Origin of the sequence: Streptomyces pimonensis (assembly GCF_041380215.1) — a bacterium.
GTDB classification, from domain to species: domain Bacteria; phylum Actinomycetota; class Actinomycetes; order Streptomycetales; family Streptomycetaceae; genus Streptomyces; species Streptomyces pimonensis.
Genome location: NZ_JAHWZY010000042.1, coordinates 1 through 49,110, shown reverse-complemented (window position 1 = coordinate 49,110; position 49,110 = coordinate 1). Strand labels below are relative to the sequence as shown.

Annotated in this window: 44 protein-coding genes and 1 pseudogene; 26 read left to right on the top strand and 19 right to left on the bottom strand. The window is 71.3% G+C overall.

All coding sequences use genetic code 11. The annotated features are described in order from the left end of the window. Window positions 1–1,336, bottom strand: a 1,336-nt coding sequence (locus tag KYY02_RS29115) for a M14 family metallopeptidase (protein ID WP_371243128.1), incomplete at its 3' end; no start/stop codon positions are given. A gap of 185 nt (window positions 1,337–1,521) precedes the next feature. On the opposite strand from KYY02_RS29115, the gene KYY02_RS29110 reads away from it, so the two are divergent. Beyond that, on the top strand, window positions 1,522–2,844 hold the full coding sequence (locus KYY02_RS29110) for an Nramp family divalent metal transporter (RefSeq protein ID WP_371243125.1): 1,323 nt from the start codon (window positions 1,522–1,524) through the stop codon (window positions 2,842–2,844). Between the two features lie 15 nt (window positions 2,845–2,859). Here KYY02_RS29110 and KYY02_RS29105 read toward each other — a convergent pair whose 3' ends face one another. The 3 genes from KYY02_RS29105 to KYY02_RS29095 form a co-directional block, all read right to left on the bottom strand. Next, window positions 2,860–4,125: a hypothetical protein gene (locus KYY02_RS29105; RefSeq protein ID WP_371243122.1), complete on the bottom strand. Its 1,266-nt coding sequence runs from the start codon at window positions 4,123–4,125 to the stop codon at window positions 2,860–2,862. 79 nt (window positions 4,126–4,204) lie between these two features. Further along, window positions 4,205–4,714, bottom strand: a complete 510-nt coding sequence (locus KYY02_RS29100) for a SigE family RNA polymerase sigma factor (RefSeq protein WP_371243120.1) — start codon at window positions 4,712–4,714, stop codon at window positions 4,205–4,207. 151 nt (window positions 4,715–4,865) lie between these two features. Continuing rightward, on the bottom strand, window positions 4,866–6,569 hold the full coding sequence (locus tag KYY02_RS29095; RefSeq protein WP_371243118.1) for a chitinase: 1,704 nt from the start codon (window positions 6,567–6,569) through the stop codon (window positions 4,866–4,868). A 403-nt stretch (window positions 6,570–6,972) separates the two neighbouring features. Here KYY02_RS29095 and KYY02_RS29090 point away from each other — a divergent pair, with 403 nt between their 5' ends. The 14 genes from KYY02_RS29090 to KYY02_RS29025 all read left to right on the top strand — a co-directional run bounded on the left by KYY02_RS29090 (window position 6,973) and on the right by KYY02_RS29025 (window position 18,532). Next, complete coding sequence (locus KYY02_RS29090) at window positions 6,973–7,806, top strand: hypothetical protein (RefSeq protein ID WP_371243132.1); 834 nt, start codon at window positions 6,973–6,975, stop codon at window positions 7,804–7,806. 96 nt (window positions 7,807–7,902) lie between these two features. Further along, window positions 7,903–8,610, top strand: a complete 708-nt coding sequence (cpaB, locus tag KYY02_RS29085; RefSeq protein WP_371243115.1) for a Flp pilus assembly protein CpaB — start codon at window positions 7,903–7,905, stop codon at window positions 8,608–8,610. A 9-nt stretch (window positions 8,611–8,619) separates the two neighbouring features. Beyond that, the gene (locus tag KYY02_RS29080; protein ID WP_371243113.1) at window positions 8,620–9,873 is read left to right on the top strand and encodes a CpaE/TadZ family protein; all 1,254 of its coding nucleotides are present in this window, start codon (window positions 8,620–8,622) and stop codon (window positions 9,871–9,873) included. A gap of 4 nt (window positions 9,874–9,877) precedes the next feature. Continuing rightward, window positions 9,878–10,270 carry a pilus assembly protein gene (locus KYY02_RS29075; RefSeq protein ID WP_371243111.1) on the top strand — a complete coding sequence of 131 codons (393 nt, stop codon included), beginning with the start codon at window positions 9,878–9,880 and terminating at the stop codon, window positions 10,268–10,270. A gap of 1 nt (window position 10,271) precedes the next feature. After that, window positions 10,272–10,637 carry a TadE/TadG family type IV pilus assembly protein gene (locus tag KYY02_RS29070; protein WP_371243109.1) on the top strand — a complete coding sequence of 122 codons (366 nt, stop codon included), beginning with the start codon at window positions 10,272–10,274 and terminating at the stop codon, window positions 10,635–10,637. A 14-nt stretch (window positions 10,638–10,651) separates the two neighbouring features. Further along, window positions 10,652–11,989 carry a TadA family conjugal transfer-associated ATPase gene (locus KYY02_RS29065; RefSeq protein ID WP_371243107.1) on the top strand — a complete coding sequence of 446 codons (1,338 nt, stop codon included), beginning with the start codon at window positions 10,652–10,654 and terminating at the stop codon, window positions 11,987–11,989. An 11-nt stretch (window positions 11,990–12,000) separates the two neighbouring features. After that, window positions 12,001–12,945 carry a type II secretion system F family protein gene (locus tag KYY02_RS29060; protein ID WP_371243105.1) on the top strand — a complete coding sequence of 315 codons (945 nt, stop codon included), beginning with the start codon at window positions 12,001–12,003 and terminating at the stop codon, window positions 12,943–12,945. A gap of 22 nt (window positions 12,946–12,967) precedes the next feature. Further along, entirely contained in the window at window positions 12,968–13,855 is an 888-nt protein-coding gene (locus KYY02_RS29055; RefSeq protein WP_371243103.1) for a DUF5936 domain-containing protein, read from the top strand. 17 nt (window positions 13,856–13,872) lie between these two features. Beyond that, window positions 13,873–15,423, top strand: a complete 1,551-nt coding sequence (locus tag KYY02_RS29050; protein WP_371243101.1) for a sensor histidine kinase — start codon at window positions 13,873–13,875, stop codon at window positions 15,421–15,423. Then, window positions 15,420–16,283, top strand: a complete 864-nt coding sequence (locus KYY02_RS29045) for a response regulator (protein WP_371243099.1) — start codon at window positions 15,420–15,422, stop codon at window positions 16,281–16,283. Before KYY02_RS29050 ends, KYY02_RS29045 begins: the two co-directional genes overlap by 4 nt. 160 nt (window positions 16,284–16,443) lie before the next feature. After that, the gene (locus KYY02_RS29040) at window positions 16,444–16,641 is read left to right on the top strand and encodes a Flp family type IVb pilin (RefSeq protein WP_371243097.1); all 198 of its coding nucleotides are present in this window, start codon (window positions 16,444–16,446) and stop codon (window positions 16,639–16,641) included. Further along, window positions 16,638–17,237, top strand: a complete 600-nt coding sequence (locus tag KYY02_RS29035; RefSeq protein ID WP_371243095.1) for a pilus assembly protein TadG-related protein — start codon at window positions 16,638–16,640, stop codon at window positions 17,235–17,237. The genes KYY02_RS29040 and KYY02_RS29035 overlap by 4 nt, the downstream gene beginning before the upstream one ends. Window positions 17,238–17,295: 58 nt before the next feature. Next, entirely contained in the window at window positions 17,296–17,874 is a 579-nt protein-coding gene (locus tag KYY02_RS29030) for a hypothetical protein (protein ID WP_371243093.1), read from the top strand. 52 nt (window positions 17,875–17,926) lie between these two features. Beyond that, window positions 17,927–18,532, top strand: coding sequence for an OmpA family protein (locus KYY02_RS29025; protein ID WP_371243130.1), 606 nt, complete (start codon window positions 17,927–17,929; stop codon window positions 18,530–18,532). A gap of 81 nt (window positions 18,533–18,613) precedes the next feature. Here KYY02_RS29025 and KYY02_RS29020 read toward each other — a convergent pair whose 3' ends face one another. The 3 genes and pseudogenes from KYY02_RS29020 to KYY02_RS29010 all read right to left on the bottom strand — a co-directional run. Continuing rightward, a complete protein-coding gene (locus KYY02_RS29020) occupies window positions 18,614–18,982 on the bottom strand; it encodes a DUF192 domain-containing protein (protein WP_371243092.1) in 369 nt (122 codons plus the stop codon). Window positions 18,983–19,051: 69 nt separating this feature from the next. Then, window positions 19,052–19,420 (bottom strand): hypothetical protein, encoded by a 369-nt coding sequence (locus KYY02_RS29015; protein ID WP_371243090.1) that lies wholly within the window; start codon window positions 19,418–19,420, stop codon window positions 19,052–19,054. A gap of 317 nt (window positions 19,421–19,737) precedes the next feature. Continuing rightward, window positions 19,738–20,589, bottom strand: a pseudogene (locus KYY02_RS29010) (hypothetical protein); the annotation flags it as partial. Between the two features lie 375 nt (window positions 20,590–20,964). Between KYY02_RS29010 and KYY02_RS29005 the strand changes: the two are divergent. The 6 genes from KYY02_RS29005 (at window position 20,965) to KYY02_RS28980 (ending at window position 28,526) form a co-directional block, all read left to right on the top strand. Continuing rightward, window positions 20,965–21,840: an LLM class flavin-dependent oxidoreductase gene (locus tag KYY02_RS29005; RefSeq protein WP_371243088.1), complete on the top strand. Its 876-nt coding sequence runs from the start codon at window positions 20,965–20,967 to the stop codon at window positions 21,838–21,840. Window positions 21,841–21,881: 41 nt separating this feature from the next. Next, the gene (locus tag KYY02_RS29000) at window positions 21,882–22,688 is read left to right on the top strand and encodes a methyltransferase domain-containing protein (protein ID WP_371243086.1); all 807 of its coding nucleotides are present in this window, start codon (window positions 21,882–21,884) and stop codon (window positions 22,686–22,688) included. Window positions 22,689–23,438: 750 nt separating this feature from the next. Further along, complete coding sequence (locus KYY02_RS28995; RefSeq protein WP_371243084.1) at window positions 23,439–24,212, top strand: isoprenyl transferase; 774 nt, start codon at window positions 23,439–23,441, stop codon at window positions 24,210–24,212. A gap of 306 nt (window positions 24,213–24,518) precedes the next feature. Beyond that, a complete protein-coding gene (gene phoH2, locus KYY02_RS28990) occupies window positions 24,519–25,844 on the top strand; it encodes an RNA 5'-3' helicase PhoH2 (RefSeq protein ID WP_371243082.1) in 1,326 nt (441 codons plus the stop codon). A gap of 409 nt (window positions 25,845–26,253) precedes the next feature. Further along, window positions 26,254–26,970 (top strand): aggregation-promoting factor C-terminal-like domain-containing protein, encoded by a 717-nt coding sequence (locus tag KYY02_RS28985; RefSeq protein WP_371243081.1) that lies wholly within the window; start codon window positions 26,254–26,256, stop codon window positions 26,968–26,970. Between the two features lie 143 nt (window positions 26,971–27,113). Further along, on the top strand, window positions 27,114–28,526 hold the full coding sequence (locus KYY02_RS28980; RefSeq protein ID WP_371243079.1) for an AI-2E family transporter: 1,413 nt from the start codon (window positions 27,114–27,116) through the stop codon (window positions 28,524–28,526). A 369-nt stretch (window positions 28,527–28,895) separates the two neighbouring features. Here the strand turns inward: KYY02_RS28980 and KYY02_RS28975 are convergent, their stop codons facing one another. Further along, complete coding sequence (locus KYY02_RS28975) at window positions 28,896–29,429, bottom strand: alkyl hydroperoxide reductase (protein WP_371243077.1); 534 nt, start codon at window positions 29,427–29,429, stop codon at window positions 28,896–28,898. A 6-nt stretch (window positions 29,430–29,435) separates the two neighbouring features. Further along, complete coding sequence (locus KYY02_RS28970) at window positions 29,436–29,990, bottom strand: peroxiredoxin (protein ID WP_371243075.1); 555 nt, start codon at window positions 29,988–29,990, stop codon at window positions 29,436–29,438. A 133-nt stretch (window positions 29,991–30,123) separates the two neighbouring features. On the opposite strand from KYY02_RS28970, the gene KYY02_RS28965 reads away from it, so the two are divergent. Continuing rightward, on the top strand, window positions 30,124–31,068 hold the full coding sequence (locus tag KYY02_RS28965; RefSeq protein ID WP_371243073.1) for a hydrogen peroxide-inducible genes activator: 945 nt from the start codon (window positions 30,124–30,126) through the stop codon (window positions 31,066–31,068). 21 nt (window positions 31,069–31,089) lie between these two features. On the opposite strand, the gene KYY02_RS28960 is transcribed toward KYY02_RS28965, so the two are convergent. The 5 genes from KYY02_RS28960 to KYY02_RS28940 all read right to left on the bottom strand — a co-directional run bounded on the left by KYY02_RS28960 (window position 31,090) and on the right by KYY02_RS28940 (window position 35,989). After that, complete coding sequence (locus KYY02_RS28960) at window positions 31,090–33,426, bottom strand: ABC transporter permease (RefSeq protein WP_371243071.1); 2,337 nt, start codon at window positions 33,424–33,426, stop codon at window positions 31,090–31,092. Then, entirely contained in the window at window positions 33,423–34,118 is a 696-nt protein-coding gene (locus tag KYY02_RS28955) for an ABC transporter ATP-binding protein (RefSeq protein WP_371243069.1), read from the bottom strand. The genes KYY02_RS28960 and KYY02_RS28955 overlap by 4 nt, the downstream gene beginning before the upstream one ends. Then, complete coding sequence (locus KYY02_RS28950) at window positions 34,115–34,639, bottom strand: PadR family transcriptional regulator (protein ID WP_371243067.1); 525 nt, start codon at window positions 34,637–34,639, stop codon at window positions 34,115–34,117. The genes KYY02_RS28955 and KYY02_RS28950 overlap by 4 nt, the downstream gene beginning before the upstream one ends. A 148-nt stretch (window positions 34,640–34,787) precedes the next feature. Beyond that, window positions 34,788–35,057 (bottom strand): type II toxin-antitoxin system antitoxin, encoded by a 270-nt coding sequence (locus tag KYY02_RS28945; RefSeq protein WP_371243065.1) that lies wholly within the window; start codon window positions 35,055–35,057, stop codon window positions 34,788–34,790. Beyond that, complete coding sequence (locus tag KYY02_RS28940; protein ID WP_371243063.1) at window positions 35,054–35,989, bottom strand: SPFH domain-containing protein; 936 nt, start codon at window positions 35,987–35,989, stop codon at window positions 35,054–35,056. Before KYY02_RS28940 ends, KYY02_RS28945 begins: the two co-directional genes overlap by 4 nt. 259 nt (window positions 35,990–36,248) lie before the next feature. On the opposite strand from KYY02_RS28940, the gene KYY02_RS28935 reads away from it, so the two are divergent. Then, window positions 36,249–38,567, top strand: a complete 2,319-nt coding sequence (locus KYY02_RS28935; protein WP_371243061.1) for a transglycosylase domain-containing protein — start codon at window positions 36,249–36,251, stop codon at window positions 38,565–38,567. 65 nt (window positions 38,568–38,632) lie between these two features. Here the strand turns inward: KYY02_RS28935 and KYY02_RS28930 are convergent, their stop codons facing one another. The 4 genes from KYY02_RS28930 to KYY02_RS28915 form a co-directional block, all read right to left on the bottom strand. Next, window positions 38,633–40,759, bottom strand: coding sequence for a SpoIIE family protein phosphatase (locus tag KYY02_RS28930; RefSeq protein ID WP_371243059.1), 2,127 nt, complete (start codon window positions 40,757–40,759; stop codon window positions 38,633–38,635). A 274-nt stretch (window positions 40,760–41,033) separates the two neighbouring features. After that, window positions 41,034–41,732, bottom strand: coding sequence for a cytidylyl-2-hydroxypropylphosphonate hydrolase (fomD, locus tag KYY02_RS28925; protein ID WP_371243057.1), 699 nt, complete (start codon window positions 41,730–41,732; stop codon window positions 41,034–41,036). A gap of 73 nt (window positions 41,733–41,805) precedes the next feature. Beyond that, window positions 41,806–43,209: a class II fumarate hydratase gene (locus KYY02_RS28920; RefSeq protein WP_371243055.1), complete on the bottom strand. Its 1,404-nt coding sequence runs from the start codon at window positions 43,207–43,209 to the stop codon at window positions 41,806–41,808. An 806-nt stretch (window positions 43,210–44,015) separates the two neighbouring features. Continuing rightward, entirely contained in the window at window positions 44,016–45,686 is a 1,671-nt protein-coding gene (locus KYY02_RS28915; protein WP_371243053.1) for a fumarate hydratase, read from the bottom strand. Window positions 45,687–45,965: 279 nt separating this feature from the next. On the opposite strand from KYY02_RS28915, the gene KYY02_RS28910 reads away from it, so the two are divergent. Both KYY02_RS28910 and KYY02_RS28905 read left to right on the top strand, forming a co-directional pair. Next, window positions 45,966–46,661, top strand: a complete 696-nt coding sequence (locus KYY02_RS28910; protein ID WP_371243050.1) for a DUF1707 SHOCT-like domain-containing protein — start codon at window positions 45,966–45,968, stop codon at window positions 46,659–46,661. A 94-nt stretch (window positions 46,662–46,755) separates the two neighbouring features. Beyond that, window positions 46,756–47,130 carry a WhiB family transcriptional regulator gene (locus KYY02_RS28905; protein ID WP_371243048.1) on the top strand — a complete coding sequence of 125 codons (375 nt, stop codon included), beginning with the start codon at window positions 46,756–46,758 and terminating at the stop codon, window positions 47,128–47,130. 241 nt (window positions 47,131–47,371) lie between these two features. On the opposite strand, the gene glpX is transcribed toward KYY02_RS28905, so the two are convergent. Next, entirely contained in the window at window positions 47,372–48,406 is a 1,035-nt protein-coding gene (gene glpX, locus KYY02_RS28900; RefSeq protein WP_371243046.1) for a class II fructose-bisphosphatase, read from the bottom strand. A gap of 126 nt (window positions 48,407–48,532) precedes the next feature. Here glpX and KYY02_RS28895 point away from each other — a divergent pair, with 126 nt between their 5' ends. Then, on the top strand, window positions 48,533–49,057 hold the full coding sequence (locus KYY02_RS28895) for a DUF4245 domain-containing protein (protein ID WP_371243044.1): 525 nt from the start codon (window positions 48,533–48,535) through the stop codon (window positions 49,055–49,057). Window positions 49,058–49,110 lie beyond the last annotated feature (53 nt).

The following is a 49,110-nucleotide window of genomic DNA, read 5'->3' as shown; positions in this document are numbered from 1 at the left end:
GGCAGTACTGCGCCTCCTTGCCGATGGAGCGGTACATGCAGTCCGCGTTCTCCAGGAGCTGCAGGACGGCGTCCCGGTTACGGGACGTCTCCCGCTCGATGACCTCGTCGGGCGGGTAGAACCCGCCCCCGGAGCTGGAACCCGGGTACATCTCGAAGGTGTAACCGAAGATCCTGTGCGTGCCCCACAGGTAGTCGTCGATCGACCCGTCGGTGATGTACAGGTCGCTGGACTGCTGGGGCGTGTAGCCGTTGCTGGCGGCCATCTTCCGGCCGACCGCCCTGAACGCGGCGTGGTCGTCGGCCGTCATCCCGGCCGTGGTGTCGGAGTAGGTGTAGCCGAACGGCCACAGCACCAGCTCGCTGTAGGTGTGGAAGTCGACGCCGGCCTTGATCTGCTGCACCCCGCCGACGACCCGGCTGCGCACGAAGTCCGCCACGACCTTCACCTCGGTCGCGGACTCCGGGGCGGAACCGCGGTACGTGTCGGAGGACGCGGAGCCGGAGGAGCCGCCGCAACAGCCCCAGCGGTGGGCCCAGTTGCGGTTCAGGTCGGTGCCGACGTAGGACGAACCGGGGTTGGGCTGGCGGTTCTTGCGCCAGGAGCGGTAGGAGCCGGAGGCGATGTCGTACTCGCCGCCGTCCGGGTTGAGGTCGGGGATGATCCAGATCTCCCGGCCGTTGACCACGTCGGTGATCCGGGAGTCGCTGCCGTACCCGGCGCCGAGCTCGCGCAGCAGGTACAGGGCCATCTCCACGGTGAGGTGCTCGCGGGCGTGCTGGTGGTGGGTGAACAGGACCTCGGGCTCGCTCTCGTCGCGCGCCACATTGTCGCTGATCTTGATGGCGACGATGTCCCGGCCCTGATGGGACCTGCCGATCACCCGCTTGCTCATGATGGACGGGTAGGCGGCCAGCCGCTGGTCGATCTCCGCGTTCATCTCGGCGTGGTTGTGATAACGGGAGTCGGCCGGGGGGAAGTCGAACAGGCGCAGCCCGTCGGCGGCGGAGGAGCGGTCGGGAGCGGCGCCCGACGGAGTGACCTCGTACCCCTGTCGCCGCAGTGCCCGGATCTGGTCCGCCCGCCCGGAGACCACCACGGTCTCCTCGTCGGCCTCGTCCACGGTGACGCCGGAGCGCTGGATCGCCGTACGGGTCACGGGAGTCGTGCGCTGGTGGATCTCGTACTGGCGGACGTCCTCGGCCGAGGGCGCGGGACGATCAGCGCTGTCCGCGCCGGCCCGGGGCGCCGTCAGCGACAGCGGTGCCGCGAGGGCGAGGGCGAGGAGGGTGGCGAGCGCGGCGGAGCGCCGCCCGCCACGGATGCGGAGTCGCATGAAGTCTCCTTGTGGGAGGTGGGGGTTGTTCATGGCGACGTGCGTGGTGCGGTGCCGACATCGTCGGGGAGTGGCATGGACTGGTCAAGGTGGGGATTCCGGTCGATCGCTCGACCAGGTGCATCCTGTGAGGATCCCCGCACGCCCTCTTGTCCGACCGGCGGCCATGGGCTTTCTTGACCCCCATGGCGGACACCACGGGCAACACCAGAGACACCGGCGTACCACTCCGGGGCGACCCGGCTCCCCGCGAGTCCATCTGGCGCCACATCGGGCCCGGCATCGTCGTCGCGGCCACGGGGGTGGGCGCCGGCGACCTCGTGGCCACCCTCATCGCGGGCAGCAACTTCGGCTACACCCTGCTGTGGGCCGCGATCATCGGATGCCTGGTGAAGATCTCCCTCGCGGAGGCGTGCGGCCGGTGGCACCTGTCCACCGGGCGCACCCTCTTCGACGGCTGGGCGAGCCTCGGCCGCTGGACGACCTGGTTCTTCGCCGTCTACGCCGTGATCTGGGGCTTCGTCTACGGCGCGGCGGCGATGTCGTCGAGCGCCCTGCCGCTCCAGGCGCTCTTCCCGGACGTGATGGGCCTCGAACGGTGGGGCATCGCCTGCGGCCTGGTGGGTCTGGTCTTCGTCTGGTTCAACAAGTACAGCGTCTTCGAGAAGGTCATGACGGTCCTGGTGGGCGTCATGTTCGTCGTCACCGTCTACCTGGCGATCCGTGTCACCCCGAACCTCGGCGACGCCTTCGCCGGCCTCCTGCCGGTCCTCCCGGACGAGAAGGACTCGGTCCTCAACACCCTCGGCCTGATCGGCGGCGTGGGCGGCACCATCACGCTGGCGGCGTACGGCTACTGGGTCAACGCCAAGGGCTGGACGAACACCGGCTGGATGAGGGTCATGCGCCTGGACAACCGGGTCGCCTACGCCACCACCGGGGTCTTCGTCATCGCGATGCTCTTCGTCGGCGCCGAACTGCTGCACTCGGCGAACATCGCGATCGCGAGCGGCGACAGGGGCCTGATCCAGCTCGGCGACATCCTGGAACAGCAGTACGGACCGGCCACCGGCAAGCTCTTCCTGATCGGCTTCTTCGCCGCCTCCTTCACCTCCCTGATCGGCGTGTGGCACGGAGTGAGCCTGATGTTCGCCGACTTCCTGGCCCGGCAGCGGGGTGAGCGGGAGGCGCGCGGCGACGAGCTGGCCTCCGGCCGCCGCGAACGCTCCTGGGCCTTCCGCGCCTACCTGCTCTGGCTCACCTTCCCGCCCATGATCCTGCTCTTCCAGGGCCAGCCCTTCCGCCTGATCATCCTCTACGGCGTCCTGGGCGCCGCCTTCATGCCCTTCCTCGCCCTCACCCTGCTCCGGCTCCTCAACTCGAGCCGCACACCGCGCGAGTGGCGCAGCGGCCGGCTGAGCAACGGCATGCTCGCCGTCGCGGGCCTGCTGTTCCTGGTCCTGTGCGTCAAGCAGGTCTGGGACCAGCCGTGGGCGGAGTTCTTCTGACGGTGGCCGGCCGCGCTACCGCAGCTTGTCCCACTCCGGGCTGAGCGCGATCTCCCGCAGCTGATCGACGGTCAGCGCGGGAGTGCCGCGGGACGGCTCGGCGTGCGCGGCAGCATTGTTGAAGGCGCTGATCACCACGCGGAAGCCGTCCTCGCCGGGCCGCAGGGTGTCGGCGGTCCACATCAGGACTCCGGCGACCCGGTCGTCCCCGTCACCCTGCTGGACGGCGACGCGGGTGCCGTCGGGCAGGGTCTCGCCGTCGGCGTAGAGCTGTCCGGCGACATCGTCCATGCCGTACTGGACGTTGACCTGGACGAGGCTCTCGCCCCGGCCGTCGTCGACGACGACGTAGGTGAACTCATCTTCCTGGCCACCCCTCCTGACCACGTCCAGCCCTTCCGGGAGCAGCCCGACCAGCGTCTCGCCGATGTCTTTGCCGGAGACGGCCGGCGGTACGTCGGCGGTCGGGGCGACCTCGGTGGACTTCGGCGTCTCGGGAATCGAGTCCACCACCCGGCGCCACACCTCGGCCGTGACGACCTCCTCCAGTTGCCCGGCCGACAGCGGAGGCTCCGTACGGGAGACCGGCGCGCCCTTCTGCGCGGGCGCGTTCCACTCGCCAACGCTGACGTGCTGCCCCTCGGCCGTGACCAGGTCGGCGGACCAGTACTTGGTGTCGGCGCGCTTGTCGGGGTACTCGTACCCCCTGAACAGCCGCAGCAGCGAGCCGTCGGACAGCCGCGTGGAGGAGCAGTCGTCGTACGGGGTGAAGGTCTTGTCGGGACACCGCGTCAGCTGCCGGGCCTGAGCACTGCCCGGCTCCACCCGGTCGAACGCCACGCTGATCGCGGCGGCTCCCCGCCCGTCGTCGTGGACGAGATACGCGTACGGCCCCGGCTCGTCGGCCGACCCACGGGCATCCTCCTGACTGAACTCGCCCTCGGGAAGCAGTTCCTTGAGCTGACCGAGAATGGCGTCGCCGGACACGGGAGCCGGAGCGGGCGCGGTGGCCGACGCGGACGGCTGGGAGGCGTCCGCGGTGGACGCACCCGATCCGTCGGAGTCCCCCTGCGGCAGGAGCAGCGCCCCGCCCACTGAGACCAGCGCGACCCCGGCGACCCCGCCGAGCACCCCGGCCCGGCGCCGCGTCAGCGCCCGCCGTCCGCGGGCCCGTCCACCGGCGACGAGGGCCGAACGGTCGGCGTCGAAGCCCCCGCCGGTCTCGTGCAGCGCGGCGGAGAGCCGCTCCTCGAAAGGTTCCTGATGCTGGTTCTCGGGCATGGCGAACCACCCTTTCCGCATGGTGGGAGAAGTGAGAGCCGAAGTGGGAAGTGGGAAGGGGGAACGAGGTTCGGAGACGTCAGGATCTGGAGTACTCCGAGAGACCCTCGCCGAGCAGCTCACGCAGCCGGCCCAGCGCCCGGGAGCACCGGGTCCGAACGGCCGCCGAGCTGACGGCCATGACGTCGGCGGTCTCCTCGACGGACCGGTCCTCCCAGTACCGCAGGACGACGACGGCCCGGTCCTTGGCGGGCAGTTGGGCGAGCGCGTCCAGCAGCGTGAGCCGCAGCGAGGCGTCCCCGTCCCCGGCGCCGGGCATGTCCGGGAACACGTCCGTCGCCCGCTCACGGCTGCTGCGCCGCCGCCGGTGGGCGAGGAAGGTCCGGGTGAGCACGGTCTGCGCGTACCCGGCGGGGTTCCCGACCTTGGAGACGCGTCCCCAGCGGACGTACAGCCGCCCGAGGGTCTCCTGCACGAGGTCCTCGGCCAGGTGCGTGTCCCCGGCGGTGAGCAGACACGCGGACCGGTACAGGTGGCCGGCCCGCGCCGCCGCGAACTCGGCGTACTCGTCCGCCCGCGCCTGTCTCATGTGTCATGCCCCCTGTGCTCGCCCGGCCCCGTGTCCGATGCCTTCACCTCATTGATGCGGTGGGGCGGGGGAGATGTTTCATCCGGGCTCCACGGCGGGACGGGACCGCCCCCGCCCACGTCACCGGGGGCGGGGGCGGGCGGCGCGTCGGCTACGGCAGCGCGTGGACGTGCGGGCCCACCGCGTCGGACCAGGCGTTGCCTGCCGTGGCGTCCCAGTTGGTGGACCAGGTCATCGCGCCCCGCAGGGACGGGTAGGTCCTCGACGGCTTGAAGGTGCCGCAGCCGGTGCCCCTGGTGAGGCAGTCCAGGGCGTTGTTCACGACCGACGGGGAGACGTAGCCGCTGCCCGCGCCCCGCGTCGAGGCCGGCAGGCCCAGGCCCACCTGGGACGGGTCGAGGCCGCCCTCCAGCTGGATGCAGGCGAGCGCGGTCAGGAAGTCCACCGAGCCCTGGCTGTAGACCTTGCCGTCACAACCCAGCATGGAACCGCTGTTGTAGTACTGCGTGTTGACGACCGTGAGGATGTCCTTCACGTTCAGCGCGGTGCGGAAGTACGAGCCGGACGTCGACTGCATGTCGATGGTCTGCGGCGCCATCGTCAGGATCATCGACGGACCGGCCTTGGCCGACAGCGACCGCAGCGCCTGCGTCATGTAGGTCGGGTCGAGTCCGTTCTCCAGGTCGATGTCGACGCCGTCGAAGCCGTACTCCCGCATCAGGGCGTACACCGAGTCCGCGAAGTTCGTCGCCGAGGCGGAGTCGTTCACCGCGACGGTGCCCTTCTCGCCGCCGACCGAGATGACGACCTTCTTCCCGGCCGCCTGCTTGGCCCGGACGTCCGCCTTGAACTGGTCGACGGTGTAGCCGCCCAGGCCCGCCGAGTCCAGGGTGAAGGCGACCGCGCCCGGTGCGCCGGTGGCGTCGGCGAAGGCGACCGCGATGATGTCGTAGGCGCTCTGCACGTCCGAGAGGCGCTGCACCGCCGCACCGTTGTCGAAGTTCTGCCAGTACCCGGTCACCGCGTGCCGGGGCAGGTCACCGCCCCCGCCGCTCTCCTTCGTCCGCGCCGTCACCGCCGCCGACTTCGGCGACTCGCCCGCCGCGTTGACCGCCGCGACCTGGAAGGAGTACGACGTCGAGGCCGCGAGCCCGGTCACGGTCGCCGACGTGCCCGACACGGCCGTCACCTTCGTGCCGTCGCGGTAGAGGATGTAGCCCGTGGCCCCCGGCACCGTGTTCCAGGCCAGGGACACCGACGAGGACGTCGCACCGGAGACGGACAGGCCACCGGGCGCGCCCGGGACCGTCGGTTCCGGGTCACCGCCGCCGCCCCCGTCGGGGCCGAACACCGACAGGTCGTCCGCGTAGTAGGCGGCCTGACCGTACCAGCCGTGGGTGTAGACCGTCACCGAGGTGGTGGAGGAGCCGGTGGTGAAGCCCGTCGACAGCTGCTTCCAGCTGCCGGAGTCCGGGGTCCAGGTGGAGACGTCCGTCGTACCGGTGCCGGTCACGCCCAGGTAGGCGTACCCGCCCTGCACCCAGCCGCTCAGCCGGTAGGTGGAGTTCGGCCTCACCGCGACGGTCTGGGTGCAGCGGGCGTTGTCCTGCCCGGCGGGCGTGGCCCTGAGCGCGGCCGTGCCGCCGCGCACCGGGGAGGAGACGGTCGTGCCGCTGTTCGCCGAACAGGTCCAGTCGCCCAGGCCCGCCTCGAAGCCCGCGTTCCTGGCGTTGTCGACGTCCGCCGCGGACGCCTGACCCGCACCGGCGAGGGGAAGGGTGAGAGCGAGGGCCGGGACGAAGGCTCCGGCCCAGAGACGTCTGCGTCGAACGGGCGTTCCTGGTACGCGGTTCATGGGGGCCTCCGGTGGGGGAGAAGGGTGGGGGAGGGGAGGAGCGGGCGACGGTGGCCACCGTGTGCAGCACAAGGTGGTCCAGACCAATCCTGTTGTCAATAGGTCAGGGCCGGAATCGACCCGTGAGTCGGTCCGGGGCGCCGCCCGGCGTCAAGGCGGCGCACGGGAACCACACCTCCGGGCCCGGTCGGGGCCGGCGAGATGCTCGACGTGTCCCGTTTTGGCGCACCTTGTGCATCGGCAGTTGCCGTTCGGCTACTCAAACGCTGTTCTCCGGTCACAGGCCCGCGGATACAGTGCTGACGTAGTCACGCAGTGAAGTCACCAGGGCGTATCGGAGTGACGCCCGATGGGCCGAGGGGCCTGGGAGAACGGGGAGCCGCGCGTGCCAACTGCCATCGCCGTGACCGGCGCCGACATGGCGCTGCCGGCCCAGGACGAACGCACCCTGCCCGCCGTGGTGCTGCGGGACGTCGGCACCCGTCCGCTCGAACAGGTCCTGTCCGAGCTGCAGACGCTCATCGAGCACCACGGGCACGTCATCGTGGTCTGCTCCCGGGCCACCCCCACCGCCGTCCGGCGGCGCCTGCACACCCTGCGCTCGCTGCTGGAGAGCGACCGGATAGCCCTCTTCGGCCCCGATCTGCCACCACTCGGAACGGCCGTCCTGGCCCGCCAGTTACGGCAGCTCGCCTCCTGCGACCTCGGCCCCGGCGTCCTCGCCTCCGCCGGCCGGCTGCTGATCCACTACATCCACGCCGGGGCACTGCTCGGCTCCGTCGCCCGCCTCGACCACGTCCCCGTCGACCTGAAGCAGCACGCCAAGTCCTGGATGCCCGGCAGCCAGTTCGCCGTGCTCGCCCACCCGCAGCCGCGCCTCGTCCGCCTCGGCCCCGACGCCTTTCTCGACGGTCCCGAGTTCGGCACCTGGATGCTCGTCGCCAAGGGCCGGCTCCAGTCCGACTGGGTCACCGCCACCCTGGCCCCGTCCTGGAAGGTCCAGGGGCTGCGCGAGACACCGCTGCCCGCCGAGTCCCCGGGCTGGTGGGGGACCGGCAGGCTCATCGAGTTCTGCACCTATCTGCCCGACCTGTCCGTCCTGTACCAGCTGGTCACCTCCGTACGGCGCGGAAGCTGCCACTGGTGCGGCATCGACGTCATCGGCGACCGGTGCGTGTTCTGCTCCGCCGTACCGCCCGCCCCCGAGGGCACGCCGGCCCTCACCCGGGGCGCCTGATCCCGTTCGCCCCCCCCTGCCCGCCCCCGTTCGCCCCCCCCGCACGGCCCCGCCCGGTCCCGCTCGACCGATATCCCCGATGAGGTTGCACGGTTCATGAACTCCCGTCAGCGCCGCGGCGTGATACTCCTGCTCCTGTCGGTCCTGTGCGCCCTGGGCGCGTTCGCCGGCGTGCTCTCCGTCATCAGCGACGTGGAGTCCAAGGTCGGCCCCGAGGTCACCGCGTACCGGCTGAAGACGAACGTGGCGCCCTACACCCCCCTCGGTACGGGCCAGTTCGAGAAGATCGAGATACCCGAACGGTGGCTGTCGAAGAACGCCGTCACCGACCTGGACGAGATCCGGGGCAAGATCGCCGTCACCCGTCTGCAGGAGGGCTCCCTGCTGCAGAGCGACATGATCGTGAACCAGCCCGCCCTGCAGCCGGGGCAGCAGGAGGTCGCCATCATGATCGACGCGGCGACCGGCGTGGCCGGCAAGATCACACCGGGTTCCTCGGTCAACGTCTACGCCACCTTCGAGGGCGAGCGCGAGGGCGACCCCGACCAGTCCAGGGTCATCGTGACCAACGCCAAGGTCCTCGACGTGGGCCGGCTCACCGCCCTCCGGCCCGACGAGAACGACCGCGACCGGGAGCCCACCGACGCCGTCCCGATCACCTTCGCGCTGTCCGCCATCGACGCCCAGCGCATCACCTACGCCGAGTCGTTCGCCCGGCGGGTCCGCCTCGCACTGGTCGCACCCGGAACCGACAGCACCGTCCCGGACTCGCAGCGGACGTACGAACTCGCGAAGGACAAGTGAGAGGTCCGTATGCCCACGAGGATCCTTCCGGCAGTCGGCGACGCGGACGCGGTCCGGTCCCTCACCACACTGCTCAGCCAGCTCCCGGACGCCGAACCGGTCGCCCCGGTGGTCGACTCCACCCAGCTCGTCGACACCCTCGCCCGGCTGGGCGCCGAGTCCGTCGACGAACTGCCCGAGGTCGTGGTCGTGCACGAGCGGATCGGCCCCGTCCCCGCCCTGGAGCTGATCCGCGAGGTCGCCCTGCGCTTCCCCGCGGTCGGCGTCATCCTCGTCACCTCCGACGCGAGCCCCGGCCTCTTCCAGGCCGCCATGGACCACGGCGCCCGCGGCCTGGTCACCCTCCCGCTCGGCTACGAGGAACTCGCCAGCCGCGTCCAGGCCGTCGCCCAGTGGTCCGCCGGCGTACGGCGCCACCTCGGCTCCGGCGGCGACGTGTTCACCGGCGTCGGCGGCACCGTCGTCACCGTCAGCGGCGCCAAGGGCGGCGTCGGCGCGACCCTGACCGCCGTCCAGCTCGCCCTCGCCGCCCAGGCCTCCGGCCGCCCCACCGCCCTGGTCGACATGGACCTCCAGACCGGTGACGTCGCCGCCTACCTGGACGTCCAGTTCCGCCGCTCCGTCGTCGACCTCGCCGCCATCAACGACATCTCCCCGCGCGTCCTCGCCGACGCCGTCTTCCGCCACGACACCGGCCTCACCCTGCTGCTCGCCCCCGGCGAGGGCGAACGCGGCGAGGACGTCACCGACCGCGCGGCCCGCCAGATCGTCAGCGCCCTGCGCTCCCGCTACGAGGTCGTCGTCATCGACTGCGGCGCCCAGCTCGGCGGCGCCGGCGCGGCGGCCGTGGAGATGGCCGACACCGCCCTGCTGGTCACCACCCCCGACGTCATCGCCGTACGGGGTGCCAAGCGGGCGGTGCGGATGTGGGACCGGCTGCAGATCCGCAAGGCCGAGGAGACCACCGTGGTCGTCAACCGGCACACCCGGTCCACGGAGATCCAGCCCCCGCTCATCCGGAAGATCACCGGCACCGCCGTCGCGGCCACCGTGGTCCCCGCCCACTTCAGGGAACTCCAGGCCGTCGTGGACGCCGGCCGCGTCCACGAACTGGAGAACAGGAGCGCCGTGAAGCAGGCCCTGTGGAGCCTGGCCGGCGAACTCGGCCTGGTCAAGGCGGCACAGGGCGACCGGAAGGCGGGCCGGCTGCGCGGCGACCGCGGGTCGGTGGGCTTCCGGCGGCGCAGGGACTCGGGGGGATGAGGCGATGAGGACGACGGCGTCACGGCGACCGGGCGACCGGGGCCAGGTCACCATCGAGTTCCTCGGCATGACCCCCACGATCCTCGTGACGCTGGTGGTGCTGTGGCAGCTCGTCCTGGTGGGGTACGCGTTCACGCTCGCGGGGAATGCTGCGGACGAGGCCGTACGGGCGGCCACGGCGGCGGCACCGGGCGCACGCCAGGGCGCCTGCCAGGCGGCCGGACTGGACAAGCTGTCGGGAGCGTGGGCGGGGGGAGCGACCGTGAACTGCACGACCTCGGGCGGCTTCGTCACCGCCGGCGTGAGGATCGGCGTCCCCCTGCTCTTCCCCGGCGTCGTCTCCCTCCCCCTCGACGTGGAGGGGCACGCGGGAGCGGTCGAGGAGGAGACGGACTGACATGCCGTACACGCCGTACGCACGCCGCCCCCGCGACCGCGGCCAGGTCGCCATCGAGTACCTCGGCTTCCTCCCGGTCCTGCTCGTCGTCGCCATGGCCGCCGTACAGCTCGGCCTGGTCGCCTACACCGCCCAGCAGGCCGGCACGGCGGCCCGGGCGGGGGCGCGCAGCGCGTCGCTCGACCGGGCAGCCGGACCGGCCTGCACGGCGGCGGTCAGCGACTGGCTGGCCGGGCGCACCGACTGCGGGGTGGCGGAGGACGGCGACGAGGTCACCGTCACCGCCACGATCGGCATCCCGTCGATCGTCCCCGGCTGGGACTTCGACCCCGTCCGCAAGACCGCCACCATGCCGGTCGACCACTGAGGAGCGAGCGACCCATGAGCCTGCGGGCACGCATCAACCCCCCCGAGGAGACGGCCGGACGGGGCGGGGACGGCCACCTGGTCGCCTCCTACCGCGCCAAGCTCCTGGAGGAGATCGACCTCGCGGAGATGAGTTCGCTGGCCGCGGCCGAGCGCCGGGCCCGGCTGGAACGCGTCCTCGGCCACATCATCAGCCGCGAGGGCCCGGTCCTGTCGACCGTCGAGCGCTCCCAGCTGATCCGCCGGGTCGTCGACGAGGCACTGGGCCTCGGCATCCTGGAACCCCTGCTGGAGGACGCGTCCATCACCGAGATCATGGTGAACGGCCCCGACGCGATCTTCGTGGAGCGCGGCGGCAGGGTCGAACAGCTCCCGCTCCGCTTCGCCTCCGACGACCAGCTCATGCAGACGATCGAACGCATCGTCTCCACGGTCAACCGCCGCGTGGACGAGTCGAACCCCATGGTCGACGCCCGTCTCCCCTCCGGGGAGCGCGTCAACGTCATCATCCCGCCGCTCTCCCTGACCGGCGCCACCCTCACCATCCGCCGCTTCCCCCGCTCCTTCACCCTCCAGGAGCTGATCGGCCTCGGTTCACTGGACGAGCACACGCTGTACCTGCTGGCCGGCCTGGTGCAGGCGCGCTTCAACGTCATCGTGTCGGGCGCGACGGGCACCGGGAAGACGACCCTCCTGAACGCCCTCTCCGGCCTGATCCCCGAACGCGAACGCATCATCACCATCGAGGACTCCGCCGAGCTCCAGCTCCAGCAACCGCACGTCATCCGCCTGGAGTCCCGCCCGCCGAACGTCGAGGGAAAGGGCCAGGTCACCATCCGCGACCTCGTCCGCAACTCCCTCCGCATGCGCCCCGACCGCATCGTCGTCGGTGAGGTCCGCGGCGGTGAGTCCCTGGACATGCTCCAGGCTATGTCGACGGGCCACGACGGCTCCCTCGCGACCGTCCACGCCAACAGCGCCGAGGACGCCCTGATGCGGCTCCAGACCCTCGCCTCGATGTCCGACGTGGAGATCCCCTTCGTCGCGCTGCACGACCAGATCAACAGCGCCGTCGACGTCATCGTCCAGCTCACCCGCTTCGCCGACGGCGCCCGCCGCATCACCGAGGTCGCCCTGCTGGAGAGCCACGGTTCGGAGCCGTACCGGCTGGCCACGGTCGTCCGCTTCCACGCCCGGCCCATGACCGCCGACGGCCGCGTCCACGGCGCCTACGAGCACTACCCCCTCCCGCGCCGCACCGCCGACCGCCTCCACATGGCGAGCCAGCCCGTCCCCCAGGCGTTCGGCACCGCCCAGTCCTACGACCAGCTCGCCACCCGAGAAGCCAGGTAGGAACCGCCCCCATGGATCTGCAGAACCTGATCACGCTGACCACCGGCGTCACGCTGCTGACCTGCGCCCTCGCGATCGTCGGCGTGCACGCGTACGCCGCCGGCAGGGCACAGCGGAAGGCGCTGGTGGACCGGCTGTCGGCCACCGGCCGGATCCCCCTCGCCGGCCGCCGGCGCCACTTCCCCGCCCTGGACCGCCGTCTGCGCCGCACCGGGTTCGGCAAGAAGCTCGAACTGCGCCTGGCGGCCACCGGCCTGGGCGTCACCCCCGGCGAGTTCTTCGTCTACATGCTCGCCACGGCGGCCGGCCTGTGGCTCGTCGGCCAGGCGGCCCTCGCCCCCTTCTTCGGCCCGATCGCCGGTCTGCTCGGCATCGGGGTGGCGCTGCAGTTCCTCAACTGGCAGCGGCAGAAACGCATCGAGAAGTTCATCAACCAGCTCCCCGAGCTGGCCCGCATCCTCGCCAACGCCACCCAGGCCGGCCTGGCCCTCCGTACGGCCGTCGGCATGGCGGCGGAGGAGCTGGAGGCCCCGGCGGGCGAGGAACTGGCCAAGGTGGCCAACCAGCTGGCGGTGGGCGCGTCGATGGACGACGCCCTCGGTGAACTCGCCGACCGCCTCCCGTCCCGCGAGCTCGTCGTCCTGGTCACCACCCTCGTGCTGTCCAACCGGGCGGGCGGCCAGGTGGTGAGCGCCCTGCGGAACCTGACGGAGACGCTGGAGGAGAGGAAGGAGACCCGGCGGGAGATCCGTACCCAGCTCTCCCAGGTCAGCATGACGTCGTACGCCGTGCCCGTCCTCGGCGTCGGCTCGTTGCTCCTGATGAACGGGGTGAAGGACGGCGCCCTGGAGCGCATGACCGGCTCCCCGGCCGGACAGGCCGCGGTGATCATCGCGTTCGGCCTGTACGCCGTCGGCTTCGTCCTCATCCGCCGCCTGTCCCGCATCGACGTCTGAGCGGCGAGGAGGACCGACCGACATGGCACTTCTGCTCGCCCTCCTGATGGGCCTCGCCGTCTCCGGAGTCTTCGCCGGCGTCCGCATGTACCGGGCGGAGGCGAAACTTCCCGGCGACCTGGCCCTGGCCCTGGAGGTCGGCTCCACCCGCACGGGCGCGGTCGACTCCCTCGTCGACCGCCTGGGCATGCGCTACGCCCCCTCCGTGCTGCGCATCATGGGCCCCGGGCAGGTCGCCAGGTACCGCCGCAGGATCGACCTGGCGGGCAACCCCGGCGGCCTCACCCTCGACCGCTACGCCGCCCGCCGCGCGGTGTACGGCTTCCTGGGCGTCGTGGGCTTCCTGGTCTTCCTGATGCGCGGCCAGCTCTTCATGGCCCTGCTGCTCCTCGCCTTCGGCGCGTTCTGGACGGAGGTCGGCATCTGGTCGGCGATCCGCGTCCGCAGGGACGTCATCGAGCGGACGCTGCCGGACTTCCTGGACGTGCTGGCGGTGGTGGTGAGCGCGGGCCTGGGCTTCCGGCAGGCCCTGGACCGGGTGTCGTCGAAGTACGAGGGCCCGTGGGCGGACGAACTGCGCATCACACTCCGCCAGATGGACCTGGGCATGAGCCGCAGACAGGCGTTCGCGGAGCTGCGCCGCCGCAACGACTCGGAGCAGGTGGCGATGTTCGTCACGGCGTTGCAGCAGGGCGAGGAGCTGGGTGCGCCGATCGTGGACACGCTGGTGTCCCTGGCCAGGGACATGCGCCGCGCGGATGCGCAGAACGCCCGCCGCAAGGCGGCCCGCGCGGTCCCGAAGGCCACCATGATGATCACCACGTTCATGGTCCCGGCCACGATGATCCTCCTTGGTGCCGGCCTGATCCTCGGCTCCGGCATCGACTTCGGCGCGGTCACGGGCGAGTAGGCAGGGGGAGGGGTGCGATGACGGCGACCGGGGGGCGCACGGGACTGTTCCGCCGCGCGCCCAGACCCTCGAAGATCACCGCCCCGCCGACGGACACGGTCCCCCCGCCCCACGCGAGGACGGGGGCCCCGGACGTCCCGGCGACCACGGCGTCGCCCCCGGGCCGGGAGCCGGCGGCGGGCACGCGGCCTCGGCTGCCCGGCCCGTCAGCCGCCGGCGGCGCCGAGCCCCCACAGGGGCCACCCGCGCCCGACGACGGAAGCCGCACGGGCGGTGCGGGTGAGAACCCCCGTCCGGCCGAGGGCCGGACGCACCCCCCGCGACCCGCACCGGATGTGCAGATCCAGGTGAACGCCCTCCAGGCCCTGTGCCGGCAGGCTTTCGGCTTCCGACTGGCGATGATCGCCCTGGCGACCCCCTCCGCCCTTCTCAACGCCGCCCCCGGCTGGAGCACCCGCCTCGTCGCCATCGCCGTGGTGGTCACCTTCATGGTCTCCTACGTCCTCTTCAGGGACTGGGAACGCTTCGGGCCCCTCCTCCTCCGCCACCCCACCCTCCTCGCGGCGGACACCCTCTTCGGAGCCCTGCTCCTCATCTCCGCGGGCCCCGACACCACCCTCGCCTACGTCAGCGTCTGCACCCCCCTCCTCGCGGGCCTGGTCTACGGCTGGCGCGGCGCGGCCGTCTTCGCCTCCCTCCAGGGCCTGATCCTCCTGCTGGTCCACGCGGCCCTGGACGACCCGCACACGGACCCGGCGGAACCACTCCTCCTCCCCGGCCTCTGCGTGATCGCGGGCGCGGTCGGCTCCAGCCTCCGCAACCTCATGCTCCGCCTGGGCACGGCGACCCGGGCCCTGACCGCGGTACAGGCCCGCCTGGCCGTCACCGAGGCGGTCGGCGCCGAAAGGGCCCGGCTGGCCCGCGAGATGCACGACTCGGTGGCGAAGACCCTCCACGGGGTGGCCCTGGCGGCGGACGGCCTGGCCGGCACGGCGGGCACCCCGCACATGGACCCGGCCCTGGTGAGACAACAGGCGGAACTGGTGGCCCGTTCGGCCCGCAGAGCCGCGGCCGAGTCCCGCGAACTCCTGGCCGACCTGCGCAGGGAGTCCGACCCGGGCCAGGGCACGGACGTGCTGGTGGAACTGGCCGCCCGCACCCGAGACTTCTCCGAGCGCACCGGAGTGCCCACGACCTACCGACCCACCGGCGAGCACGCGGTCCCGCCCGTCCCGCCCGCCGTGGCCCGCCAACTCCTCACCATCGCCTCGGAGGCCATGGAGAACGCCCACCGCCACGCGCGACCGACCAGGGTCGACGTCCACGCCGGGGTCCACGGCGACCTGCTCCGCATCAGCGTGTACGACGACGGCACCGGCATCCCGCCCGGCACCGACCTCGAACAACTGCGCCGCACCGGTCACTTCGGCCTGGTCGGCATGGTCGAACGGGCGGCCTCGGTCGGCGCCAGCATCCGCATAGGCCGGGGCGCGCACACACGAGGCACCGAAGTCCGCCTGGAACTTTCGCTGGCGGCCGTGACCACCCCCACGGAGGCCACCCCATGACGACACCGCCCCACTCCTTCGCGAACGTCCCGCCACCGGCCCCACTCCGTGTCGTCGTGGCCGACGACAACCCGGTGGTCCGCGCCGGCCTGACCGCCCTCCTCACCGGCCGTGAGGACATCACGGTGGTGGCGGAGGCGGCCGACGGCCGGGAAGCCTGCGAAGCGGCCCGCGCCCACCGTCCCGACGTGATCCTCCTGGACGTCCGCATGCCCGGCGTGGACGGCATCTCGGCACTCCCGTACCTGGTGCGGATCTCCTCCGTGCTGATGCTGACGTACAGCAGGGAGTCGGAGATCGTCCAGGAGGCCCTGCGCAGGGGAGCGGGCGGCTACCTGGTCCACGGCGAGTTCACGGCGGACCAGTTGGTGTCGGCGGTCCGCGACATCGGGGAGGGCAGACCCCACTTCACCCCCACAGCGGCAGGTGCGTTGCTCTCGCAACTCCGCCAGGATCCGCGACCGCCCAGGACCCTGCCGGAGGGGCTGGGAAACGCGCGTGCAACTAACCCGCAAACAAACGGACTCGATCTCCCTCACATCTCGCCCCCGTCCACTTCTGCGGAAAACCTTTCGCGAATGCAACCGGATATGGCACGATCGTCGTCTGGGTGGGCAGGCGGCCGTCCGGCCGCTCCCGACAGGTCGAGGCACCGACTCAGCACAAGGGAGGCGGAGATCATGGACCTCATCGCATCCGGCATGACCAACCAGCAGATCGCCGCCACGTGCTTCATCAGCGAGAAGACGGTCAAGAACCACATCAACCGCATCTTCGCGAAGCTCCACAGCACGAGCCGTTCCGAGGCCGCGGCGAAGTGGCTCGGCACCGCACCGGGTCCGGGCCGAGGGGTGGGGTGACCTCCGGTGACGGTGAAGGACGCGAGGAACTGGGCCCGTGCCTGGGCCCGGAGTTGGGCCCTGGGGCCCTCTGACGGACCGGGCGCCCACCCGTACGTTGCGGATGCCGAAAGCGGCCTCACGAGGCAGGCCGCCACCGCGTCAGCCGGAGGGGAACACCATGAGCAACTGGATCAACACGACGGTCAGGTACCTCCAGTCCCGCGCTGCCCGCAACGACGAGGGCCAGACCGCGGTGGAGTACCTGGGCATCATCGCGGTGGTCGTGGCGATCGTGTTGGCGATCACAGGTACGGACATCGGTCAGTCGATCTATACCGCGATCACGGCGCAGATCGCCGAAGTAACCGGTGGGTGACGCGTTCCCGAGAATGCGGCGACGCAGGGCAGGCTTTCCCCATCTACATAACGGTAGTGGGGGGCCTGCTCTTTCTCGCGCTCGCGTATTTTGCGGTCGGTCAGGCCGCGGTGAATCGGAACGGTGCGCAGACCGCCGCGGATGCTGCCGCCCTCGCAGCGGCTCAGGATCGACGGGATCAGCTTGCTGGCGCATGGGTGCAGAATCTTCTCGATCCCACCAGATGGCTAGGCATCTTCAACGGCAATGCGGAAGGAATCACCCCGTCGTGCTGGCGGGCGGACCAATTGGCAGCGCAAAACGATACCGTTGTGCTGAGCTGTCTGCCTGAAGGGCTGCTGAGTTTCAGGGTCGTGGTCGAAACGAACGACACCGTCGGGGAATCCATCGTGCCCGGCACCGAAGACGAGAAGTCGCAGGAGTCTGCTACTGCTGTGATTGAGCCCCGCTGCGGGTTCGAGCTTCCGGTGAAGGAAGAGAAGGGCGAGCTTCCTCTGCTCACGTGCAAGGGCAGAGAGTGGGAACTGGACCCGGAGGGTCCCAGGGAACTGCTTCCCGAACCGGAAGATCTTTTCGACGTCCATCTGGCCGACTGACAAGCGAACGACGAGTGATTAAGGAAGCAGAGGGACGAGTGATTAAGGAAGCAGAGGTATGAGAATTCGGTTCACAGTGCGAGCCCGCAGGGGAGTGGTCGCGCTAACCCTTGCAGGCGGGCTGTCCCTTGGCGTGGTTGGGTGTAGTGATGGAAGCGGTGATGACAAGCCCGACGCCTCGACGTCGGCCTCCAAGGGCGGGGGTTCTGAACCCGGCGCGCAAGAGGGAAAGTCCAAAGAACCTCTGGTCGAGCTGAGGGGACCCTCCGGACTACTGCTCAAGATTACGTCTTTGACGAGGGACCCTGGAGGGTTTCTGACAGTCGGCGGTGATCTGAAGAATGATGCGGACAAAACAGCGGTCGTTCCAGCTCAACTGAGTGGCAATGAGACGGAAATCATCAGGAATGGGCGATCTCTTGGTGGAGCTACCCTGGTGGACTCCACGGGAAAGAAGCGGTACTACGTTTTGAGGGATACGGACGGCCGACCGCTTACGACCACAAACTTTCCCAATCTGAAGGCTGGTGAGTCGTTGCCTGTCTTCATGCAGTTCCCCGCACCGCCTGCGGAGACGACAGAGCTGACGTTTCAGCTGCCCATGTTCTCAACTGGCGTCGTCCAGATCACAGGGTGATGTCCGAATGACCGCGACCCGCAACGCACAGGTCACCGCCCCGCGCTTCTGCATGACCTTCGCCACCACCATTGTCCTGGTCGCTACGAGCTTCTACGGCGCGGCAGTTTCCGTCGCCGACGACGGCCCCAGCGTCCCCCCAGGTACCGAAGCCACGGCCTCGGCTCCCGTAGACCTCGACTCCAATGACCCGGACCTCAAGCTCCCGGAGGGCGCGACCCTTGCTGAGCCCAAGGTCTTGGACATCAAGCAGGTCGTAGAAGACCAAAGCGGCGACGAACGCCGCGAGGACACCAACTCCGACGTGACGTTCGCGCTCCAGGCCGAGGTGCTGTTCGGCAAGGACAGTGCGAAGCTCGGTGCGGAGGCGAAGGCCCGCATCGTCACGATCGCGGGCGAGATCAAGACGCAGAACGCGACGAAGGTCCGCGTCTTCGGCTTCACCGACAACCTGGGCTCGTCCGCCCACGGCGACGTCCTGTCCCGCCGGCGGGCCAACGCCGTACAGGCCGTCCTGGGCCAGCAGTTGAGCGACGCGGACATCACCTACGAGGTGCGCGGTTACGGCGAGCAGTACCCGATCGCCGACAACTCGACGGAGGCCGGCCGCAAGAAGAACCGCAGGGTCGAGATCACCTTCCCGCGCACGGCGAGCTGAGCCGACTGGAGCAGGTGATGACCGGCCTTGCCCGTCTTGATCTCCGGGATGAGGGCGCGCAGGGCCTCCCTGCGGGATGCCCTAAAGGTCCACCTCGACCCGGGCCCCGGCCCGCACCCCCCACCCCTCCATCGCTCCGGCCTCGGCTTCCAGTACGTGCCGTGCCCGGAGCCGGGGCAGACCGAGCCGCCCGGGTGGCATGGTGCGGACGGCGACGACCCGGAGCCGCCGGTCGAGATAGGCGACGTCGATGGGCATGCGCATACGGAAGGTGTGCACGCTGTTGGCGGGGGAGAGCAGCAGGGCCCCGTCGAGGGAATCCCGCCCCAGCAGCCCTTTCGTACGGGTCCGGTAGGAGGCGGCGATCTCCAGCGGAACGCGTACCGCAGACCGCTCTCCGCCCTCCCCCCGCACGATCAGCTCCCCACGCCCGTCCCGCCAGCTCCCCATCCCGACCGCCCCCTCGACCATCCACCGACGAACCGTCCGCACCGAACGTATCTCCGCGGGCCCCCGGAGTCATTGCCTGCGCAGTTGCTCCGCCAGCGTGGCCAGCGTCTGGGCCGTCCCGGACAGGCTCGCGACGCCGGCCTGCGACTCGGAGGCCACGCGGGGAGCCGTGGGAAGGGTGGCGGAGGTGACGGCGACCGGCGTGCCGCGGTGGCCGATGGGGCCCTCGTTCCAGCGCTGGTAGTAGCCGGTGAACGCCTGCCCGCCCGGCGCCTGCGCGAACCGGACCCGGGCGAGCTGGACCTCGGTGCCGCCGCAGTTGCGGGTGATGCCGAGGCGGTGGTGACGGTAGGCCCGGGCGGTGGGCCGGAGGCGGAACGCGCGGGTCTGGAACCGCTCGGTGAACTTCTCGCCGCCGCGCGTGTCCAGGGCGTCCACGTGTGGCCGTCGTGCGAGCCGAGGAGGGTCCAGTCGCGGGGGTCGCGTTCGGCGAAGTCGTTCGCCGACGTCAGGGAGCAGGAGGCGACGGCGGTGGGGCGGGCGAGGGCGAAGTACGGATGGGCGGTCTCCTCGAACGTCAGCCACTTGCTGCGCTCGTCCTCGAGGAGGTTGTCGGCGCCCTCGTCCCCGTCCTCGAACTCGTCGCTCGCCTCGACGTCGGCCACCTCGGCCTCGGAGGCGGCGGCGTGCAGCACGGCCACCCCGGAGTTGCCCCGCTGGTCGCGCCAGGTCACCCGCTCGGCGGGCGCCCCGCCGTCGTCGACCAGCAGTCGCAGTTCGTGCGAGGTGTGCCAGCGACCGCCCCACCCCTCCTCCGTGTGGAAGCGGTGCAGGGGGGACGCCGAGAGGTTCTCGGCGTCGTCCGAGAAGGGCCGGCGGTCGGTGAGCCGCCCCCGGCACTCGTACGCCGTACCGTCCGCGGCGCGGTACACGCCGTGGAAGTCGGACATGGTGGACTGGAAGCCGATGGCGGACTCGGCGCCGTCCTCACCACGCCAGCCGAGCTGGGCGGGCAGGGAGTGCTCGTCCCGGTCGATGTGGAAGAGCAGCCGCGGCGCCGCCCGCCAGGGAGCGGGGGCGGCGTGGGCGGGGCGGAGCTCCGTACGGTAGGTGAAGACCGAGTCGCGGGCGGCCTCGGCGGCCCGCGCACGCTCGGAGCGGCCGCGCTCCCGGACGGGGTCCGGGTGATCCGGTAGAGCCGGAGCATGCTGCCCGACTTGGCCGAGGAACGTATCTCCAGGGTGTTGGTGCCGGGCTTCAGCAGGCGTCCGGGCACCGCGAGAACGTTGTCCTGCGGGAGGTCGCCGCCGCCGGGCACGGTGAGGTCCTCGGCCACCGCCTCGCCCTGGACCAGTACGTCCATCGGCGCGTACCCGAGGTCGGAGCCGGGCCTGGAGGCCAGGGCCGTGACGGTGAGCGTCGCCTGGGGGACGTCCTGCGGGTCCTCCACCTCGAAGTCCAGCGTCACGCTCCCGCCCGCACTCAACGACACGTGCGACCCGGCGAACCGGGCCCCGTGAAACCTGACCTCGCAGTTCGCCAGCCGAGTCGGACCGGCGGAGAAGACGGCACGGGTGGCTCCGAAGCCCATGACGGCTCCCGATCATGACGGTTCGTCAGTGAACGCCGTCAGGTGGCGGCGATCTGTGATCCAGGACCCCAGTGGGCGGGGCTGACAACGGTGGCGGCACGGGCGGTGGTGCCGCGACACGCACGGGCGAACAGCGCCGGACCAGCCCGGGAGGCCGGAACGGGACCTCGGTCGGGCGCCGCCCCCGACTGGCGCACCGAGTCCTGGCTGCGTCACCAGGAACGGATCACCGGCACGCAACGCGGGTACGAGTACGCGGATACGAGTACGTCGTCCCGCAGCACCGACCCCGGCGGCCCGGACGTCGAGTTCGACGGCTGGGGCTCTCCCGCCGGACCCCCACCGGGAGCGTCGGTTTCAAGGACCCGTTCCGGGTGGGTAGGGAACCCCCATGACCACACTCGGCGCAGTCTTCCGTCCTCAGCTCGCCCCCGAGCGGCTCCGTTCCGTTGCCCGGCTCGCCGACGACGTCGGGCTCGAGGAGCTCTGGTTGTGGGAGGACTGTTTCAGGGAGGGCGGGATCTCGACCGCCGCTGCCGCACTGGCGTGGACCGAGCGGGTGCGGGTCGGGGTCGGGTTGCTGCCCGTCCCCTTGCGGAACGTCGCCATGACGGCCATGGAGGCCGCCGGTCTGCACCGGATGTTCCCGGGGCGCGCGATCCTCGGCGTCGGGCACGGGGTGCAGGACTGGATGGGACAGGTCGGGGCGCGGGCCGGATCGCCGCTCACCCTGCTGCGGGAGCACCTCGTCGCGCTGCGGGCCCTGCTGGGGGGCGAACGGGTCACCACCGAGGGGCGGTACGTCAGACTCGACGACGTCGCCCTCGACTGGCCGCCGCAGGGGCCGGTGGAGGTGCTCGCCGGCGCCACCGGGCCCCGGACCGTGCGGCTCACCGGTGAGGCCGCCGACGGGACCATCCTCACCGCCGGGACCTCACCCGAGGGGGTGCGGCGGGCGCGCCGGCTCATCGAGGAGGGACGGGCCGCGGCGGGGCGTACCGACGCGTCCCACAAGGTCGTCGTCTACCTGCTCGCGGCCACGGGGGCCGGTGCCGTTGAGCGGCTGCGGGCCGATCTGGTCGCCGAGGGGCTCGGCGGGGAAACGGACCCCGGGGTCGCCGGGGACGCGGAGGCCGTCGCCAAGGCCGTACGGCGACTCGCCGAGGCGGGGGCCGACTCGGTCGTTCTCCAGCCGACCGGCGACGAGCCGGACCCGGAGGGGTTCGTACGGTTCGTGGCGGAGGAGGTACGGCCGCTGGTGCCGTAAAGCCGGGGACAGCGAGGGGCTCCGCCGGGCATGATCGGCGCATGACGGACAAGGGGAGCCGTGACTTCGAGGACCTGATCGCGGAAGGCGCCTCCGTGCCCACGGAGGGATGGGACTTCTCCTGGTTCGAGGGGCGGGCCGGTGAGGCCCGGCCCTCGTGGGGGTACGCCACGACGATGGCCGGGTGGCTGGGCCGGGCCGACGCCGTGCTCGACGTCCAGACCGGGGGAGGGGAGGTCTTCGGCTTCGCCCTCGCCAACGCCCCGCGCAGGCCCCGGCTCGCCGTCGCCACCGAGGGCTGGCCACCCAACGTCGCCAAGGCCACCGCGCTGCTCCGGCCGCGCGGTGTCGCCGTCGTGGCCTCGTCCGAGGACGCGCCCCTGCCCTTCGCGGACGGGACCTTCGACCTTGTCGTCAGCCGGCATCCCGTCGAGCCCCCGTGGGGGGAGATCGCGCGGGTGCTCGAGGACGGCGGCGTCTACTTCGCCCAGCACGTCGGGCCCGGCAGCGTCCGTGAACTCGTCGAGCACTTCCTCGGGGCGCAGCCGGACGAGCGGCGCGACGCGCGGCATCCGGACCGCGAGCGGCGCGCGGCCGAGGCCGCCGGGCTCGAGATCGTCGACCTGCGGGCCGAACGGCTGCGCGTCGAGTTCCACGACATCGCCGCAGTCGTCCACTTCCTGCGCAAGGTGATCTGGACGGTCCCCGGTTTCACCGTCGGGGCGTATCTGCCGCGACTGCGCGCCCTGCACGAGCGGATCGGGACCGAGGGAGCCTTCGTGGCCCACAGCACCCGGCACCTCTTCCACGCCCGCAGGGGCGGAGCCGGCCGCACCGCGCACCTGTGAGTCTCCGCATCCTCACGGGACGCGGCTGGTCCGCAAAGCGGTGGATCACATGGGTCCGGGCCAAGACGACTCGTGTCGGCAAAGCTGCGCGGAGCGGTGGTGCCGCGCGGCGCAGGGGCTGCGCGGCCCCCGGGGCGGCCTCTTGCGGGTCAATCCGGTGCCCACGCCCGGATCACCCCTCGGAGGGACGACCGAAAGTGTGATCACCCTAGTGGCGGGTGGTGTCACATTCGGCGCAAAGCCTCCTCACCGCTCTTTTTTCACGTGATTTCGCTGGTTTTCGGCCACCTCAAGGTCGCGCGGGGCTCCTACCGGGTCCGCCCGCGTGTCGTCAGGCGGTTTCGGAGAGTAGTTATGGCGCGCCGATGTACGCAGCATCACTTACGAAGGGTTATGGTGGAACCCCCCCTCGGGCCGGTCCGTCTCCCCCCCCACGGACCGGCCCGTTTTTTTCTCGGCCCCGCATGAGGGTCCGACGGGACGACGGCCCGGGAGCGGCGGGCACACCGCATACGGCGCCCGCGCACATGCGGCGGCCGTACAGGTGACGAACCGCGTGCCGCCACCGGGCAGTCGGCGAGTGCGACCCACCCCGGGCTTTGGGGACCTTCGCCCCGGCAGGGGTACGCTTCGCCTTCGGGGACCGCCATACGGACAGGGGCCGCCCGCGGCTGAGACCGGGCCGCCCGCCGCGCGACGCGGCGGGGCGTGCCGCGCCTGTCCGATCCGCACGGAGGGGCTGACGATCACGTGAACCTGCGCGACAAGCTGCGTGGCCTGCTGGTCAGGTTGTACGCACGCCGGGTGGAAGGTCACCTGGACACCGCTCAGGTGCCCAAGCACATCGGCGTCATCATGGATGGCAACCGCCGCTGGGCGAAGGCCGCGGGCTCCAGCACCGTCCACGGCCACCGGGCCGGCGCGGAAAAGATCGAGGAGTTCCTCGGCTGGTGCAGCGAGACGGACGTCGAGGTCGTCACCCTCTGGCTGCTGTCGACGGACAACTTCGACCGGCCGAAGGAGGAGCTCGTCCCGCTCCTCGGCATCATCGAGGACGTGGTGCGCACCCTCGCGGACGACGGACGCTGGCGGGTGCACCACGTCGGCACGCGCGACCTGCTGCCCTCCGGGATGCAGACCACCCTGAAGGAGGCCGAGCAGGCCACCGCGGACGTCGACGGCATAGTGGTCAACGTCGCCATCGGGTACGGCGGTCGCCAGGAGATCGCCGACGCGGTGCGCTCCATGCTGCTGGACGCCCACGAGCAGGGCACGTCGATAGACGAACTCGCCGAGGCCGTCGACATCGACATGATCGGACGTCACCTCTACACCCGGGCCCAGCCCGATCCGGACCTCGTCATCCGCACCAGCGGTGAGCAGAGGCTGTCCGGATTCATGCTCTGGCAGACCGCGCATTCGGAGTACTACTTCTGCGACGTGTTCTGGCCGGCCTTCCGCAAGGTCGACTTCCTGCGCGCGATGCGCGACTACGCCGCCCGCCACCGGCGCTACGGCGGCTGAGCATCCCCGCGCATCCAGCGCAGGTCACACGGAGTTCACCGGCCCGCCGTCATATGCCATGGCATGGCGGTGTTCGTTCGAGGGCATAACCCAGGAAGGTCGACACCCGAACCACGGGTGTCGGATCTCAGCGGGCGGCACAGACGCCGTCCGCCCGGGAGGCCCTTTGCACCAGCCCGACCGTGCGGTCACGGCACGGAAGAAGCGGCGGAGGGCCGGTTTCCGGCCCGCTGTGCACGAGGGCCGTCGACCGGTCCAGCTCCGTCTCGTCGCTCCCCGACCTCATCCGAGGGGGTACGTCCTTCCGTGGTGACCAGCGCAAAGCGTCACAAGCCCGACCGGCGCACCTACGTTCTCGACACCAGCGTCCTGCTGGCCGATCCCAACGCCCTGAGCCGCTTCGACGAGCACGAGGTCGTGCTCCCCGTCGTCGTGGTGACCGAGCTGGAGGCCAAGCGGAACCATCCCGAGCTCGGCTACTTCGCCCGTCAGGCGCTGCGCCTGCTGGACGACTACCGGGTGCGGTACGGCCGCCTCGACGCCCCCATCCCCACCGGGGACCTCGGCGGGACCGTGCGGGTCGAGCTCAACCACTCGGACCCCAGCGTGCTGCCCAGCGGCTACCGCCTGGGGGACAACGACTCCCGCATCCTCGCGGTCGCCCGCAACCTGCAGGCCGAGGGGTTCGACGTCACCGTCGTGTCGAAGGACCTCCCGCTCAGGATCAAGGCGTCCTCCGTGGGCCTCCTCGCCGAGGAGTACCGCGCGGAGCTCGCCATCACGGACTCCTCCGGCTGGACCGGAATGTCCGAACTGACCCTGCCCGGCGAGCAGGTGGACATCCTCTTCGAAGAGGGCCACGTGTACGTGCCCGAGGCCGCGCACCTGCCCGTGCACACCGGGCTGACCATCCAGTCGGAGCGCGGCAAGGCGCTCGGGCGGGTCACCGCCGAGGGCAACGTGCGGCTGGTGCGCGGCGACCGGGAGGTGTTCGGCATCAAGGGCCGCAGCGCCGAACAGCGGATCGCGCTCGACCTGCTGCTCGATCCGGACGTCGGGATCGTCTCCATGGGCGGCCGGGCCGGCACCGGCAAGTCGGCGCTGGCCCTGTGCGCCGGCCTGGAGGCGGTGCTGGAGCGCCGTCAGCACCAGAAGGTGATGGTCTTCCGTCCGCTGTACGCGGTGGGCGGGCAGGAGCTCGGCTACCTGCCGGGTTCCGAGGCGGAGAAGATGAGCCCCTGGGCGCAGGCGGTGTTCGACACGCTGTCGGCGGTCACCAGCCGGGAGGTCATCGAGGAGGTCACCGCGCGCGGCATGCTGGAGGTCCTGCCGCTCACCCACATCCGGGGCCGCTCACTGCACGACGCGTTCGTGATCGTGGACGAGGCCCAGTCGCTGGAGCGGAACGTCCTGCTGACCGTTCTGTCCCGCATCGGGGCCGATTCCCGGGTCGTCCTGACCCATGATGTGGCCCAGCGGGACAATCTGAGGGTCGGTCGGTACGACGGTGTGGTCGCCGTCGTCGAGAAGCTGAAAGGGCATCCGCTGTTCGCGCACGTCACCCTGACGCGGTCCGAGAGGTCCCGGATCGCCGCGTTGGTGACCGAGATGCTGGAAGACGGGCAGATCTGACCCGCGGCTTCCCGTGAGGGCCGGTCGCCCTGCAGGAGGCGCCGTCCGGAAAGGCGTAGAGCCTAGCCGGGCGGCGTCGGCACGTGTGCGGATTTCCGGGATTCCCCCAGGGCCAAACGGGATGTGAGCTTTCACACGCAACGGATAATTGCCTTGCGGCGTCGGGTTACGGCAGAGTCTCACTCCTGTCAGGCCCCGCATACGACACACCTGTACCCCCAGCGGTACGGCACCACAGTCTCAACTTCATAGCGTCGTCGTATGCCGCCCGAGCACCACGCGGCGCTCCCTCGGAGGAGTTGCCCACCGGGCCCGCGCCTCCCGTGACCCGCAGTTGGGGAGGCCAGTGCCAGGGGCACGATTGCGTCCGCGAGGGTCACCGGAGCGGGCGATGCTGGAAGGAAACCGTGTGAGCCGGATCTCGGTCCGGGGATTCGCAGTGGCCTCGGCCACCGCGGTCACCGCTGTCGGAAGCGTCGTCGGTGTTGCCTCGGGCAGCACCGCGCAGAACAACGACGTCGAAGCGACGGCAAGCGGCGCCACGCTGCTCGCGGACATCCCCGCGGGCCAGCAGGCCCAGGTGCAGACCGCCTCCCTGACGCAGCAGGCCGAAACGATGGCCATCGCCGCGGACGCGAGCGCCAAGAAGGACGCCGAGGAGGCCGCCCGCAAGGCCGCCGCCGAGACGGCGGTCGCGAAGAAGAAGGAAGCGGCCGAGAAGGCGGAGAGAGCGGAGAGGGCGGAGCGGGAGGCCAGGGAGCGCGCGGAGGCCGAGGAGGCCGCCAGCCGTTCCGCGACCCGTGACGCGTCCAGCTTCGCGGTCCAGTCGTCCTACACGATCGCCGAAGTGCAGGCGATGGCCCGGCAGATCGTCCCGGCGGACCAGTTCCAGTGCTTCAGCAACATCGTGGACCACGAGTCCAGCTGGAACTACCGGGCCGACAACCCCACCTCCGACGCCTATGGCCTGGTGCAGGCGCTCCCGGGCTCCAAGATGGCCTCCGCCGGAGCCGACTGGGCGACGAACCCGGCCACGCAGATCAAGTGGGGCCTGGGCTACATGAACGACCGCTACGGCAGCCCCTGCGGCGCCTGGAACTTCTGGCAGGCCAACCACTGGTACTAGAAGTACCGGGAACCCTTCGGCCCCGCCCCGCTCAACCACGGCACAGCCCCGCACCGTCCTACGGTACGGGGCTTTCGCCATGTACGGTCTGACCGACGGCTCCAGGGGGAGTGGTGGGGAGAAACGGGGGAAGAGGACGGATCATGTCGCGAGTGCCAGGGTGGCTCGGCCGGGTCGGAGCCGGACTGACCGAGGTCAGCAGGCGGCTGGAGGAGCGCCGCGCCGAGGTGGAGCGACACCCCCCGCTGGACGCCGACGCCGACCCCGAGCCCGGACGGGTGAAGTCCCCGGGCCCCGCCCCTGAGTCGTCGCTCGAGTACCGGGCCACCGTCGTTCCGGCCCGCCCCGACCCGGCGCAGGCCGTGCCCTGGGGAGTACGGGTCGCGGCCGAGGCCGGCTGGCGGCTGCTGGTGCTGGCCGGCACGGTCTGGGTGCTCATGCGGGTCATCAGCGCCGTTCAGCTGGTGGTGCTGGCGTTCGTGGGCGCGTTGCTGATCACCGCGCTGCTGCAGCCGACGGTGGCGCGGATGAGGCGGCTCGGCGTGCCGCGCGGGCCGGCCACCGCGCTGACTGCGCTGTTCGGGTTCGTCGTGATCGGTCTCATCGGCTGGTTCGTGACCTGGCAGGTCATGGAGAACATCGACCACCTCTCCGACCAGATCCAGGACGGCATCGACGAGCTGCGCAACTGGCTCCTCAACAGCCCCTTCCACGTCACCGACAAGCAGATCAACGAGATCGCCAAGAACCTGCGGGAAGCGGTCGGCGCCAACACCGAGCAGATCACCTCGGCGGGCCTGGAGGGCGTGACCGTCGTGGTCGAGGCGCTCACCGGCATACTGCTGGCGGTCTTCTCGACGCTGTTCCTGCTCTACGACGGCAAGCGGATCTGGGAGTGGTCGCTGAGGCTCGTTCCGGCGGCGGCCCGCCCGGGTGTCGCGGGGGCGGGCCCGGCCGCGTGGCGGACGTTGACGGCGTACGTGCGCGGCACGGTGATAGTGGCTCTGATCGACGCGATCTTCATCGGTCTCGGCATCTACTTCCTCGATGTGCCGATGGCGGTGCCGCTCGCCGTGTTCATCTTCCTGTTCTCGTTCATCCCGCTGGTGGGTGCGGTGGTGTCGGGAGCGCTGGCGGTGGTCGTCGCACTCGTCACCCAGGGGGTGTTCACGGGCGTCATGACGCTGGTGGTGGTGCTGGCGGTGCAGCAGATCGAGGGGCACATCCTCCAGCCGTTCATCCTGGGCCGTGCGGTGCGGGTCCATCCGCTCGCGGTGGTGCTGGCGGTCGCCTCGGGCGGCATGGTGGCCGGCATCGGCGGGGCGGTGGTGGCCGTGCCGCTGGTCGCGGTCACGAACACCGTCGTCGGTTACCTGCGTGCGTACTCCCACGAGACGGTCTCGGTCCAGGCGCCCCGGCCGCGCGGCGCCACGGCGATGTCCGAACCGGACGCCCCGCTGCCGGCGGCGCCGGGTGCGGCGCCGGCGCCTCAGCCTTCGACGCCGGATGCGGAGGTGGATGCGGAGAAGCGGCCGGGGGGCGCGGGCGAGGAGTAGACACGGGCGCCTCGACGTCCCGGCTGCGGGCGGTCGCGCCGCTGGGGCGGCAGGGTGATGGGGGCCCACGCTCGAGCGGAGCCGGAAGCGTGGGAGGCACCCGGCGAGCGCCGGCCGGCGGTGTCGGCGCGGGACGGGGTGTCCGTGCGGCCCGGCGCTGATGGGGCGCCGCCGCGCCCACCCGTGCCGCCCTGCGGCACGACTGCCCGCGCAGACGCGGGGATGCGGGGCGTGGAGCGCGGGACGCGAAGGCGTGGGGCCACGGGGCGCGAGGATGCGGGGCCGTGAGATACGGGGCGTGGGGCGTACGAGGTGGGCCCGCCCACCGGTTGGGGTGGGCGGGCCCGAGGTGCGTGGCGGTGGACGGAGTTACTCCGCGAGGGCCGCTTCCGCGTCCAGGGTGGCGGCGACCGCCTGGACCACCGCGGCGATCTTGAAGGCCTCCTGGATGACCTCGCGCTCCACGCCGGCCTTGCGCAGCACCTGCTCGTGGGAGTCGAGGCACATGCCGCAGCCGTTGATCGCGGAGACCGCGAAGGACCAGAACTCGAAGTCGACCTTGTCGACGCCCGGGTTGCCGATGACGTTCATCCGCAGACCGGCGCGCAGGTTGCCGTACTCGTGGTCCGACAGCAGGTGACGGGTGCGGTAGAAGACGTTGTTCATCGCCATCACCGCGGCGGCGGCCTTGGCGGCCGTGTACGCCTCCGGCGACAGGTTCGCCTTCGCCTCCGGCTCCAGCTCGCGCAGCACGATCGCCGAGCGCGAGGCGATCGCCGTCGACAGCACCGTACCCCACAGCTGCTGGGCCGGCAGGCCGGAGTTGCCGATGACCGAGCCCAGGTTGAGCTTCAGGTCCTTGGCGTAGTCCGGGAGACGGGACTTCAGGGAGTCGAGCGACATCTCAGGTCACTCCCCGGCCAGCAGCGCGACCGGGTCCAGGGTCTCGTCGCCCTTGGTCCAGTTGCACGGGCAGAGCTCGTCGGTCTGCAGGGCGTCCAGGACCCGCAGGACCTCCTTGGGGTTACGGCCGACGGAGCCGGCGGTCACCATGGAGAACTGGATCTCGTTGTTCTGGTCCACGATGAAGACGGCACGCTTGGCGAAGCCGTCCTCGCCCTCGATGCCGAGGGCGCGCATCAGCTCGTGCTTGGAGTCCGCCATCATCGGGAACGGCAGGTCGCGCAGGTCGTCGTGGTCCTTGCGCCAGGCGTGGTGGACGAACTCCGAGTCGCCGGAGAAGCCCAGGACCTGGGCGTCACGGTCGGCGAACTCGTCGTTCAGCTTGCCGAAGGCGGCGATCTCGGTCGGGCACACGAAGGTGAAGTCCTTGGGCCACGCGAAGACGACCTTCCACTTGCCCTCGTAGGTCTTGTGGTCGATCGTCTCGAACTCCTTGCCCTTCTCCAGCGAGACACAGGCGGTCAGTTCGAAATCGGGGAACTTGTCACCGACAGTGAGCACGGGTTCTCCTTGCAGCGGGGAAACACCCGGATTGCGAGCGTTTCCCATGGGTTGGACCTTGTTGATGTTGGCACACCGTGTATTGATTAGTGAAATAGCTACACTCGGTCGTGTTGATCGGAGGTAGCTATCAGTGACCGTGAGCAAGAGGCGCAGGCAGCCCAGCTTCGCCCAACTCCGCGCGTTCGCCGCGGTGGCCGAGCATCTGCACTTCCGGGACGCCGCCTCGGCGATCGGGATGAGCCAGCCGGCGCTGTCGGGTGCCGTGTCGGCACTGGAGGAGACCCTCGGCGTCACCCTCGTGGAGCGTACGACGCGCAAGGTGCTGCTCTCCCCGGCCGGTGAGCGGCTCGCCGTCCGCGCCAAGGCGGTGCTGGAGGAGGTCGGGGCGCTGCTGGAGGAGGCGGACGCACTGCGGGCGCCGTTCACCGGGGTGCTGCGGCTCGGCGTGATCCCGACCGTCGCGCCCTATCTGCTGCCGACGGTCCTGCGACTGGTCCGCGGACGCTACCCGCTCCTCGACCTCCAGGTGCACGAGGAGCAGACCGCGAGCCTGCTGGACGGACTGGCCGGCGGCCGGCTCGACCTGCTGCTGCTCGCGGTGCCCCTCGGCGTCCCCGGCGTGACCGAAATCCCCCTCTTCGACGAGGACTTCGTGCTGGTCACCCCGCTCGGCCACCGCCTCGGCGGCCGGGAGGGCATCCCCCGCGCGGCGCTGCGCGAGCTGAACCTGCTGTTGCTCGACGAGGGCCACTGCCTGCGCGACCAGGCCCTGGACATCTGCCGGGAGGCCGGGCGGGCCGACGTCCCGGCCACGACGACGGCGGCCGGACTGGGCACGCTCGTCCAACTGGTCGCGGGCGGCCTCGGGGTGACCCTGCTGCCGCGCACCGCCGTCCAGGTCGAGACCGCCCGCTCCAACCGGCTGCTCACCGCCCGCTTCGCCGACCCGGCCCCTTCCCGCCGCATCGCCCTCGCCATGCGCACGGGCACGGCCAGGGCGGCGGAGCACAGGGCACTGGCGGCGTCCCTGCGAGCGGCGATGCGGGACCTCCCGGTACGGATGGCGGGGGGCTGAGCGTCCCGCCATCCGTACCGCTCACTCCGTCCGGAGGCCGTCCGGGCGCATCATGCGCAGCAGCGGGGGCAGGCTCAGCAGGGTCACCACGAGGACCACGCCCGCGCCGACGCCGGTCATCCTCAGCACGCTCGCCCAGTCCACGCCCACCGGTGTCGCGGTCATCTTCAGCAGCACCGCGCCCAGGGCCACGCCCACCACCGAGGCCAGCAGCAGGCCCAGGCCGATCGGTATCGCCGTCTGCCAGAACACCGACAGGCTCAGGGTGCGCCGGCGGGTGCCGAAGGCGACGAGGGCGGACAGCAGTTTGCGGCGTTCCCGCAACTGCTCCAGCTGGGAGACCAGCAGGCTCGCCCCGATCAGCGCCAGCACGGCGGTGGCGCCGACGAACAGGCCCTGGCGGATGGACTCGTAGCGGCCGGAGCGCTCGGTGGAGTACCAGGTAATCAACTCCGACAGCGGGTCGATCGCATACGCCGTGTTGCGCACGTACTCGTGGGCGTGGGGCACCGAGTCGTCCACCGAGAGGTACAGCTGCCCGGTGACGGCCTCGCCGAGGGGGGCGGTCAGCGCGCCCGGGGTCATCAGGAAGCCGCCGCGCAGCGTGCCCGTCGGGTCCTTGACGGAGTCGGCCTGCTGGAGCGTCTCCGGCACGGTCCAGACGGCGTTCCCGGTCTCGCCGTCCTCGCCGGTGGTCTCCAGGTACAGCTTCCGGCCCGGTTCGCTCAGCGCCGCTGTGTCGGTGTCGTACTCGTTGCCCCGGACCGCGAAGGTGTCGCCGTCCTCGCACGAGGGCAGTCTCGCCACCTTGCGCAGGGTGGCGCAGTCGCCGACGGTCAGCTCCGCGAAGCGCTCGGGTTCCTGGTCCCGGGGCCGGTCCGAGAAGTAGGCCTCGGAGAGCGCGTAGACCTTGCGCACCCCCTCGGTCTCCTCGAACTCCGCGGCGGCCGCGGCGGTTTCGACGCCCTCCGGGATGCGTACCTGTATCTGCGCCGTCGACACGTCGTAACCCGTGTCCCTGGTGTAGGTGTCCTCGACCCCGGCGAACAGCATCTGGAGCGCGATCGCTCCGGCCACGGCCACGGCGATGCCGTTGACCAGACGTGCCGCCGCTCCGCTGCTCAACTGGAGGCGGCGCACCGCCAGCTGCCAGGAGACGCTGCCCGGGCCGAGCCGGGCGACGACCGTCTCCACGATCCACGGCAGCAGTGCGGTGATCCCGACGAGCAGACAGACGACTCCGCCGGTGACCAGGTACTGGTTGAAGTTTCCGTTCTCCCGGCCCTGACCGATCATGGGGAACAGCATCCCGATCCCGGCGAGCGGCAGCAGCAGGCGCCACCACAGCCGGCGGCGGGCGGGCCGGGCCGTGCGCACCACGCCCAGCGGCTCGATGACCACCCCGCGCAGCGCGAGCAGGGTCACCAGCACGGCGGCCGCGGGAACCGCCACCGCGACCAGCAACGCGAGCAGCGGCGAGGGGTTCAGATAGCTCGGGAAGACACTGATGCCCTGCACCTCGAGGAAGGCCGCGAGTTCACGTCCGGCAAGGAAGAACCCGGTGCCGAACACCAGTCCCAGCAGCGCCCCGGCGAATGCCTCGCCCGCGGCGATCCGCCGGGTCATGCCACCGTCGGAGCCGACCAGCCGGAGCGCCGCCAGCCTGCGGTCGCGCCGTTCGCCGCCGAACCGCACCGCCGCGGCGATGAACACGGCGACCGGCATCAGCAGCACCACGAAGACGACCAGCACCAGCAGCACCAGGACCGGATCCGTCTCCTCCTCCGTGGGGTCGGGGTTCCCGAAGGAGTCCAGACGCGTCGCCGAGGACCCGCCGACCCGCTCCGCGAGTCCCTCGGCGCCCGCGTAGTAGGCGAGTTCCTGCGAACCGATCAGCCCCTGCTCACCGATCGTCCCCACGAGGTCGTACGGGATGCGTTCGCGCAGCAGCGCGCCGCTGTCGGACTCCAGCAGCTTCTCGAGCGCGGGGGAGGCCACCATGTCACCCGGCGCCGGGAACTCCCGCAGGCCCGGGGGGAGGGGGGCCTTCGGACCCTCCGGTTCCAGCAGCCGGCCGCGGACGCCGCGGTCGTCGAACTCGGTGTCGGTCCTCGCGATGATCAGGGTGCGGTCGGACCTGTGCTCGATCTCCCGGCCGAAGGTGTGGTCGAGGCGCGCCTCCTCCCGCCGGTGCCGCTCCGACAGGGCGCCGGGCAGGGCGGTGGTGAGGAGCAGCAGCGCCACGCCCAGGCCGACGCCCACGGCGGTGAGCAGTGCCCGGACCCAGCCCTCGCGTCCGCCGGCGAAGGCGTACCGGGTCCCCATGCCCAGGTCCCGCGCCCACTGCCGGGCGTTCATACGGCGCGCTCCATGTCCCGGGACTTCCCGTCGCGCACGACGACCTCGCGGTCGGAGTACGCGGCCACCCGCGCCTCGTGGGTGACGAGGACGACGGCGGCGTTGGTGGACCGGGCGGCCTCGGTGAGCAGCTCCATCACCCGCTCGCCGTTGAGCGAGTCCAGCGCGCCGGTCGGCTCGTCGGCGAACAGCACCCGCGGGCCGGTGACCAGCGACCGGGCCACGGCGACCCGCTGGCCCTGACCGCCGGAGACCTCGCCGGGCCGCTTCTTGCGGACGTCGTCGACCTCCAGACGCTCCATCCAGGCCAGCGCGGCCCGCTCGGCCTCCTTGCGGGGCGTGCCGTTCAGCCGCAGCGGCAGGGCGACGTTCTCCACACAGGTGAGCTCCGGGACGAGCTGCCCGAACTGGAAGACGAAGCCGAACTCCGAACGCCTGAGGGCGCTGCGTTCGGCGTCGCTCATCGCGGTCAGCTCACGCCCGTTGTACATGATCGACCCGGAGTCGGGGGTGACGATCCCGGCGAGGCAGTGCAGCAGCGTCGACTTGCCCGACCCGGAGGGTCCCATCACGGCGACGACCTCGCCGGGGTGGATGGAGAAGGCGGCGCCGTCGAGTGCGGTGGTGGGGCCGTAGACCTTGCGCAGGTCCTGGGCGGCGAGCAGGGAACCGGCGGGAACGGGAGGGGTCACCGGGTCACCGCCGCACGGAGCTTGTCGAGACGTGCCGCGGTCAGCTCCAGCCAGCGCAGGTCGGCCTCGAGGTGGAACAGGGCGTGGTCGCAGATGAGCTGGTCGGCGAGGTCGCCCTTGCGCTTGCGCTCGGTGAGGGTCCGCATGCCGCGTAGGTGCTCCGAGCGCTGAGTGTCGAGGATGTCGGCGGCGTCCCGGCTGGTGAGCAGGGCGAGGACGACCTTGGTGTAGAGCGTGGACTGGAGGTACGGCTCCGGCTTCTCCGGCGTGGCGAGCCAGTGCCCGACATCGGTGATGCCGGCCTCGGTGATCGCGTACCGCTTCCGCTCGGGACCGCCGCCGGTCTCGATGCCGTCGACTTCGACGAACCCGTTCTTCAGCAGGCGGGACATCGTCGAGTAGACCTGGCCGTAGTGCAGCGGCCGGTCGTGACCGAACTTCTCGTCGAAGGCCCGCTTCAGGTCGTAACCGTGACGCGGGCCGGACTCCAGGAGCCCCAGGAGGGTGTGACCGATGGACATACGGAGCACTCTACACGCGGTGTATACGCGGCATGTATACACCTCGTGTATAGAAGGCGGGCGGGAGGGGAAAGGGCCAGGTGGGAGCCGATTGTCACGGTTCTGCCACCGGCTCCCGGGGGCGACCGATCCGTCCGGGGCGGTCCGTTCAGGCCGAGGGGGGCCCGGGGGCGGACTCCCCGGGAGGGCCGCCCCCGGGGGGACGGCCGCGGCGAGGCAGGGGCCCCGCCTCGCCGGGCAGCCTCCCGGCCTCCGCGAGAGCCCGCCGCAGCAGGAACTCGATCTGCGCGTTCGCCGAGCGCAGCTCGTCGTTCGCCCAGCGCGCCAGCGCCTCGTACACCGACGGGTCCAGCCGCAGCAGCACCTGCTTGCGCTGCGGCCGGCCCTGGGGGGCCGAACCCCCGGACGGAGTCGTCACTGGTAGAGCGTCCCGGTGTTGAGGACCGGCTGAGCGGATCGGTCACCGCACAGCACCACCATCAGGTTGGACACCATCGCCGCCTTCCGTTCGGGGTCCAGCTCCACGATCTCCTGCTCGGCGATCCGGGCCAGCGCCGTCTCCACCATGCCCACGGCCCCCTCCACGATCTTCTGTCGCGCCGCCACGACGGCACCCGCCTGCTGTCGCTGGAGCATCGCCGAGGCGATCTCGGGGGCGTACGCGAGGTGGGTGAACCGGGACTCGATGATCTGCACCCCGGCCGCCTCCACGCGCGCGTGGAGTTCGACGGCGAGCTTCTCGGTGATCTCCTCGGCGTTGCCGCGCAGCGACAGGCCGGCCTCGTCATGGGCGTCGTAGGGGTACTCGATGGCGATGTGCCGCACGGCCGCCTCGGTCTGGGTGGAGACGAACTCGACGTAGTCGTCCACCTCGAAGGTGGCCTGCGCGGTGTCCTCCACCCGCCACACCACGACCGCGGCCAGCTCGATCGGGTTGCCGTAGGCGTCGTTCACCTTCAGGACGGCGGTCTCGTGGTTGCGCACCCGCGTCGATATCTTCCGGCGCGAGGTGAGGGGGTTCACCCAGCGCAGCCCGTCCTGGCGGATCGTGCCCCGGTAGCGGCCGAAGAGCTGCACCACCCGCGCCTCGCCCGGCGCCACCATGTTCAGCCCGCACATCGCGAGGAACGCGGCGGCGGCGACCAGGATGCCGCCGATGATCAGTGCGGCCTTGGCGCCGGTCCCGGTGACCACCGTGGCGGTGACGATCAGCCCGGTACCGGCCAGCAGGCCGACGAGGCCGAGCAGCAGTGCCAGCCCGCCGCCGATGCTGTGCGCCGCGAACTCCCGCACGCGCGGGGCCGGCATCTCGGGCACACCGGCCGTGACCTGCGTGTCGTGTGTGGACATGGGTGATCCCCCGTCTCTCCGGGCGCCCGCCGAGCGGCTAGCGCCTGTCTATCTAAGTGATATCACTTTACTTGAACACGGCAACCCCGCACCCCTCCCGCACGTCGGTTCCACTGGACAGGTGCTGATTGTCACGCCCGTAAAGGCCGGATCGGCGGCTCTTTGTCATAGCTCCCGGTGTTATTTTTCTGAGCTGACCCGAGCGGCGAACTGGTGTGGCTGCAGAGCACACACGAACGAAGCGGAGCGGAACGGACGCATGGGACGAGCGGAAGAAAGACGCGCACGACAGCGCGGTGGGCGCCGTGCGGCACCCAGGGGCCGCCGTCCGTCGGGCACGGCCGGCCGCAGCGGCATACGCCGCCTCTTCACCTGGAAGAAGATCCTCGGCACGTTCTTCGGCCTCTGCATGCTCGGCATGGGCGCCTTCATCGTGCTGTACATGGTGATCGGCATCCCCGAGGGGAACGCCGACGCCGAGTGGCAGAGCAACGTCTACGAGTACAGCGACGGCAGCATCATGGCCCGCACGGGCGAGCGCAACCGTGAGATCGTCGACCTGGCGAAGGTGCCCAAGGACGTCCAGCGCGCCTTCGTCGCCGCCGAGAACAAGTCCTTCTACAAGGACTCCGGCGTCGACCTCAAGGGCACCGCGCGCGGCCTGCTCAACACGGTCTCCGGCAAGGGCGCGCAGGGCGGTTCGACGATCACCCAGCAGTACGTCAAGAACTACTACCTGACGCAGGAACAGACCGTCACCCGCAAGCTGAAGGAACTGGTCATCTCCCTGAAGCTGGACCGGGAGAAGTCCAAGGACTACATCCTCGCCGGCTACATCAACACCAGCTTCTACGGCCGTGGCGCCTACGGCGTCCAGGCCGCCGCGCGGGCCTACTACCGCGTCGACGCCGAGGACCTGACCGTCGAGCAGGGCGCGTACCTCGCCGCGCTGCTCCAGGCGCCGAACCAGTACGACTGGGCGATCGCCAGCGACACCGGCAAGAAGCTCGTCCAGGAGCGGTGGAACTACGTCCTGGACAACATGGTCGAGCAGAAGTGGCTGGACCGGGCCGACCGCCAGGGCATGGAGTTCCCGGTCCCCGAGGAGCCCAGGCCCGCCCCCGGTATGGAGGGCCAGACCGGCTACCTGGTCGAGGCGGCGAACGCCGCGGTCGAGCGGCAGCTCGTCGCCCAGGGCACCGCCGAGGACATGAAGCAGGCCGACGCCATGCTGGACCTCGGCGGCTACACCATCACGCTCAACATCGACAAGAAGAAGCAGAAGGCGCTGGAGGAGGCGGTCAGGACCGAGCTCACCAGCAAGCTGGACCCGAAGAAGCGCGAGGTCGACGCCGACGTCCAGGCCGGCGCCGTCTCCATGGACCCGAAGACGGGCGCGGTCCTGGCGATGTACGGCGGCGTGGACTACGTGAAGCACTACCGGAACAACGCCACCCGCGACGACTACCAGGCCGCCTCGACCTTCAAGCCGGTGATCCTCGCCGCGGCCGTGGACCAGGACGCCGAGACCCAGGACGGCGTGCCGATCACGGCGAACACCCTCTACGACGGCACGAGCGAGCGCCCCGTGATGGACGGCGGCAAGAAGGTCGGCTTCGCACCGCCCAACGAGGACGACAGGAGTTACGGGGACATCACCGTCCAGGAGGCGATGAACAAGTCCGTCAACTCGGTCTTCGCGCAGATGGGCATCGACGTCGGCATGACCGAGGTGGTGGAGACCGCGGGCGAACTCGGCATGGAGACCGAGGGCATGGAGGCCGTGCCCGCCCAGACCCTGGGCAGCATGGGCGCGAGCCCGCTGGAGATGGCCGGCGTCTACGCCACCCTCGACAACCACGGCAAGAAGGTCACCCCGGCGATCGTGAAGTCGGTCGAGCACAAGGACCGCGTGGTCGAGTTCCCCGACCCGATCGGCGAGCAGGTCATCAGCCGCGAGGCCGCCGACACGGTGACCTCCGTGCTGACCGGCGTGGTCGACGACGGTACGGCCAAGGCGTCCGTGCGGGAGAACCCGCTGCGCAACGGCCAGCAGGTCGCCGGCAAGACGGGTACGTCCGACAACAACAGGTCGGCCTGGTTCACCGGCTTCACCCCCGAACTGGTCACCTCGGTCGGACTGTTCGGCGAGGACGCGAAGAGCGGCGCGCAGGTCCCGATGTACCGGGCGGCCGGCGTCGACTACCGCGTCAACGGCGGTGGCCCCCCGGCGGCGATCTGGGCCGCGTACACCTTCGGCGTCATGGACGAGGTCACGAAGTTCGACCTGGACACCAAGCAGGGCAACGCGGTGAAGCCGCGCACCTCGCCGTCGGCCTCGCAGTCGCCGTCGAAGACGCCGAGCGAGGAGCCCGCGACGGAGGATCCGGCCGCCGGGACCCCGTCCGGGACCCCGTCCGGGACCCCGTCCAGGACGCCGCCGCCCGGGACGCCGAGCAGGACGCCGACGACGGAGCCCACGACCGCGGAGCCGTCGGTACCGCCGACGTCCGGCATACCGGGCGATCCGGCCGATCCGGGCGGTCCGGGCGACCCGGAAGGTGGCGAGGAGGAGTAGACGGAGAACGCGAGGGGCGCCCGGTGACCGCACCGGGCGCCCCTCGCGTCACGTCGTACGGCGGTTCAGCCGTGGTTCAGCTCGAACCACACCACCTTGCCCGTGCTCAGCCGGGTCGCACCCCAGCGCCGGGCCAGCCGGTTCACCAGGTACAGCCCGCGCCCGCCCTCGTCCGTGGCCCGCGCCTGCCGCAGCCGCGGCAGCTGGGGCACGTCGTCACCGACCTCGCAACGCAGCACGTCGGTGCGCAGCAGCCGCAGGGTGACCGGCCGCGTGGCGTACCGCACGGCGTTGGTCACCACCTCGCTGACCAGCAGCTCCACCGAGTCGCTCAGTTCCTCCATGCCCCAGCGGGACAGCGCCCGCCGGGCGAGGCGGCGGGCCCGGCCGGGGGCCGCGTCCTCCGGCTCCAGGAACCAGTACGCCACGTCGCTCGGCGCGATCCCGTCGAAGCGGGCGGCGAGCAGTGCGATGTCGTCGTCCCGGTCGCCGGGACCGAGCATGTCGAGCACCTCGTCGCACAGCGCCTCCAGCGGCGGCGGATGGTCCGGGCCGGTGAGCTGCGCGGTCGCGGCGAGCTTCTCCCGCAGCTGCTCGATCCCGGTCCACACGTCCCGCAGCCGGGACTCCACCAGGCCGTCGGTGTACAGGAGCAGGGTCGCCCCGGCGGGCGCGTCCAGCTCGACCGCCTCGAAGTCCACCCCGCCCACGCCGATCGGGGCGCCCGCGGGCACCCGCAGCACCTCGGCCCGGCCGCCCAGCTCCAGCAGGACGGGCGGCGGGTGGCCGGCGTTGGCGATGGTGATGCGGTGCGAGACCGGGTCGTACACCGCGTACAGACAGGTCGCCATGCGGTCCACGCCGAGCCGCTGCGCCTGCTCGTCGAGGTGGTGGAGCACCTCCTGCGGGGGCAGGTCGAGCCCGGCCAGGGTCTGTGCGGTGGTGCGCAGCTGGCCCATGATCGCCGCCGACGTCATGGAGTGCCCCATGACGTCGCCGACCACCAGCGCGACCCGGCTGCCGGGCAGTGGGATGGCGTCGTACCAGTCGCCGCCGACCCGCGCGGTCTCCGCGGCCGGCAGGTACCGGGACGCCAGCCGCACCCCGGTGCAGCGCGGCAGGGTCTCCGGCAGCATCGTGCGCTGCAGCTCGTCCGCGATGTACGCCTCCCGCCCGTACAGCACCGCCTTGTCGATGCCGAGGGCGCTGTGCGTGGCGAGCTGCGCGGCGACGAGCAGGTCGTCGGCCTCGAACGGGATGCGCTCCGGGCGGCGCAGGAACAGCGCCGCGCCGATCACCCGCCGCCGGCCGCGCAGCGGCGCGAGGATCGCCCGCTGCCCGTCCGGCACGGCTGCCGGGCCCTCCTCGCCGAGCAGTTCGGGCAGCGCGGCGCGGGCCGCGGGCGCGTCCGTGAACACCGGTCGTACACCGCGCAGCACCTCGGCGAGCGCGCTGCCGGGCCGCACCGTGCACAGCTCCGCGCCGACCGAGTCCAGCTCGGACGGCTCCGGCGGGGCGGCCGGGGTGAACCCGCCCTCGGTGTCCCGCTCGGCGGGTATCCGGTCGGTGCGCCGCAGCCGCAGCACCAGCGGGCCGGTGGGCCGCTCGTCGCCGACCGGCAGCGGATCGCGCAGATAGACCAGGATCGCGTCGGAGAAGGTGGGCACGGTGGCCCGGCACAGCCCCATCACGATCTCGTCCAGGTCGATGCCGCGGGCGATCCGCCGTGTCGCGGCGCCGACGAAACGCAGCCGGTCCCCGTCCCGCCGCATCGGAGTGGGCCGGCCGGGCCGGGCGAGCTGCCCGGTGCGTCGCTCCTCGCCGTCGGGGCCCATGACCGGCTGCACCGGAATGCCCTCGGGCGCGGGACGCGGCCGGTGCGTGTCCGGCCCGGCGCCCTGTCCGGCACCCGGCTGGGAGTGCTCGGAGCCGGGGCCGGCCGCCGGGTCCTGGCCGGTGCCGCCGGGTGTCACCGTGTCCGGCGGCGCGGCCCCCGACGGCCCCGGGGGCGCGGCCCCGGACGCGGGAGGCTCACCGTCGGAACGGCTCTGTACGGGTAAGGCGGCCCCGGCGCCCGGCACACGCTCCGGTGGCGGGGTACGCAGGAGCGCCCCGCGGGGATCCGCGGGGTCGACGCCCGGCTGCGGGCGTTCGAAGGAGGTCGGCTGCTCCGTCACGCGTGTCGAGTCCATCCGTCCGGCGCACGCCGTGCGCGCGGTTCGTCCCGCCGAGACTCCGATACCCGGAATACATGCCCCCGGAACGGAATTTCCGCGTGGTCAGAGGTTGTTCCTGTGCCGTTGGCCGGCCGTTCCCGGCCGGCGCCGGTGTTCCCGTACCCCTCGCTCACGTCCTGCCGCCCCTCGGTGACGATCGGTCAAGCCTGGTGCGCGCTCCGGTGATTGCTGCCCCGCACCCTTGCGGAGGACGATCCTACGTTTCCTGCCCGGGGGCGCAGCAAGAGTCTCACGAGGACGCATGCGCCGGAGTGCGGTCCCAGTCCCGTGGCAGTGACGGTACCGTCCACGACGGGTCCGGGCGCCAGTTCTCCCACCCGTCGGCGAACGGCGTCCCCCAGGCCTCGATCACCGCCACCGCGGCACGCCCGGCCTCCCGCACCCTCCCGGCCAGCGCGGAGTCCACCAGACCGTCCCGCCGGGCCTGCGCGAACTCGTCCTCGTCCAGCCAGGACCAGCTCCGGTCCGGGCGCACGGAGATGTCCAGGAAGTGATCCTCGGAGTCCACCCCGCCCGCCCAGCGGGCCAGCGGCTCCTCCAGGTTCACGTACCAGTTCCTGAACCGCCAGCCCGGGTCCCAGAACAGCCACACCGACCAGGGCTCGCCGGGCCGGGCCAGCTTCAGCACACCGGTGCCCAGCCAGCGGCCCCGTCCCACCGCGCGCGGCTTGGTGTACCGGGTGCCGAGCGGCTCCCGGTGCACCGGCGTGCCGTCGGCGAGCACCGGCTTCACGCACTCGGTGCCGGGCGCCATCCACACCGCGAGCAGCTCCGGGTCGTCGCGCACGACCGTGACGGGGCGCGCGATGTGGATGCGCGCGCCGCCGTTCTCCCGGTACCGCCACAGGATCTGTGCCCCGGGCGCCCAGGGTCCGGCCGTCCCGTCCGCTTCCTCTTCTCCGCGCATCGTCGCTCCGCCCTCCGCCATGGCCAGATAGTAGGTGTCACGGCCGTACGACGCCGTGGCCACCCGTCACGGTTCACGTCCGGCGCGCGAGGCTTTACGGGCGCGTCATACGCAGGACATCCAGCGCCTCGTCGAGCTGCTCGGCGGTGAGGTCGCCGCGCTCGACGTAGCCGTCCTCCAGGACCACCTGCCGGATGGTCTTCCGCTCGGCCAGGGACTTCTTGGCGACCTTGGCGGCCTCCTCGTAGCCGATGTACTTGTTGAGCGGGGTGACCACGGACGGCGAGGACTCGGCGTACTCCCGGGCCCGTTCCCGGTGCGCGACGATCCCGTCGACGGTGCGGTCGGCGAGCAGCCGGGAGACGTTGGCGAGCAGCCGCACCGACTCCAGCACGTTCTTCGCGATGACCGGCAGCATGACGTTGAGCTCGAAGTTGCCGGAGGCGCCGGCCGCGGCGACGGTCGCGTCGTTGCCGGTGACCTGCGCACACACCATGAGCACCGCCTCCGGGATCACCGGGTTGACCTTGCCGGGCATGATCGAGGAGCCGGGCTGGAGGTCGGGCAGGCTGATCTCGGCGAGGCCGGTGCGCGGCCCCGACGCCATCCACCGCAGGTCGTTCGCGATCTTCGTCAGTCCGACGGCGACGGTGCGCAGCTGCCCGCTGGTCTCCACGACGCCGTCCCGGGCGCCCTGCGCCTCGAAGTGGTCGCGCGCCTCGGTCAGCGGCAGTCCGGTCGCGCGGGCGACCTCCTCGATGACGGCGGCGGAGAACCCCGGAGGGGTGTTGATGCCGGTGCCGACGGCGGTCCCGCCCAGCGGCAGCTCGGCGAGGCGCGGCAGTGAGGAGTTCAGCCGCTCGATCCCGTACCGCACCTGGGCCGCGTACCCGCCGAACTCCTGGCCCAGGGTCACCGGGGTGGCGTCCATCAGGTGGGTCCGTCCGGACTTCACCACGTCGGCGAACTCCCCGGCCTTGCGCTCCAGGGACGCGGCGAGGTGGTCGAGGGCCGGGATCAGATCGCGGGTGACGGCGGCGGTCGCGGCGATGTGGAGGGACGAGGGGAAGACGTCGTTGGACGACTGCGAGGCGTTGACGTGGTCGTTGGGGTGCACGTCCCGCCCCAGCCGCTCGGTGGCGAGCGTGGCGACGACCTCGTTGGCGTTCATGTTGGACGAGGTCCCGGAGCCCGTCTGGAACACGTCGACGGGGAAGTGGTCGTCCCACAGTCCCTCGGCGACCTCGCCGGCCGCCTCCTGGATCGCCTCGGCTACGTCCTCGTCCAGCACCCCGAGCCGGGCGTTCACCTTGGCCGCGGCGCCCTTGATCCGGGCCAGGGCCTCGATGTGGGCGCGCTCCAGGCGCTGCCCGGAGACCGGGAAGTTCTCCACGGCGCGCTGGGTCTGCGCGCGCCACTTGGCGTCGGCCGGTACCTTCACCTCCCCCATGGAGTCGTGCTCGACGCGGTAGTGCCGGTCGTCGTCCGTGGTCGTCATCGTCGTACCTCCGAGCATGCACAGCAGTGGTGTCCGACGAGCGTATTCCCGGACGGCCGCCGCCCCACCGCAGGAGGAGCGCGGCGGGGCGGGGGCCCGTGGGGGGAGGCCGGCCGCTCCGGAGGGAGACGTCGTCCGGGAGGAGGCCGGTCCGCAGGCTGCGGTCCTCGCCGGCGGTGAAGGTCAGGGTCACCGTCTGCCCGGCGTACGCCGACAGGTCGACCGACCGCCGTACGTGGCCGCTGCCGGCGTCGACGTTGGACAGGGTGGCGAGCGTGGTGCCGCCGGCCCTGACGGCGAACCTGTCGTACGCGGTCGAACCGGACTCGTCGGTGCCGATGTGCTGCAGCCAGTAGGCCGGCGACGCCCGGGAGCACCCGGCCGGCACGGTCACCGTCCGGCTGATCGCCCCGGTGCTCGTGTGCCCGCCGGCGGCCGCGGCGGGAGCGCGCCGCAGCCGAGCACGACGGCGAGCGAGAAGCCCGCCACGGCGAGTCCTCGTTTCACCTTGTCTCCTCCGGGAGGCGGCCGTGGGGTGGACCACGCAGGATCCACATGGCATGAGCATGTCGGATTGGCGAGAAGGCTCGCAGTGCCGGTTGAGCCGGTCGACGGAAAGGCAGGGGCCGGGGCCTGATGGCCCGAAAGAAGCACACGGGGCCCGCTGTGCGGACGGCAGTGGTCCGATTCGGACCCCGCTCCTCGAACGCCGGAGAGGAGTCCGGAGGGCAGTGCCCCCGAGGGCCGGGGACGGGAAGGGGCGGTGGGGACGAGAGGCCTCGCCCCCACCGCCCCTTCCCGCGGGACTACGCCAGCCCGGGTCCCCGCACCGGAATCGACGTGAACGTCGGCTGCTGCGGCGAAGGATCCTGGAAGAAGTCATTCCCCTTGTCGTCGACGACGATGAACGCGGGGAAGTCCTCCACCTCGATCCTCCACACCGCCTCCATCCCGAGCTCCTCGTACTCGACGACCTCGACCTTCTTGATGCAGTCCTGTGCGAGCCGGGCCGCCGGCCCGCCGATGGACCCGAGGTAGAAGCCCCCGTGCGTGTCGCACGCGTCCGTGACCTGCTTGCTCCGGTTCCCCTTCGCCAGCATCACCTTGGACCCGCCGGCGGCCTGGAACTGCTCCACGTACGAGTCCATGCGCCCGGCCGTCGTCGGCCCGAACGACCCCGACGCGTACCCCTCCGGCGTCTTCGCGGGACCCGCGTAGTAGACCGGGTGGTCCTTCAGGTACTGCGGCATCTCCTCGCCAGCGTCCAGCCGCTCCTTGATCTTCGCGTGCGCGATGTCCCGCGCCACGACCAGCGGCCCGGTCAGCGAGAGCCGCGTCTTGACCGGGTACTTGGTCAGCTCGGCCAGGATGTCGTCCATCGGCTGGTTGAGGTCGATCCTGACGACGTCGCCCGACTCCTCGAGCTGCTCGGCGGTCGTCTCCGGCAGGAACCGCGCCGGGTCGGTCTCCAGCTGCTCCAGGAACACGCCCTCGGAGGTGATCTTCGCGACGGCCTGCCGGTCCGCCGAGCACGACACCGCGATCGCGACCGGGCACGACGCCCCGTGCCGGGGCAGCCGCACCACCCGCACGTCGTGGCAGAAGTACTTGCCCCCGAACTGGGCCCCGATCCCGATCCTCTGCGTCAGCTCGAAGACCTTCTCCTCCAGCTCCTTGTCCCGGAAACCGTGCCCGAGCGGCGAACCCTTGCTCGGGATCTCGTCCAGGTAGTGCGCGGAGGCGTACTTCGCGGTCTTCAGCGCGTACTCGGCCGACGTGCCGCCGACGACGATCGCCAGGTGGTACGGCGGGCAGGCGGCCGTGCCCAGCGAACGGATCTTCTCCTCCAGGAACCTCATCATGGAGGCCTCGTTCAGGACGGCCTTGGTCTCCTGGTAGAGGAACGACTTGTTGGCCGATCCGCCGCCCTTGGCCATGAACAGGAACTTGTAGGCGTCGCCGTCCGTCGCGTACAGCTCGATCTGCGCGGGGAGGTTGGAGCCGGTGTTCTTCTCCTCCCACATGGTGAGCGGAGCCATCTGCGAGTAGCGCAGGTTGAGGTTCTTGTACGCGTCGTAGACGCCCCGGGAGAGGGCCTCCTCGTCGCGCCCCTGTGTGAGCACGTTCTGCCCGCGTTTGCCCATGACGATCGCCGTGCCGGTGTCCTGGCACATCGGCAGCACGCCCGCCGCCGCGATGTTCGCGTTCTTCAGCAGGTCCAGGGCGACGAACTTGTCGTTGGCCGACGCCTCGGGGTCGTCGATGATGCGGCGCAGCTGGGCCAGGTGCGCGGGGCGCAGGTAGTGCTGGATGTCGTGGATGGCCTCCTCGGCGAGCTTGCGCAGCGCCTCCGGCTCCACCTTGAGGAACGTCCGTCCGTCGGCCTCGAAGGTGGAGACACCTTCGGAGGTCACCAGCCGGTAGGGGGTGGTGTCCTCTCCCATGGGGAGCAGATCGGCGTACTCGAACTCAGGCATCTCGCCCATTCCTCACTCGACGGGAAGTCTTCCGGAGCGGCTCGCCTCCGGGGCGCCGGAGCCCGTGTGGAGGGCCCGATCGTGCTCGGCCCCTCGGCCTCCGCGCGTTCGGGCCCTCCGCACAGGCGCACCCCTTCGGCCCGCTCGCCGGGCGCCCGCCGACGTCGGCGGGCGCCCACCAGCGTAGGACCTGCTCCCCGCGGTGAGCCTGTGAGGTTGTCCTCAGTTGCCCCCGCCGGAGGGTAGTCGCGATCTATCGCGTTTCGGTACGCTGCTGTCGTGGACCTTCAGAAGCACGCCCAGCAGCCGGACACGGCACCGCGGACGGCCGAGCTGCGCGCCTCCGACGCCGACCGGGACCGTACCGCCGGCCTCCTGCGCGAGGCCCTCGCCGAGGGCCGCCTCACCGCCGACGAGCACGCGGAGCGCGTCGAGGGCGTGCTGGCCGCCAAGACGGTCGGGGAGCTGGAGGTGTTCGTCCGGGACCTGCCCGCGGGCCACCAGCGGCGCGCGGCACACGCCTCCGCCCCCAGCCGCCCCACCACCGGTGCGATTCCGGTGGACCCCGATGACAACGTGGTCGCGGTGTTCGGCGCGGCGACCCGCAAGGGCCGCTGGCGCGCCGGCCGCCGCATCCACGCGTACGCGATCTTCGGCAGTGTCGAGATCGACCTCAGCGAGGCGCTGTTCGACCACCAGCAGGTCGTGATCAAGTCGTTCGCCGTCTTCGGCAGCGTCGAGATCCGCGTCCCGGAGAACGTGTCGCTGCGCGGCATGGGCGGTGGCGTGCTCGGCGCCTTCGAGGTGGCCACGCTCGACGCGACCGACCCCGAGGCCCCGGTGGTCTACGTGGACGGCTGGGCGGTGCTGGGCTCCGTCGAGGCACGGCCCAGGCGCGGCAAGTTCGTGGCGGACATCCTCGACCGGGTGCAGCGCAAGGTCGACCGGAGTGTGCGCAGGCATCTGGGGCACTGACGCGCGGTTCGGAACTCAGTGCATAGGCACGCGCACATCGGGTAAGCCTTGCTGCATCGTGTCTCGCTCGCGAAGCCGTCGTCAGGAGTAGACCGTGCTGCAACCGCCGCATTCGTCCCTGCAGATAGCCGCTGTTCCGGCCCAGCGAGCGGCAGCGCGGGACAGGGACCAGGACACCCCCTGGCACACCGAGGCGGTGTGCCGGCGCGACGAGGCCGGGCTGTTCTTCGCACCCTCGAAGGAACCCACCGCCGCCCGACTCTCCCGCGAGGAGGCGGCCAAGCGCGTCTGTGCCCGCTGCCCGGTGATGGTCGAGTGCCGCGAGCACGCCCTGCTCCAGCCCGAGCCCTACGGCGTCTGGGGCGGCCTCACCGCCGCCGAACGCCGAGTGGCCCTGGCCCGCCGCAGGCGCCGCGAGATGGAGCTGAAGAAGACCGCCCGTCCGGGCCGCATCGCGGCGGCGGGCTGACACGCACGCAACGAGCGAGGGCGCCCCCTCCGCACAGGGGACGCCTTCTCGCGCCGTGTGGGCCAACTCGCCCGGCAGCGCCGGGTTGTGGCACGTACGGGTCCGCCGCGCGGGCGCCCCCCTCCGTACGGGTGGCGTCTTCTCACGCCGGGCGGGGCAGTTCACCCAGGGGCGCGGGGAACTGCGTCACCAGCCCCCCATGCACCCGCGCGCCGCAGGCCCCACGTGCCGAAGTGACGTCTCACTTGGCCCGGTCGAAGTCGACCGCGCTGTAAGCCCGCAGTTTGCTGAGCCGGTGCTCGGAGTCGATCCTGCGGACCGTCCCCGACTTGGACCGCATCACGATGGAATCGGTCGTGGCCGTCTCCGACCGGTACCGCACCCCGCGCAGCAGCTCGCCGTCGGTGATCCCCGTCGCCACGAAGAACACGTTGTCCCCGGTGACCAGGTCCTCCGTGGTCAGCACCCGGTCCAGATCGTGCCCGGCGTCGACCGCCCGCTGCCGCTCCTCGTCGTCCTTGGGCCACAGCTTGCCCTGGATGGTCCCACCCAGGCACTTCACCGCGCAGGCCGAGATGATGCCCTCGGGGGTGCCGCCCACTCCGAGCAGCAGGTCGATGCCCGTGCCCTCGCGCAGCGCGAGGATCGAGCCGGCCACGTCGCCGTCGGAGATCAGCTTGATGCGCGCCCCGGTCTCCCGGATCTCCTTGATGACGCCCTCGTGCCGCGGCCGGTCGAGGATCACCACGGTGACGTCCTCGGGGGTGGCCCGCTTGGCCTTGGCGACCCGGCGGATGTTCACGTTCACCGGCGCGTTGATGTCGACGAAGTCGGCGGCCTCGGGGCCGGTGACCAGCTTGTCCATGTAGAACACGGCCGACGGGTCGAACATCGAGCCGCGCTCGGCGGCGGCCAGCACCGCGATGGCGTTCGTCATGCCCTTGGCGGTCAGCGTCGTGCCGTCGATCGGGTCGACGGCGATGTCGCACTCCGGGCCGGTCCCGTCACCCACGCGCTCCCCGTTGAAGAGCATCGGGGCCTCGTCCTTCTCGCCCTCGCCGATGACGACGACGCCGTTCATCGAGACGGTGGAGACGAGGGTGCGCATGGCGCGCACCGCGGCGCCGTCGGCGCCGTTCTTGTCGCCGCGCCCTACCCAGCGGCCGGCCGCCATGGCCGCCGCCTCGGTGACCCGTACGAGCTCCAGGGCGAGGTTGCGGTCGGGGGCCTCGGACGGGACATCGAGCTCGGACGGCAGGTGATGGTGTTCGGTCATCGGAGCGCACCTTTCTGTACGACGACGGCCGGATGAGGGTGTGGGACACGACTCTATCGCCAGTCCGACAAAATGAGCAGGGCCCCCCACGGATGAGCGCACCGGGCACCTGCGACGATAGGGGACGTGGCAGGAACGAGCAGCGTGCAGAAAACGGCCCGGGACATGATCCTTTCCCTGGCGCTCATCATGCTCGTCGCGGGAGTGGTCTGGCTGTTCATCCCGCACGAGGACGGTGCACCCGACATCAAGCGGGTCGACTACCGGGTCGACCTGCTCACGGCCCGCCGGGCCGCCTCCTACCCCGTCGCCGCGCCGGAGGGCCTGCCGGAGGCGTGGAAGCCCACCTCCGTCCGCTACCGGGGCGCCGAGTCCGAGGCCTGGCACCTCGGCTACCACGCCCCCGACGGGGAGTACGTGGCGGTCGAGCAGTCCGCGGGCAAGCGGTCGGCGTTCATCGAGGACGCGACGCAGGGCGCCGTGAAGACGGGGACCACTCAGCAGATCGACGGCGAGACCTGGACGCGCTACGAGGGCGACCACTACGACGCGCTGGTGCTGGAGGGCACCGAGGGCTCGACCACCGTCGTGACCGGCACGGCGTCGTTCGGGCAGCTGACGAAGATGGCCGGGGCGCTGCGCACGGAGTGAGCGGAACCCACAGGGGGCGGGGCCCCCCCCCCCCGGGGGGGCCGCCGGGGGGG

Bases quoted from the DNA above. Each gene is read 5' to 3' on its own strand.
- KYY02_RS29110 (WP_371243125.1), top strand. From the start codon at position 1,522: ATGGCGGACACCACGGGCAACACCAGAGACACCGGCGTACCACTCCGG.
- KYY02_RS29105 (WP_371243122.1), bottom strand. From the start codon at position 4,125: ATGCCCGAGAACCAGCATCAGGAACCTTTCGAGGAGCGGCTCTCCGCC.
- KYY02_RS29100 (WP_371243120.1), bottom strand. From the start codon at position 4,714: ATGAGACAGGCGCGGGCGGACGAGTACGCCGAGTTCGCGGCGGCGCGG.
- KYY02_RS29095 (WP_371243118.1), bottom strand. From the start codon at position 6,569: ATGAACCGCGTACCAGGAACGCCCGTTCGACGCAGACGTCTCTGGGCC.
- cpaB (WP_371243115.1), top strand. From the start codon at position 7,903: ATGAACTCCCGTCAGCGCCGCGGCGTGATACTCCTGCTCCTGTCGGTC.
- KYY02_RS29080 (WP_371243113.1), top strand. From the start codon at position 8,620: ATGCCCACGAGGATCCTTCCGGCAGTCGGCGACGCGGACGCGGTCCGG.
- KYY02_RS29075 (WP_371243111.1), top strand. From the start codon at position 9,878: ATGAGGACGACGGCGTCACGGCGACCGGGCGACCGGGGCCAGGTCACC.
- KYY02_RS29070 (WP_371243109.1), top strand. From the start codon at position 10,272: ATGCCGTACACGCCGTACGCACGCCGCCCCCGCGACCGCGGCCAGGTC.
- KYY02_RS29065 (WP_371243107.1), top strand. From the start codon at position 10,652: ATGAGCCTGCGGGCACGCATCAACCCCCCCGAGGAGACGGCCGGACGG.
- KYY02_RS29060 (WP_371243105.1), top strand. From the start codon at position 12,001: ATGGATCTGCAGAACCTGATCACGCTGACCACCGGCGTCACGCTGCTG.
- KYY02_RS29055 (WP_371243103.1), top strand. From the start codon at position 12,968: ATGGCACTTCTGCTCGCCCTCCTGATGGGCCTCGCCGTCTCCGGAGTC.
- KYY02_RS29050 (WP_371243101.1), top strand. From the start codon at position 13,873: ATGACGGCGACCGGGGGGCGCACGGGACTGTTCCGCCGCGCGCCCAGA.
- KYY02_RS29045 (WP_371243099.1), top strand. From the start codon at position 15,420: ATGACGACACCGCCCCACTCCTTCGCGAACGTCCCGCCACCGGCCCCA.
- KYY02_RS29040 (WP_371243097.1), top strand. From the start codon at position 16,444: ATGAGCAACTGGATCAACACGACGGTCAGGTACCTCCAGTCCCGCGCT.
- KYY02_RS29030 (WP_371243093.1), top strand. From the start codon at position 17,296: ATGAGAATTCGGTTCACAGTGCGAGCCCGCAGGGGAGTGGTCGCGCTA.
- KYY02_RS29025 (WP_371243130.1), top strand. From the start codon at position 17,927: ATGACCTTCGCCACCACCATTGTCCTGGTCGCTACGAGCTTCTACGGC.
- KYY02_RS29020 (WP_371243092.1), bottom strand. From the start codon at position 18,982: ATGGGGAGCTGGCGGGACGGGCGTGGGGAGCTGATCGTGCGGGGGGAG.
- KYY02_RS29005 (WP_371243088.1), top strand. From the start codon at position 20,965: ATGACCACACTCGGCGCAGTCTTCCGTCCTCAGCTCGCCCCCGAGCGG.
- KYY02_RS29000 (WP_371243086.1), top strand. From the start codon at position 21,882: ATGACGGACAAGGGGAGCCGTGACTTCGAGGACCTGATCGCGGAAGGC.
- KYY02_RS28980 (WP_371243079.1), top strand. From the start codon at position 27,114: ATGTCGCGAGTGCCAGGGTGGCTCGGCCGGGTCGGAGCCGGACTGACC.
- KYY02_RS28975 (WP_371243077.1), bottom strand. From the start codon at position 29,429: ATGTCGCTCGACTCCCTGAAGTCCCGTCTCCCGGACTACGCCAAGGAC.
- KYY02_RS28960 (WP_371243071.1), bottom strand. From the start codon at position 33,426: ATGAACGCCCGGCAGTGGGCGCGGGACCTGGGCATGGGGACCCGGTAC.
- KYY02_RS28950 (WP_371243067.1), bottom strand. From the start codon at position 34,639: ATGTCCATCGGTCACACCCTCCTGGGGCTCCTGGAGTCCGGCCCGCGT.
- KYY02_RS28940 (WP_371243063.1), bottom strand. From the start codon at position 35,989: ATGTCCACACACGACACGCAGGTCACGGCCGGTGTGCCCGAGATGCCG.
- KYY02_RS28935 (WP_371243061.1), top strand. From the start codon at position 36,249: ATGGGACGAGCGGAAGAAAGACGCGCACGACAGCGCGGTGGGCGCCGT.
- KYY02_RS28930 (WP_371243059.1), bottom strand. From the start codon at position 40,759: ATGGACTCGACACGCGTGACGGAGCAGCCGACCTCCTTCGAACGCCCG.
- fomD (WP_371243057.1), bottom strand. From the start codon at position 41,732: ATGGCGGAGGGCGGAGCGACGATGCGCGGAGAAGAGGAAGCGGACGGG.
- KYY02_RS28920 (WP_371243055.1), bottom strand. From the start codon at position 43,209: ATGACGACCACGGACGACGACCGGCACTACCGCGTCGAGCACGACTCC.
- KYY02_RS28915 (WP_371243053.1), bottom strand. From the start codon at position 45,686: ATGCCTGAGTTCGAGTACGCCGATCTGCTCCCCATGGGAGAGGACACC.
- glpX (WP_371243046.1), bottom strand. From the start codon at position 48,406: ATGACCGAACACCATCACCTGCCGTCCGAGCTCGATGTCCCGTCCGAG.